The organism is Sphaerisporangium aureirubrum (assembly GCF_042658925.1).
Lineage (GTDB): Bacteria > Actinomycetota > Actinomycetes > Streptosporangiales > Streptosporangiaceae > Sphaerisporangium > Sphaerisporangium aureirubrum.
The window spans coordinates 115344-172659 of sequence record NZ_JBHSRF010000006.1 but is presented as its reverse complement, the minus strand read 5'-3'; the positions used below and the strand labels follow the sequence as shown (position 1 = coordinate 172659).

The 57316-nt window shown below is 71.4% G+C and carries 51 protein-coding genes (2 of these 51 only partly in view); 19 read left to right on the top strand and 32 right to left on the bottom strand.

The genetic code is table 11. The features are described from left to right. A protein-coding gene (locus ACFP1K_RS06625) for a CDP-alcohol phosphatidyltransferase family protein (RefSeq protein WP_380748002.1) crosses the window boundary here: on the bottom strand, positions 1–264 show its start. It extends 1239 nt beyond the left edge of the window; the window shows 264 of its 1503 coding nt (coding positions 1–264); it begins with the start codon at positions 262–264; the stop codon falls past the left edge of the window. A gap of 127 nt (positions 265–391) precedes the next feature. Here ACFP1K_RS06625 and ACFP1K_RS06620 point away from each other — a divergent pair, with 127 nt between their 5' ends. Beyond that, positions 392–1099, top strand: coding sequence for an IspD/TarI family cytidylyltransferase (locus tag ACFP1K_RS06620; protein ID WP_380748000.1), 708 nt, complete (start codon positions 392–394; stop codon positions 1097–1099). Here the strand turns inward: ACFP1K_RS06620 and ACFP1K_RS06615 are convergent. Further along, complete coding sequence (locus ACFP1K_RS06615) at positions 1096–2112, bottom strand: glycosyltransferase family 2 protein (protein WP_380748107.1); 1017 nt, start codon at positions 2110–2112, stop codon at positions 1096–1098. The genes ACFP1K_RS06620 and ACFP1K_RS06615 overlap by 4 nt on opposite strands. A gap of 98 nt (positions 2113–2210) precedes the next feature. On the opposite strand from ACFP1K_RS06615, the gene ACFP1K_RS06610 reads away from it, so the two are divergent. Continuing rightward, complete coding sequence (locus tag ACFP1K_RS06610; protein ID WP_380747999.1) at positions 2211–3671, top strand: LCP family protein; 1461 nt, start codon at positions 2211–2213, stop codon at positions 3669–3671. A gap of 3 nt (positions 3672–3674) precedes the next feature. Here the strand turns inward: ACFP1K_RS06610 and ACFP1K_RS06605 are convergent, their stop codons facing one another. Then, positions 3675–4505: a phosphoribosylaminoimidazolesuccinocarboxamide synthase gene (locus tag ACFP1K_RS06605; protein ID WP_380747997.1), complete on the bottom strand. Its 831-nt coding sequence runs from the start codon at positions 4503–4505 to the stop codon at positions 3675–3677. A gap of 304 nt (positions 4506–4809) precedes the next feature. On the opposite strand from ACFP1K_RS06605, the gene ACFP1K_RS06600 reads away from it, so the two are divergent. Continuing rightward, complete coding sequence (locus tag ACFP1K_RS06600) at positions 4810–5706, top strand: SAM-dependent methyltransferase (protein ID WP_380747995.1); 897 nt, start codon at positions 4810–4812, stop codon at positions 5704–5706. Positions 5707–5902: 196 nt separating this feature from the next. Then, a complete protein-coding gene (locus tag ACFP1K_RS06595) occupies positions 5903–6946 on the top strand; it encodes a hypothetical protein (RefSeq protein ID WP_380747993.1) in 1044 nt (347 codons plus the stop codon). Positions 6947–7162: 216 nt separating this feature from the next. On the opposite strand, the gene ACFP1K_RS06590 is transcribed toward ACFP1K_RS06595, so the two are convergent. Then, positions 7163–7903: an SDR family NAD(P)-dependent oxidoreductase gene (locus ACFP1K_RS06590; RefSeq protein ID WP_380747991.1), complete on the bottom strand. Its 741-nt coding sequence runs from the start codon at positions 7901–7903 to the stop codon at positions 7163–7165. 834 nt (positions 7904–8737) lie between these two features. Between ACFP1K_RS06590 and ACFP1K_RS06585 the strand changes: the two genes are divergently transcribed. Both ACFP1K_RS06585 and ACFP1K_RS06580 read left to right on the top strand, forming a co-directional pair. Further along, entirely contained in the window at positions 8738–9091 is a 354-nt protein-coding gene (locus tag ACFP1K_RS06585) for a VOC family protein (protein WP_380747989.1), read from the top strand. A 138-nt stretch (positions 9092–9229) separates the two neighbouring features. Continuing rightward, positions 9230–12580 (top strand): NB-ARC domain-containing protein, encoded by a 3351-nt coding sequence (locus ACFP1K_RS06580; RefSeq protein WP_380747987.1) that lies wholly within the window; start codon positions 9230–9232, stop codon positions 12578–12580. 57 nt (positions 12581–12637) lie between these two features. Here the strand turns inward: ACFP1K_RS06580 and ACFP1K_RS06575 are convergent, their stop codons facing one another. Beyond that, positions 12638–13801, bottom strand: coding sequence for an acyl-CoA dehydrogenase family protein (locus ACFP1K_RS06575; RefSeq protein WP_380747985.1), 1164 nt, complete (start codon positions 13799–13801; stop codon positions 12638–12640). A gap of 172 nt (positions 13802–13973) precedes the next feature. Between ACFP1K_RS06575 and ACFP1K_RS06570 the strand changes: the two genes are divergently transcribed. Further along, positions 13974–15293 (top strand): UDP-glucose dehydrogenase family protein, encoded by a 1320-nt coding sequence (locus ACFP1K_RS06570; RefSeq protein ID WP_380747983.1) that lies wholly within the window; start codon positions 13974–13976, stop codon positions 15291–15293. Between the two features lie 3 nt (positions 15294–15296). On the opposite strand, the gene purE is transcribed toward ACFP1K_RS06570, so the two are convergent. The 3 genes from purE to ACFP1K_RS06555 are packed head-to-tail and all read right to left on the bottom strand — an operon-like array spanning position 15297 to position 18065. Then, positions 15297–15812, bottom strand: a complete 516-nt coding sequence (gene purE / locus ACFP1K_RS06565; protein WP_380747981.1) for a 5-(carboxyamino)imidazole ribonucleotide mutase — start codon at positions 15810–15812, stop codon at positions 15297–15299. Continuing rightward, positions 15812–16975: a 5-(carboxyamino)imidazole ribonucleotide synthase gene (locus ACFP1K_RS06560; protein WP_380747979.1), complete on the bottom strand. Its 1164-nt coding sequence runs from the start codon at positions 16973–16975 to the stop codon at positions 15812–15814. Before ACFP1K_RS06560 ends, purE begins: the two co-directional genes overlap by 1 nt. Before the next feature lie 43 nt (positions 16976–17018). Then, positions 17019–18065 (bottom strand): hypothetical protein, encoded by a 1047-nt coding sequence (locus ACFP1K_RS06555; protein WP_380747977.1) that lies wholly within the window; start codon positions 18063–18065, stop codon positions 17019–17021. A 191-nt stretch (positions 18066–18256) separates the two neighbouring features. Here ACFP1K_RS06555 and ACFP1K_RS06550 point away from each other — a divergent pair, with 191 nt between their 5' ends. Next, on the top strand, positions 18257–18850 hold the full coding sequence (locus ACFP1K_RS06550; RefSeq protein WP_380747975.1) for a GtrA family protein: 594 nt from the start codon (positions 18257–18259) through the stop codon (positions 18848–18850). Here ACFP1K_RS06550 and ACFP1K_RS06545 read toward each other — a convergent pair. The 8 genes from ACFP1K_RS06545 to ACFP1K_RS06510 form a co-directional block, all read right to left on the bottom strand. Beyond that, positions 18834–20105 (bottom strand): ATP-binding protein, encoded by a 1272-nt coding sequence (locus ACFP1K_RS06545; protein ID WP_380747973.1) that lies wholly within the window; start codon positions 20103–20105, stop codon positions 18834–18836. The genes ACFP1K_RS06550 and ACFP1K_RS06545 overlap by 17 nt on opposite strands. An 11-nt stretch (positions 20106–20116) precedes the next feature. Continuing rightward, on the bottom strand, positions 20117–20785 hold the full coding sequence (locus ACFP1K_RS06540; RefSeq protein WP_030451323.1) for a response regulator transcription factor: 669 nt from the start codon (positions 20783–20785) through the stop codon (positions 20117–20119). 206 nt (positions 20786–20991) lie between these two features. Beyond that, positions 20992–21480, bottom strand: coding sequence for a bacterioferritin (gene bfr / locus ACFP1K_RS06535; protein ID WP_380747971.1), 489 nt, complete (start codon positions 21478–21480; stop codon positions 20992–20994). Between the two features lie 15 nt (positions 21481–21495). Beyond that, positions 21496–21675: a (2Fe-2S)-binding protein gene (locus tag ACFP1K_RS06530; RefSeq protein WP_380747969.1), complete on the bottom strand. Its 180-nt coding sequence runs from the start codon at positions 21673–21675 to the stop codon at positions 21496–21498. Positions 21676–21859: 184 nt separating this feature from the next. Further along, positions 21860–22489 carry an MBL fold metallo-hydrolase gene (locus ACFP1K_RS06525; protein ID WP_380747967.1) on the bottom strand — a complete coding sequence of 210 codons (630 nt, stop codon included), beginning with the start codon at positions 22487–22489 and terminating at the stop codon, positions 21860–21862. Next, positions 22486–23571 (bottom strand): S-(hydroxymethyl)mycothiol dehydrogenase, encoded by a 1086-nt coding sequence (locus ACFP1K_RS06520; RefSeq protein WP_380747965.1) that lies wholly within the window; start codon positions 23569–23571, stop codon positions 22486–22488. The genes ACFP1K_RS06525 and ACFP1K_RS06520 overlap by 4 nt, the downstream gene beginning before the upstream one ends. A gap of 119 nt (positions 23572–23690) precedes the next feature. Then, positions 23691–24203 carry a PH domain-containing protein gene (locus tag ACFP1K_RS06515; protein WP_380747963.1) on the bottom strand — a complete coding sequence of 171 codons (513 nt, stop codon included), beginning with the start codon at positions 24201–24203 and terminating at the stop codon, positions 23691–23693. Positions 24204–24225: 22 nt separating this feature from the next. After that, positions 24226–25053, bottom strand: coding sequence for a biotin--[acetyl-CoA-carboxylase] ligase (locus tag ACFP1K_RS06510; RefSeq protein ID WP_380747961.1), 828 nt, complete (start codon positions 25051–25053; stop codon positions 24226–24228). Positions 25054–25241: 188 nt separating this feature from the next. Between ACFP1K_RS06510 and ACFP1K_RS06505 the strand changes: the two genes are divergently transcribed. Both ACFP1K_RS06505 and fdhD read left to right on the top strand, forming a co-directional pair. Beyond that, positions 25242–27455, top strand: coding sequence for an FdhF/YdeP family oxidoreductase (locus ACFP1K_RS06505; protein WP_380747959.1), 2214 nt, complete (start codon positions 25242–25244; stop codon positions 27453–27455). Further along, entirely contained in the window at positions 27452–28390 is a 939-nt protein-coding gene (fdhD, locus tag ACFP1K_RS06500; RefSeq protein WP_380747957.1) for a formate dehydrogenase accessory sulfurtransferase FdhD, read from the top strand. Before ACFP1K_RS06505 ends, fdhD begins: the two co-directional genes overlap by 4 nt. Before the next feature lie 10 nt (positions 28391–28400). Here fdhD and ACFP1K_RS06495 read toward each other — a convergent pair whose 3' ends face one another. The 3 genes from ACFP1K_RS06495 to ACFP1K_RS06485 form a co-directional block, all read right to left on the bottom strand. Continuing rightward, a complete protein-coding gene (locus tag ACFP1K_RS06495; protein WP_380747955.1) occupies positions 28401–31088 on the bottom strand; it encodes a phosphoenolpyruvate carboxylase in 2688 nt (895 codons plus the stop codon). Positions 31089–31195: 107 nt separating this feature from the next. Beyond that, positions 31196–32752: a hypothetical protein gene (locus ACFP1K_RS06490; RefSeq protein ID WP_380747953.1), complete on the bottom strand. Its 1557-nt coding sequence runs from the start codon at positions 32750–32752 to the stop codon at positions 31196–31198. Continuing rightward, the gene (locus ACFP1K_RS06485; RefSeq protein WP_380747951.1) at positions 32728–33528 is read right to left on the bottom strand and encodes an ABC transporter ATP-binding protein; all 801 of its coding nucleotides are present in this window, start codon (positions 33526–33528) and stop codon (positions 32728–32730) included. The genes ACFP1K_RS06490 and ACFP1K_RS06485 overlap by 25 nt, the downstream gene beginning before the upstream one ends. A gap of 76 nt (positions 33529–33604) precedes the next feature. On the opposite strand from ACFP1K_RS06485, the gene ACFP1K_RS06480 reads away from it, so the two are divergent. From ACFP1K_RS06480 to ACFP1K_RS06460, 5 genes are all read left to right on the top strand, one after another. After that, positions 33605–35197, top strand: a complete 1593-nt coding sequence (locus tag ACFP1K_RS06480; RefSeq protein ID WP_380747949.1) for an acyl-CoA carboxylase subunit beta — start codon at positions 33605–33607, stop codon at positions 35195–35197. 9 nt (positions 35198–35206) lie between these two features. Then, positions 35207–35410 (top strand): acyl-CoA carboxylase subunit epsilon, encoded by a 204-nt coding sequence (locus ACFP1K_RS06475; RefSeq protein WP_380747947.1) that lies wholly within the window; start codon positions 35207–35209, stop codon positions 35408–35410. 106 nt (positions 35411–35516) lie between these two features. After that, on the top strand, positions 35517–36470 hold the full coding sequence (locus tag ACFP1K_RS06470) for an NYN domain-containing protein (RefSeq protein WP_380747945.1): 954 nt from the start codon (positions 35517–35519) through the stop codon (positions 36468–36470). 103 nt (positions 36471–36573) lie between these two features. Next, on the top strand, positions 36574–38265 hold the full coding sequence (locus ACFP1K_RS06465) for an AlkA N-terminal domain-containing protein (protein WP_380747943.1): 1692 nt from the start codon (positions 36574–36576) through the stop codon (positions 38263–38265). Then, on the top strand, positions 38262–38774 hold the full coding sequence (locus ACFP1K_RS06460; protein ID WP_380747941.1) for a methylated-DNA--[protein]-cysteine S-methyltransferase: 513 nt from the start codon (positions 38262–38264) through the stop codon (positions 38772–38774). The genes ACFP1K_RS06465 and ACFP1K_RS06460 overlap by 4 nt, the downstream gene beginning before the upstream one ends. Before the next feature lie 49 nt (positions 38775–38823). Here the strand turns inward: ACFP1K_RS06460 and ACFP1K_RS06455 are convergent, their stop codons facing one another. Then, positions 38824–40191 (bottom strand): helix-turn-helix domain-containing protein, encoded by a 1368-nt coding sequence (locus ACFP1K_RS06455; protein WP_380747939.1) that lies wholly within the window; start codon positions 40189–40191, stop codon positions 38824–38826. A gap of 168 nt (positions 40192–40359) precedes the next feature. On the opposite strand from ACFP1K_RS06455, the gene ACFP1K_RS06450 reads away from it, so the two are divergent. Next, complete coding sequence (locus ACFP1K_RS06450) at positions 40360–40707, top strand: hypothetical protein (RefSeq protein WP_380747937.1); 348 nt, start codon at positions 40360–40362, stop codon at positions 40705–40707. Beyond that, complete coding sequence (locus ACFP1K_RS06445; RefSeq protein WP_380747935.1) at positions 40704–41081, top strand: hypothetical protein; 378 nt, start codon at positions 40704–40706, stop codon at positions 41079–41081. The genes ACFP1K_RS06450 and ACFP1K_RS06445 overlap by 4 nt, the downstream gene beginning before the upstream one ends. Positions 41082–41491: 410 nt before the next feature. Here ACFP1K_RS06445 and ACFP1K_RS06440 read toward each other — a convergent pair whose 3' ends face one another. From ACFP1K_RS06440 to ACFP1K_RS06385, 12 genes are all read right to left on the bottom strand, one after another. Then, complete coding sequence (locus tag ACFP1K_RS06440) at positions 41492–43660, bottom strand: tetratricopeptide repeat protein (protein ID WP_380747933.1); 2169 nt, start codon at positions 43658–43660, stop codon at positions 41492–41494. Between the two features lie 419 nt (positions 43661–44079). After that, positions 44080–45015, bottom strand: coding sequence for a hypothetical protein (locus tag ACFP1K_RS06435; RefSeq protein WP_380747931.1), 936 nt, complete (start codon positions 45013–45015; stop codon positions 44080–44082). Continuing rightward, a complete protein-coding gene (locus ACFP1K_RS06430; protein ID WP_380747928.1) occupies positions 45012–45674 on the bottom strand; it encodes a hypothetical protein in 663 nt (220 codons plus the stop codon). Before ACFP1K_RS06430 ends, ACFP1K_RS06435 begins: the two co-directional genes overlap by 4 nt. A gap of 255 nt (positions 45675–45929) precedes the next feature. Then, entirely contained in the window at positions 45930–48938 is a 3009-nt protein-coding gene (locus tag ACFP1K_RS06425) for a hypothetical protein (protein WP_380747926.1), read from the bottom strand. A 43-nt stretch (positions 48939–48981) separates the two neighbouring features. Next, on the bottom strand, positions 48982–49383 hold the full coding sequence (locus ACFP1K_RS06420; RefSeq protein WP_380747924.1) for a pilus assembly protein TadG-related protein: 402 nt from the start codon (positions 49381–49383) through the stop codon (positions 48982–48984). Positions 49384–49409: 26 nt separating this feature from the next. Next, positions 49410–49775, bottom strand: a complete 366-nt coding sequence (locus tag ACFP1K_RS06415; RefSeq protein WP_380747922.1) for a TadE/TadG family type IV pilus assembly protein — start codon at positions 49773–49775, stop codon at positions 49410–49412. Positions 49776–49831: 56 nt separating this feature from the next. After that, positions 49832–50080 (bottom strand): hypothetical protein, encoded by a 249-nt coding sequence (locus tag ACFP1K_RS06410; protein WP_380747920.1) that lies wholly within the window; start codon positions 50078–50080, stop codon positions 49832–49834. Then, positions 50081–51004, bottom strand: a complete 924-nt coding sequence (locus tag ACFP1K_RS06405) for a type II secretion system F family protein (RefSeq protein WP_380747918.1) — start codon at positions 51002–51004, stop codon at positions 50081–50083. A 56-nt stretch (positions 51005–51060) separates the two neighbouring features. Further along, the gene (locus tag ACFP1K_RS06400) at positions 51061–51972 is read right to left on the bottom strand and encodes a type II secretion system F family protein (RefSeq protein WP_380747916.1); all 912 of its coding nucleotides are present in this window, start codon (positions 51970–51972) and stop codon (positions 51061–51063) included. Further along, positions 51969–53276, bottom strand: coding sequence for a CpaF family protein (locus ACFP1K_RS06395; protein WP_380747914.1), 1308 nt, complete (start codon positions 53274–53276; stop codon positions 51969–51971). The genes ACFP1K_RS06400 and ACFP1K_RS06395 overlap by 4 nt, the downstream gene beginning before the upstream one ends. Positions 53277–53278: 2 nt before the next feature. Then, positions 53279–54076 carry a hypothetical protein gene (locus ACFP1K_RS06390; RefSeq protein ID WP_380747912.1) on the bottom strand — a complete coding sequence of 266 codons (798 nt, stop codon included), beginning with the start codon at positions 54074–54076 and terminating at the stop codon, positions 53279–53281. A gap of 1 nt (position 54077) precedes the next feature. Beyond that, positions 54078–54779, bottom strand: coding sequence for a hypothetical protein (locus ACFP1K_RS06385; RefSeq protein ID WP_380747910.1), 702 nt, complete (start codon positions 54777–54779; stop codon positions 54078–54080). 790 nt (positions 54780–55569) lie between these two features. Here ACFP1K_RS06385 and ACFP1K_RS06380 point away from each other — a divergent pair. Both ACFP1K_RS06380 and ACFP1K_RS06375 read left to right on the top strand, forming a co-directional pair. After that, positions 55570–56142 carry a COG4315 family predicted lipoprotein gene (locus ACFP1K_RS06380; protein ID WP_380747908.1) on the top strand — a complete coding sequence of 191 codons (573 nt, stop codon included), beginning with the start codon at positions 55570–55572 and terminating at the stop codon, positions 56140–56142. A 102-nt stretch (positions 56143–56244) separates the two neighbouring features. Beyond that, positions 56245–57316, top strand: the beginning of a protein-coding gene (locus tag ACFP1K_RS06375; RefSeq protein WP_380747906.1) for an FtsK/SpoIIIE domain-containing protein. Its footprint extends 3692 nt past the window's final position; the window shows 1072 of its 4764 coding nt (coding positions 1–1072); its start codon is at positions 56245–56247; the stop codon falls past the right edge of the window.

Below are 57316 nucleotides of genomic sequence, written 5' to 3'. Positions count from 1 at the left end.
GCCGCCGCTGACGGTGACCCGGCTCGCGGGCGGGCGCGGCCCGGCTACCCTGGTCACGACATGCAGCTCGCGGACGGCCAGCGTGACGAGCTGCCCGGCCAGCCGGTCGGCCGCGGCGCCGCCAGGGGCGGTGTCCAGCAGCACGGCGACCAGCGTGGCGGACGGCCCGCCGCGCTCCGGGCGCGGGCGGGCAGGCGCGGGGCCGGCGCCGGGTGAGGGTCTGGGAGCGGAGCCGGATGAGGGTGCGGGCGCGGGCTCGGGCAAGCGGGGCCTCCTTCCGCGGCCTCGGAACGTCCACCTCGCAACGTAACCGAGCCGTCACGGGCCCTGCAATCCCATCGGCGCGTCACACGGCGTGACCGGGGGCGGGGCACGATTCAGGGAGGACGTCATGCGTACCGTCGGGGTGATCCTCGCCGGGGGTGTCGGGCAGCGGGCCGGGCTCGGCATGCCCAAGCAGCTGGCGCTGATCGCGGGGCGCACCATCATCGAGCACACCGTGGCCGCGTTCGAGGCCGCGCCCGAGATCGACGAGATCGTGGTGCTGATGGCGGCCGGGCACACCGCCGAGGCGTCACGCCTGGTGGCCGGGTTCTCCAAGGTGTCGCGGGTCATCGAGGGCGGCGCCAGCCGCACCGAGTCCACGTGGCGGGCGCTCCAGGCCCTCGGCCCCGGCGAGTGTCACGTGCTGCTGCACGACGCGGTGCGGCCGTTCGTGGAGCCGCGGGTCATCACCGAGTGCGTCGAGGCGCTGGAGTCGTTCTCCGCGGTGATGGTGGCGGTCCCGACGTCCGACACGATCGTGGTGGCCGACGGCGACTTCGTGCGCGACATCCCGGACCGCGCGCCGCTGCGGCGGGTGCAGACGCCGCAGTGCTTCCTGCTGTCGGTGATCCGCGATGCGTACGAGCGGGCGTTCGCCGACCCCGGCTTCGCCTCCCGGCCCGCCACCGACGACTGCGGCGTGGTGCTGCGCTACCTGCCGGACGTGCCGATCCGGATCGTGGCGGGCAGCGAGCACAACATCAAGGTCACCCACCCGGTGGACGTGCACATCGCCGAGAAGCTGTTCCAGGTGGCGCCCCGCGGCGAGACCTAGGACGGCGGCTTGCCGAGGCGCGGCGGGCTGGTGAGGAACCCCCAGCCCCAGGACAGGTGCATGGTGGCGTACACCAGCGGCAGCCTGAGCAGGGCGGACGGCGGCAGGCCGCGGCCGGTGAGCACGGAACCGGCCAGGATGGCGGCGAGGTAGGCCGCGGGGACCAGCAGGCCGGCCGGGAAGAACGGCGAGACGACCAGGCCGAGCAGGATGGCCGCGACGGCCGCCGGGGGCGCCAGGTAACGCAGGTTGATGGTGCCCTCGTGGGTGCGGGCCACCACGCGCCGCCAGCGGCCGTAGTGGAAGTACTGCTTGGCCAGGGCGCGGACGCTCGGCCGGGGGCGGTACGACACGCGCATGCGCGGCTGGAACCAGACGAGGCCGCCGGTCGTGCGGATGCGGTGGTTCATCTCCCAGTCCTGGGCGCGCTGGAAGTGCTCGTCGTAGCCGCCCACCCGCTCCAGCGCCTCGCGGCGGAACACGCCGAGGTACACGGTGTCGGCGGGACCGGGCTCGCCGCCGGTGTGGAAGCGGGCGTTGCCGACGCCGATGCGGGACGTCATGGCGCAGGCCACGGCGCGCTCGAACGGCGTGACCCCCTCGGCGGCCATGACGCCGCCCACGTTGTCGGCGCCGGTCTGCTCCAGCGTCTCCACGGCCACCTGGAGGTAGTCCGGGGGGAGCATGGCGTGGCCGTCCACCCGGGCGATGATGCCGTTGCGGGACGCGCCGATGGCGGCGTTGAGGGCGTTCGGGGTGCGGCCGGTGGGGTTGGCCACCACGGTCACGCGGGGGTCCTCGGCGGCGAGGGTGTCGGCGACCTCCTGCGTGCGGTCCCGCGAGGGACCCACGGCGAGGACGACCTCGATCGGCCCGTCGTAACGCTGCGCGAGCACTTGGTACACGGCCTCGCGCAGATGGCGCTCCTCGTTGAGCACCGGCATGACGACGGATACGGGCGGCCAGACTCGGGTGGCCTGTCCCGGGCGGGGCGAGTCGGGGAACTCCTTCATGGCGGCGCTCACGCTACTGTACGAGCGGGTGGGGACGGCAACCCACGGCGGTAGGGACGTCCGCATCGGAGAGCGTTGGCGGCCTTTGAGGGGGCTCGATGAGTGACGACGACTCCGCCGTCCGGGTGGGCGGGGACGCCTACGGGGGCGTCAGGTTGTCGGCCCGCCGCTCCCGGCGGGCGCGGTCGGGGGCTCGCGCCGTGCTGGTCGGCGCCGCCCTGTCCAGCCTGGTGCTGGCGGGCTCGGGCGTGTCGTGGTTCCTGTCGTCGTACGCCGCCGGGCAGATCAAGTCGGTGGACGCCGGCACCGCGGGGTCCGACGCGCGCGGCGCGATGAACATCCTGCTCGTCGGGGTGGACAAGCGGGACAACCTCACCCGGCGCCAGCAGAACCTCCTCCACCTCGGCCGCGAGGTGGGCCAGCGCAGCGACACCATCATGGTGATCCACCTGTCGGAGGACCACTCCAAGGTCACCGTGGTGAGCCTGCCGCGCGACAGTTGGGTCGACATCCCGGGCAAGGGCCTCCACAAGATCAACTCGGCGTACTCCCTGGGCGGCGCGCCGCTGGCCGTGCGCACGGTGCGCAACGCCACCGGGATGACCATCCACCACTACGTCGAGGTCAACGTCCTCGGGTTCATCAACGTCGTGGACGCCATCGGCGGCGTCGAGATCTGCACCCCGGTCGCGATCAACGACGACAAGACCAAGTTCAGCCTCCAGCCCGGCACCTACGAGCTGGACGGCATCAAGGCCCTGTTCTACGCCCGCACCCGGGCCACCGCCCGCTCCGACCTCGACCGCATCGACCGCCAGCAGCAGGTGATCTCGGCGCTGCTGCAGCGGGCCCTCAGCGGCGGCACGCTCGCCAACCCCGCCAAGCTCACCGGCCTGGTCGGGTCGGCGCTGAAGACCCTGACGGTGGACAAGGCCCTGGCCAAAGACCTGCTCGGCCTCGCCGACCAGCTCAAGGACGTGTCCACCGACGACGTGACCTTCGCGACGGTGCCGCTGGCGGACGTCGACTACCGCACGCCCACGGGTGAGTCCGCGGTGCTGTGGGACAAGACCGCGGCCCGGGACCTGTTCCGGCGCATCGACGCCGACGAGCCCCTGGTGAAGCCGGCGGCCACGGCCAAGGCCTCCACCACGCCCAAGCCCGCGCCGTCCCCCTCGCTCAGCGTGCCGCCGTCGCGCATCGCGGTCCGGGTGGTGAACGGCACCGCCGTCACCGGCCTCGGCGCCCGCGCCAAGGCCGACCTGATCGAGGCCGGGTTCCAGGTGCCCGAGCCGCCGGGAGACACCAGCCGCCGCACGTACGAGAAGACCGTGGTGCGCTACCCCGCCGGGCGGGAGGACTCGGCCCGCACGGTGGCCGCCGCGATCCCGGGCAGCGAGCTGCGCCAGGCCGAGGTCACCGGGGTCGAGGTCATCGTCGGCCGGTCCTACGACGGCGCCAAGAAGGTCACCGTGAAGGAGGCCTCACCCGGCGCGTCCCCGTCGCCGTCCGGCCCGCCGGTGGCCAAGACGGCGACGCAGAACATCTGCAAGAAGTAGCGGCTACCAGCTCTCGCCGGTGATGCGCTCGTACGCCTCGATGTAGCGGGCACGGGTGGCCGCCACGATCTCCTCGGGGATCTCGGGGGCGGGCTCCTTCTTGTCCCAGCCGCTGCCGGTGGCCCAGTCGCGGACGAACTGCTTGTCGAAGGCGTGCTGCGGGCGGCCGGGCTCCCACTGGTCGGCGGGCCAGAAGCGGGAGGAGTCGGAGGTCAGCACCTCGTCGGCCAGCACGAGGGCGCCGCCGGGGTCGCGGCCGAACTCGAGCTTGGTGTCGGCGATGATGACGCCGCGGGGCGCCGCCAGCTCGGCGCCGCGCCGGTAGACCTCCAAGGTGACGCGGCGCAGCTCATCGGCGATCTCGCCGCCCTGGTCCGCCGTCACGTCGGCGAAGGTGATGGACTGGTCGTGCGCCCCGAGCGGCGCCTTCGTGGTCGGCGTGAAGATCGGCTCGGGCAGCCGGGAGCCGTCCACCAGCCCCGGCGGCAGGCTCACGCCGGACACCGAGCCGCTCGCCTGGTACTCCCGCAGGCCGCCCCCGGTGAGGTAGCCGCGGGCGATGCACTCCACGGGCACCATGTCGAGCCTGCGGCACCGCACCGCGCGGCCGGCGAACTCGGCGGGGACGTCGGTGGCGGAGATCACGTGGTTGGGCACGATGTCCGCGAGCCGCTCGAACCACCACAGCGACAGGCGGGTGAGGACGCTTCCCTTGTCCGGGATGGGGGTGGGCAGCACCACGTCGTAGACCGAGATGCGGTCCGAGGCGACCAGGACGATGTCCCCACGGTCCTCGTAGACGTCGCGGACCTTCCCCGAGTGCAGCAGCTTCACCGTACCCCCAGCTCAACGACCACCCGGGCGCCCCCGGCCGGACCCAAGGCTACCGCCGCGCCACCCGGACGCCGGTACGTGGCCCGTGGGCTCACATCCGGCGGCCGTTCCACGAGGCCGGCGGAACGAGGTTCGAGGGCGGGTCGACCCGCGCTCACCCAGGGCGCGTGGCGCATCCGGCGCTGCCCGTCCACCCCGGGCCGGGGCCGGATGTGTCGTCACCCCTTAGTTATCTTCCGCAGCGCAATTTCCGGAAGTGGGCCCCCTACCCCGGCGCTATGCTTCCGCCCTGATCGACACCGAAGTGGGCACGATCAAGGACTGGGTGCTGGATATGCGCGAGCGCGAGAAACCGGCGAAGGAAATCCCGCCGGGCGTCGACACCTCCGTGCCGAACATCGCGCGGGTGTACGACTACATGCTGGGCGGCACGTTCAATTTCCCCGCCGACCGCCATATGGCCGAGCTCACGCTCCAGATCGCCCCGGACGCGCCCGTCCTGGCGCAGGAGCACCGCGCCTTCCTGCGGCGCACGGTGCGTTTCCTGGCCGCGGAGGGGGTCCGCCAGTTCCTCGACATCGGGTCCGGTCTGCCCACGCAGGGCAACACCCACGAGATCGCGGAGACCGCCGCCCCCGGCGCGCGGACGGTGTACGTGGACATCGACCCGATCGTCATCCTGCACACCCGGCAGCTCCTGGCCGCGAGCGCCACCGCGACCATCGTGCAGGCCGACATCCGCGAGCCCGACGGCATCGTCCAGCACCGGCACGTGCGCGAGCGCATCGACTTCTCCGAGCCCGTCGGCCTGCTGCTCTGCGCCATCCTGCATCACCTGCACGACCACGAGGCCCCCGGGGAGATCGCCCGGCACCTGATCGCCGCGCTGCCGCCGGGCAGCCACGTCGTCATCTCCCACTTCCACAACCCCGGGAGCTCCCGTCCCGACGTGGCCCTCCAGGCCGAGGAGGCGGAGAGGCTTTTCAACGAGAGGCTGGGCACCGGCCGGTGGCGCGGCCGCGAGGAGATATCCGGCTATTTCTCCGGCACCGACCTCGTGGACCCCGGCCTGGTGTGCGTCCCGGACTGGCGCCCCGACCCCGGCGAGTACCAGTTCCGCGGCACCCGGTACTACGGCGACTACGCGTACACGAGCCTGACCTACCAGTCGTGGCTCGGCGGCGTCGGCCGCAAGAACTGACCAGCACCCGACATATACCGACAATTCATGCTTAATACGGCTTATAATCTGGAACGATCCAATTAGTCGTCATTTCTCCCTCGTCAAGCCATTCACCCGTCAAAACCGGTCAGCGGCAAATCTATGCGGTGGCCTGACACGCGTGATCTGATGCCTCTGGCTGATCGGGTCGGGGGCGACAGGAAAGGCGACGAAAGTGCTGGACTCCCCACTGTTCGTGAACATGACCCGCTGGGGCGCGCTCTACGGCGGGCCGGGCGCCATCTGGGGGCCGGCCAGGGTCACTCCCGTGGCCGATCAGGTGGAGAACCAACTGGGCCTCGGGCCGGGAGGGCTGCCCCGCCTGCTGCCGGCCAGCAACGCCAGCGACGACCTGGACTACATCCTTCCGCTCACGCGGGTGAACCTGAACCTGCCCAATCCGCTGTTCGCCCACGCCGTCGGCAGCCAGGCCGGCGGCGCCTTCCACAACGGCCAGGTCCAGCTGGACCACCTGCGCGGGGCGATGAACAGCGTGTGGCCCGCGCTGGCCAACCCGTGCTACGCGATCATCGACTCGGACGCCGCCCATCACGTCTCACTGCTCCTGGCCGAGCTCGCCTTCGCCAACGTCGCGGCCGGCCGGGCGAAGATCGTGATCAACTTCGACGCGCACACCGATTACTCCCCCGCGGCGATGAACGCGGCCTCGCTGCGCTGCGACAACTGGGGCTCCTTCACGATCCGCCCCGTCGGCGCGTGGCTGCCCATCGCCGACGCCTACGTGATGATCGGCAACAGGGCCGGCGGAGGCCTGGCCCCCGTTCCGGCCTGGAGCAACACGACGTGCCGCCTGAGGGCCCCGAACGTCCAGTCCCAGAACCTGGCCGGGGCCACCGTCAGGCTCCAGATGCAGAGCCTCATCAACCTGCTCAACGCGAACATCGTCGCGCTGAACGCCGGCGCCGCCTGGAACGGTTACGACGTCTACGTGACCGTGGACCGCGACTTCCAGCAGACCAGCTTCACCGACTACGGCGACGGCGCCTACGCTCCCGTCGCGGCATGGCAGGCCGTGCACGACGTCCTGGACGAACTCAACAACAACGTCGCCAACGTGTCCTTCGCCGGCTTCGACCTCTGCGGCCTCCCCACCTACGCCGGCGGCAGCGTCACCGCGGGCCCCCTGGCCCCCCAGCAGCGCTTCGACCTGGCCCTCCAGGACGTCCAGAACTTCGAGAACGAGATCGCCGCCCTCTGAGCCCCGGCCGCGGAGACCGCCCCACCCGGGCCCGGCAGGAACACCCCGCCGGACCGGGTGCGGCGGTCTCAGCCGATCGGGTTCCAGCCGTCGGAACCGGCGAGATACCTCTGCGGCGTGTGGTTCGCCGCCTGCGCGTCGCTCATCTGAGGCCGGTTGGCGTTCGTACCGGCGCCCGCGCGCGAAGGTGGCGTCCACCAGCACCTCCGCGGAGTGTCACCAGGCGGTCGCGCCGCCGTCGATCGCGTAGTTGGCGCCCGTGATGTACGCCGCCCGATCGGACGCGAGAAAGGCCGCCATCTCGACGATCTCCTCGGAACGGGCGAAGCGCTTGAGGAGCGTCTTTGTGGTGATCATGTCCCGGGCCGCCTGGTCGTCACCCAGATCACGGTCACTGGCCGGCGTCAGGACGGGCCCGGGACTGATCGCCACCGCACGGATCCCGTGCCGCGCACCCTCCAGCGCGAGCTGCCGCGTCATGCCGATCACACCGGCGTTCGCCGCGCTGTGCCCGATCATCGGGGGAACCTCCCCAGCGATCATGCCCGCCATGGACGCGACGTTGATGATGACGCCCCCACCCCGCCGCACCAGATGCGGCCACGCGAACTTCGACACGAAGAAGGGAATGTCGAGCTCCCCCGCGATGGTCACCCGCCAGTCCTCGACCGAGAAGTCCGGCATGGCCCCGAACCGCAGATTGGCCGCGTTGTTGTAAACCACGTCGAGCCCCCCGTAGGCGGCCACCGCCTCCTCCACGACCCGCCGCGCCTGCTCCGGATCAGTGAGATCGATCGGCCCGACCCCCGTCATCTCCCCGCCGGCACGCCGCACCAGTTCCACGGTCTCGTCGTTGGCCTCGGTCTGGATGTCACACCCGACGACCTTCGCCCCCTCGCGCGCGAACACCAGCGCCGCGACCCGCCCCATACCCCCCGCGGTGCCGGTGATCAGCACCACCTTCTCGTCAAGCGTTCCCATGAGGCACCCCCGATACGTGATTTACTTGCTTCGTCAAGCAATTACTACACCACCATCGCGTCCCGAAACAAGTACGGGGGTGCCTCACGGCCCTACGACGGCGTGCGCCGGTCACCAGCGGAAGTGACCGGCCGGCGGACGCGATCGTCGTGAGCGTTCTCCACGTCGGCCCGCCGGGCCGCGAAGGAGCTCGGGCCCCGGTCGGCACCCCCGTCCAGCACCACCGCGCCTGACCGCCCGCGGGTCGCGAAAGGCCTGGTGAAAGACCTGTGCCCACCGCATCAAGGTGGACCGGGGCGCGGTTATCCGATGGCGAAGCTACTTTTTCGTGATGACCGGGGCGGCGTACTGGACGCTCAAGGACGGCACCAGGCACGCGACGGGTTACTGGGCCGAGGAGTTCACGGCTCCGTACAAAGGCGTTCACCGAGGCCGGCCACCAGATCGTGGTCGCCACTCCCCTCGGAGTGATCCCGACCGTGGACATGATGAGCCTGCGCCCCAACACGGCCGGCAGCGCGCAGATCGCCCTGGACCTGGAGAACACCATCCGCGCCGCCGAGGAGATGCGCCGTCCGATCCGCCTCGCGAACGCCCGCCTGGAGGACTACGACGCGGTCGGGCTCGGCCCGAAGGCACGCTCGCTGCTGGAGGACGAACTCATCGACCTCGGCGTCGACCTCACCAGCGGTGAGGCCTGGAAGCCCTTCACGATGGTCGACCACAACCCCAGAACGCCGCGGCGTCGCGAGGACCCGGCAGGCTTGATCCGCCGGAATTCTGTCGTACCGGCTGGGCACAATGCGCCTTATGCATCGACACCACGCCATCGACTACATCGAACTCGTCGTCACCGACCTGGCGCAGGCCAAACGCTTCTACTCCGGCGCCTTCGGCTGGCGGTTCAACGACTACGGCCCCGGCTACGCCGGCATCCTGAACCCCGAAAGCGAATCCGAGGTGGGCGGCCTCCGCCTGGACGACGCAGTCCGTCCCGGAGGTCCTCTGGTGCTCCTCTACTCGGACGACCTCGACGCGTCCGTGGAAGCGGTGAAGACCGCCGGCGGGCAGGTGGTGAACGGCCCGTACGAATTCCCCGGCGGCCGCCGCTTCCATTTCACCGACCCGAGCGGCAACGAGCTCGGCGTCTGGGCCGGAGCGTAGCCCCCCGATCCGCGCTCGGTGACGGCCGCGCGCACGTCCGGGGTTGCGGTGCTGTCACATGCGGTGCCAACGCCTGAGAGATCGGTGACGATTGGTCTTGCGAGTCCGTGATGTTCCCCTCTGGCCGGAGGTGACGGGGTGGGACGGCGGCAGGACGGCGGGCGGTCGGCGGTGGACGCGACGCTGCTGGTCATCGGCGTGGGGTTGGTGCTGGCCGGCGTGCTCGGCCCTGAGGTGACGATCGCGGACACGCGGATCGAGTCGCTCGCCTGGTGGGTGCGCGGGCCGGTGATCGCCGTGGGGACCGTCCTCGCCGGCTGGGCGATGTGGTCGGCACGGACACCCGCGCCGGACCTGCGCGGCGACCACGGGGTGTGGGGTGCGGCTCCCCGGGTGCCGTCCCGGCTGGTGGCACGCCCGGATCTGGCGGAGCGGACCGTCCGCGCGCTGCGTCCCGGGGGGCGGCCGGTGGCGCTGACGGGCATGGGCGGGGCGGGCAAGTCCAGCTTGGCGGCGGGCCTGTGGCGGACGCGGTGGCGCGCACCCGGCGAGGCACAGGGGATGTGGCGCCGCGCGCCGAAGGAGGCGTGGCGGGTCTGGCGCCGCGCACCCAGGGAGGCGTGGCGGCTCAGGCGGCGGTTCCGGCACGGGATGACGTGGCTGGACGCCACCCCCGGCCAGGACCCGGTGGAGTTGCTGGCCGAGATCGGGCGGCGGCTCGGGGTGGGAGAGGCGGCGCACTTCACCACCGTGCGCGCGGGGCGCGACGTGCTCGCGGCGGCGCTGCGGCGACGCCGGGTGCTGATCGTGGTGGACAACGTGTGGGAGCCGGCACCCGTCCAGGCGTTGCTGGAGCTGGCGCCGCGGTGCGGGCTGCTGTTCACCACCCGCGAGAAGGACGTGGCCACCACGGTGCACGCGATCCCCGTGGACGTGGACGCGCTGAGCGACGACCAGGCGCTGGAACTGCTCGGCCGATGGACCGGACGTCGGGCGGCGGCCCTGCCCGCGGCGGCGCGCCGGGTGTGCGCGCGGCTGGGGAACCTGGCGCTCGGCGTGGCCATGGCGGGGGCGATGGTCGCCAAGGGCCGGTCGTTCGACGACGTACTGGCCCTGATCGAGCGGGGCCTGGACCGGGTGGGCGCCGATCTGGATCCGCGATACCAGTACGGAACGCTGCTGGCAGCGATCGAGGCGAGCCTGTCCGGTCTGGCGACGGCGGACTCCGATCGCTACGAGCGGTTGGCGGTGTTCGCCGGGCGAGGGCCGTTCTCCCGGGCGGCGGCCGAGAAGTTATGGGGGCCACGGACGCCCCCGGCGGAGGCAGGCGATCTGCTCGCGGATCTCGTGGGCCGTTCCCTGCTTACCGCCGCGGGACCGGGCTGGTACGTGGCGCACGACCTGCAGTACGAGGCGATGGTCACCCGGCTGGGCGGCGATGCGCTCACCGCGGCACACGAGTACCTGGTGGAGCGGTACCGGCAGGAGTACCCCGGCGGCTGGGCGCGGTCGGCCGCCGATCCGTACCTGGGGCCCCGGCTAGTGGGTCATCTGCTGGAGGCCGGGTGCCGGGACGAGGTGCGAAAGGTGCTGGCCGACGTGGGGTGGGTTCAGGCACGGCTCGCGCACGGGGGTCCGGCGGCCCTGCTGGCGGACTACGTGCACGCGGACGACACGCTGAGCAGGCAGATCGCCAGGGCTCTGCGGTTGTCGGCCGACGCGGTCGGCGCCGATCCGTCACTGGTCCCCGGCCAGATGGCCGGTCGCCTGCGCGGGCACCCCGACGAGCAGGTCGCCGCCTGGGCCCGCGCGCTCGATCGTTCAGGCCGGGGGTTGTGGCCGGTCGGGCCGGACGCCGCGTTGACTCCGACCACCGAGCCGCTACTTCAGACCCTGACCGGGCACACCGGCTATGTGGAGGCGCTGGCGATCACTCCGGACGGCGGAACCGTGGTCAGCGCCGACTACGGGGCGGTGCGGGTCTGGGACCTGGCCGGCCGGTCCGCCCCTCGTGTCCTGCTCAAGGGCCACGACATCCAGCGGTCGGTGGCGATCAGCGCCGACGGCGGCACCGTGGTCGCCGGCGGCGACGACGGGGTGGTCCGGGTCTGGGACCTCGCAGGCGGCGGCCCGCCCCGTGTCCTCTCCCGGCGCACCGGCCCGGTGTACTCGGTGGCGATCAGCGCGGACGGCGCCACCGTGGTCAGCGGGGGCGACGACGGAGTGGTGCGGGTGTGGGATCTGCACGGCGACGCCGGCCCTCGCGCCCTGCCTGGGCAGACCGGCGCGGTGGGGGCTGTGGCGATCAGCGCGGACGGCACCGTGGTCGCCGGCGGCGACCAAGTCGTGCGAGTGTGGGACCTGGCCCGCGGCACCGGCCATCGTGTGTTGCCCGGCCGTACCGGCACGGTGTCCTCGATGGCCATGACCGCGGACGCCACCATCGTCGTCGCCGGGGGGCGAGACGGCCTGATACAGGTGTGGGATCTGGCCGGTGACACCGGCCCTCGTGTCCTGTCGACGAGTGACGAATTCGCGCTATCGGTGGCGATCGGCGCGGACGGCGGCACCCTCGTCAGCCACGACGGGAACTCGGTGGTGGTGTGGGACCTGCCAGGCGGCGCCGCCCCCCGCGTCCTTTCCGGCCACCCCGGCGCGGTGCACGCCGTGGCGATCACCCCGGACGGCGGCACCCTCGTCAGTGGTGGCGGCGACGACGCGGTACGGGTATGGGATCTGACCGACGGGATCGCCCCCGGCAACCTGTCCAGGCATACCGGCGTGACGTTCTCGGCTGCGATCAGCGGTGACGGCGGTACCGCCGTCACCGCTGATCGCGATGCCGTGCGGGTATGGAAACCGATCGGCGGCGCGTCCCGAGTCCTTGCCGAACATGGCGGCCTGGTGCATTCGGTGGCGATCAGCGCGGACGGCGCCACCGTGGTCGTCGCCGACGGGATGGTGCGGGTATGGGACCTGCACGATGGTGACCCCCCTCGTGTGCTGTCCCGGCGTGGCGGCCTGGCGCGTTCTGTCGCGATCAGCGCGGACGGCACCACGGTCGCCAGCAGCGGTTATGACGGAGTGGTACGAGTGTGGAACCTGGCCGCCGGAGACCGCCTTCGCGTCCTGTCCCGGCGCCTCGGCCCGGTGCATTCCGTCGCGATCAGCGCGGACGGCACCAAGGTCGCCGCCAGCGGCGACAAACTGGTACGTGTCTGGGACCTGACCGGCGCCACCGCCCCCCACACCCTGTCCGGCCACACCACCGCCGTGAACGCCCTGACGATCACCGCCGACGGCACCACCATGGTCAGCGGCGACGCCGTCGGCCGTATCTGTCTATGGTCCCTGCCCCAGGCCCGAATCATCGCGTCCTGGGCCGGCGAGGACCCGATCGTGCACTGCCACGTCATACCCGGCCAACCTCTGAAAATCGGCGTAAGCCGCCGACACGGCCCCCCATACCTACTGGAACTCCGTGAATGACACCCCACCACCGCGAACCGACGCACCCGCCGTAACCCGCCTTACTGTTCGGAGGGGTTACTTGAGAAGCTGCCGGGCCATGACCATGCGCTGGATCTGGTTGGTGCCCTCGTAGATTTGGGTGATCTTGGCGTCGCGCATCATGCGTTCCAGCGGGTAGTCGCGGGTGTAGCCGTAGCCGCCTAGGAGTTGGACGGCGTCGGTGGTGATGTCCATGGCGGCGTCGGAGGCGGCGCATTTGGCGGCGCTGGAGAAGAAGGTTAGGTCGGGGGCACTGGGGCCGTGCATGGCTTGGTCGGATTTGGCGGCGGCGGCGTAGGTGAGTTGGCGGGCTGCTTCCAGTTTCATGGCCATGTCGGCGATCATGAACTGGAGGCCCTGGAACTCGGCGATGGGCTTGCCGAACTGTTTGCGTTGCTTGACGTAGTGGATGGCGTGGTCGAGGGCGCCTTGGGCGATGCCCAGGGCCTGGGCGGCGATGGTGATTCTTGTGTGGTCGAGGGTGGCCAGGGCGGTTTTGAAGCCGGTGCCCTCGGGGCCGATCAGGCGGGTGGCGGGGATGCGGACGTCGTCCAGGATCACCTGGCGGGTGGGGGAGCCCTTGATGCCGAGCTTCTTCTCCTTGGGGCCGAAGGTGACGCCTGGGTCGGACTTCTCCACCACGAACGCCGAGATGCCGCGGGGGCCGGCGGAGGGGTCGGTGACGGCCATGAGGGTGTAGAACTCCGAGACGCCGGCGTTGGTGATCCACATCTTGGTGCCGTTCAGCACGTAGTGGTCGCCGTCGCGGACCGCGCGGGTGCGCATGGCGGCGGCGTCGGAGCCGGCTTCGGGTTCGGACAGTGCGTATGAGAACATCGCTTCACCGCGCGCGACCGGGGGCAGGTAACGGCGTTTGAGCTCCTCCGACGCGGACAGCAGCAGAGGCACCGTGCCGAGCTTGTTCACGGCCGGGATCAAGGACGAGGAGGCGCAGACCCGCGCGACCTCCTCGATCACGATCACGGCCGCCAGCGCGTCGGCCCCCGCGCCGCCGTACTCCTCCGGGATGTGCACGGCGTGCAGGTCCGCGGCCACCAGGGCCTTGAGGGCGTCCCAGGGGAACTCGCCGGCCTCGTCGACCTCGGCGGCGTGCGGGGCGATCTTCTCCTCGGAGAGGGCCCGGATGGTCTCGCGCAGCATCTCATGCTCTTCGGCGGGGGCGTAGAGAGGGAAGCTCATAACCAAATAGTAGGACGTCCAACAATAAACTCGCCGCCGCGGGGGTACATGGAGGGCAGCTCCTGGCGAAATGTCCCATTTGTCTGTTGGGGGACGCCAGGGGCCGGTAACATGCCTCGGCAACGTAGCGGTAAAGATTGGGTCGATAGCCGAACATGGAAGGAACGCGCTCGTGTCCTATCGCCTGACGGTCATCGGGACCGGCTACCTGGGGACCACGCACGCCGCGTGCATGGCCGCGCTCGGCTTCGAGGTGCTGGGCCTGGACGTGGACCCGGTCAAGATCGAGCAGCTACGAGCCGGTGAGCTGCCCATCTACGAGCCCGGTCTACAGGACATGCTCCGGCGCGGCCTCGCGTCGGGGCGGCTGCGCTTCACCACCTCCTACGAGGAGATCGCCGAGTTCGGCGACGTGCACTTCGTCTGCGTGGGCACGCCGCAGAAGAAGGGCGAGTACGCCGCGGACGTCTCCTACCTGGACGCCGTCGTCGAGTCGCTCGCGCCCCTGCTCACCCGTGAATGCATCGTGGTGGGCAAGTCGACGGTGCCGGTGGGCACCGCGCAGCGGCTGGCCGACAAGCTGACCCGCCTCTCGCCCGTCGGGTCCCTGGTGGAGCTGACCTGGAACCCCGAGTTCCTGCGCGAGGGCTTCGCCGTCAAGGACACCCTGCACCCGGACCGCATCGTGCTGGGGGTGGTGTCGGAGAAGGCGGAGAAGGTGATGCGCGAGGTGTACGAGCCCATGCTGCGCGAGGGCACGCCCATGGTCATCACCGACTACCCCACCGCGGAGCTGGTCAAGGTCGCGGCCAACGCGTTCCTCGCCACCAAGATCTCGTTCATCAACGCCATGGCCGAGGTCTGCGAGGCGGCGCACGCCGACGTCAAGGACCTGTCGCTGGCCCTCTCCTTCGACGAGCGCATCGGCGGGCGTTTCCTCAACCCCGGGCTAGGGTTCGGGGGCGGCTGCCTGCCCAAGGACATCCGCGCGTTCATGGCCCGGGCGGGCGAGCTCGGGGCCGACCAGGCGCTCACCTTCCTGCGGGAGGTGGACGCCATCAACATCCGCCGCCGCAACCGCATGGTCGACCTGGCCCGCGAGCTGACCGGCGGCTCCTTCCACGGCTGCGCCGTCACCGTCCTCGGCGCCGCCTTCAAGCCCAACTCCGACGACATCCGCGACTCCCCCGCCCTGGACGTCGCCGTCAAGATCAGCGAGCAGGGCGGCAAGGTCATCGTCTACGACCCCGTGGCCCTGGACAACGCCCGCAAGGCCCACCCCGCCCTCAACTTCGGCGAGTCCGCCCTCGCGGCGTCCGAGGGCGCCAACGTGGTCCTCCTCCTCACCGAATGGCAGGAGTTCATCGACCTGGACCCCGAGACGCTGGGCTCCGTCGTGGCCAGCCGTCGCATCGTCGACGGCCGCAACGCCCTCGACGCCGAAACCTGGCGCGCCGCCGGCTGGCACTACCGCGCCCTCGGCCGCCCGTAAGGCCTACTCGGGGTCGCCCATCCGGGCGGCCTCGGCGCGGAGGCGTTCGCCCTTGGCGTGGGCCTGGTCGCGGAGGGTGGACTGGAAGGCGACGACGCGGGCCCGCAGGTCCTCGTCGGCGGCGGCGAGGATGCGCACGGCGAGGAGGCCGGCGTTGCGGGCGCCACCGATGGCCATGGTGGCCACCGGGACGCCGGAGGGCATCTGCACGATGGACAGCAGTGAGTCCATGCCGTCGAGGTACTTGAGCGGGACCGGCACGCCGATCACCGGGAGCGGGGTCACCGAGGCGAGCATGCCGGGCAGGTGAGCGGCTCCTCCGGCCCCGGCGATGATCACCCGCAGCCCGCGCCCGGCGGCCCGCTCCCCGTAGGCGATCATCTCCTGGGGCATGCGGTGCGCCGAGACCACGTCGGCCTCGAACGCGACCCCGAACTCCGCCACGGCCTCGGCCGCGAGCCTCATCACCGGCCAGTCGGAGTCGCTGCCCATCACGATGCCGACAAGAGGGGACGACATCAGACGTACTCCCCCGTCGCCAGGTGAACGGCGGCGTGCCGGGCACGGGCCCGCACCTCGTCCACGTCGGTGCCGAACGCGGTCACGTGCCCGATCTTCCGCCCCGGCCGCACGTCCTTGCCGTAGAAATGGATCTTGACGCCTGGATCGTGGGCCATCACGTGCTCATACCGCCGGTAGACGTCCGGATCGGGCCCCCCGAGCACGTTGGCCATCACGGTCACCGGCGCCACCGGCGCCGGCGACCCGAGCGGGAGGTCCAGCACCGCCCGCAGGTGCTGCTCGAACTGCGACGTCCGGGCCCCCTCGATGGTCCAGTGCCCGCTGTTGTGCGGCCGCATGGCCAGCTCGTTGACCACCACCCGCCCGCCGGGCAGCTGGAACATCTCCACGGCCAGCACCCCGGTCACCCCGAGCTCATTGGCGATCTTCAACGCGATGTGCTGGGCCTGCGCGGCGTCCTCGGGATCCAGCCCCGGCGCGGGCGCGATCACCTCGACGCAGATCCCGTCCCGCTGCACCGTCTCCACCACCGGATACGAGACCCCCTGCCCGTGCGGCGACCGCGCCACCACCACGGCCAGCTCCCGCTCGAACGCCACCAGCTCCTCGGCGATGAGCGGCGTCCCGCTCCCCAGAACCCCGGCGGCCTCGGCGGCCGACGAGCACACCCAGACACCCCGCCCGTCGTACCCGCCCCGCGCCGCCTTGAGCACGAACGGCCGCCCGTGCTCCTCCGCGAACGCCTCCACGTCCTCCGCCGTCGCCACCCGCGCCCACGCCGGGCACGGCGCCCCGATCGCCGACAGCCGCTCCCGCATCACCGCCTTGTCCTGCGCGTGCACCAGCGCCGCCGCCCCCGGCCGCACGGCCACCTCGCCCGCCAGCGCCTCCACGTACTCCGACGGCACGTGCTCGTGATCGAACGTCACCACATCACACCCCGCCGCGAACCCCCGCAGATCCTCAAGATCGCGATAGTCCCCCAGCCACACCCCGCCCACCACGCGCGCCGCACTCTCGTCCGCGGCCCCCGCGAGCACCCGCAACTCCACCCCGAGCCCGATGGCCGCCTGCTGAGTCATCCGAGCAAGCTGCCCGGCCCCCACCATCCCGACCACAGGCCACCCGGCCACCTTCTGCACACCCTGGACACTGCTCACCCGCCAAACCCTACCTACCACGAAACCCCGGAGGTCAGGCGGCTCAAGGGGTGAGGTCGGCGAGGGCGCGGGAGGAGGCGATGGTGGTCAGTTTGCCGTCGGGGGTGACCTTGGTGGCCAACTGGACGATTTCAGTGGCGTGGAGGGATTTGGGGGTGGAGGAGTCGGTGAAGGCCTTGGCCTGGGTGGTGCCGAAGAGGGGGTGGGAGAGTTTTCCGGCGGTGGTCTTCTGGGTGTAGAAGATCTTGAAGGAGTGGAAGACGAGGGCGCCGCCGCCGGCCAGGGCCAGGGCGCGGGTGTCGTCGGGGATGAGCTGGATCTCGCTGCTGAGGCGGTCGGGGCGGACGGTGGTGGGCTTCTTCACCAGTTCGGTGAGCAGGGAGCGCATGGGGTCGCCGGAGGCGAAGCGGATGCCGGTCAGGCCGGCGCGGTCGGAGAGGAAGGCCAGGTGTTTCTGGGGGACCAGGCGGGCGCGGACGCCGTCGTCGGGGTCCTCGGTGGGGACGACGCGGGTGGTGACGTCGGCGTCCAGCTTGGGAGGCGCGGTGAGGAGTTTCAGAGGGCCGTAGGCGACGCGCCAGCGGGAGTCCTCCTGGACGAGGACGACGTAGACGGGGTCGGGGTCGCGGGCCAGGGCGACGAACCAGGGGTGTTCCTGGGGGCGGTCGGGCAGGAAGAAGTCGGTGTCGCCGTAGGCGGGGCGGGAGGGAACCGGGCGGCCGTTCCGAGTGGCCTCGCAGCCACGGCCGCCCAGTTCGTTCTCCGCGGCGGTGGTCAGGAAGAGCACCTTCGCGCAGTCCTTGGCCTTCCAGGCGTCGTCCAGCTCCTTGAGCACGCCGAACGCCGTGCCCGCGTCGGCCGTGCCCACGGTGCTCCCGGACCCGGCCGCGGTGGGCGCCACGGTGGGCGCCGGGGGGATGTCCGACTGGGAGCCGCATCCGGCGAGCAGCACGAGCCCCACCCCCAGCGCGGCCAGCCGGAACGGCACGCCCTGGCGGCGTGCGGCGGGGGCCGCCGGGCGGCGTGGTGGGCAGGGGGGCGGCACTACGGCGCGGGGGTCGGCGGCGGAGGCATCAGGTCGACGTTGCACGCCGGAAGCCACCTCTCAGGGCACACCTAAGCGAACTGCGGCGCAGCCTAGCGCACAGGGTTGGAGGGACGGAGTGAAAGTCCCGATATTTCGGTAGATGGGACTGAGAGGGCGGGGAGAGGGCCAACGACGCGCGCAAGTGGCGATCGGCCGGTAACCTGAGGGGGCTCCGAAACCCCGAAAGGACCGTTGTGCAGCTCATTCACCGCCTGTATGACAGGTTCTCCGCCCTGTTTCGCGAGCTCGCCAAGTTCGGCGCCGTCGGGGCCATAGCCTTCGTCATCGACTTCGCGGGCACCAACGTCATGCGGTACGGCGTGCATCTCGGACCCCTGACATCCAAGGTCATAGCCACCGTCATCGCCGCGACGTTCGCCTATCTCGCCAACCGCTTCTGGACGTGGCGCCACCGCGAGCAGTCGGGCCTCGCCCGTGAATATTTCCTTTTTTTTGTGCTCAACGGCATCGGCTTGTTGATCTCTCTATTGATCATCGGCTTCGTCGAATACACCCTCGGATGGCGTGACCCGCTGAGCTACAACGCCTCGATGATCGTGGGCACCGCACTCGGCACCCTGTTCCGCTTCTGGTCGTACAAGAAGTGGGTCTTCCTGCCCCCGGAGCTCCCCCCGGTGGCCGCCGCCACCGGCCTCCCCGAGGCCACCCCCGAGGGCCAGCGCCCCCAGTCGACGCAGGTCCCCTTCGACCAGGTCCAGCCGCCGAAGCGCCTCCCCTCGGTGAACGGCCACGACGGCACGCCGACCCACCTCAAGCCGGGCCGCTGACCACCCGGTGCCGCGCCGTCTCCTCGGCGGGGCGCAGGAACAGCGCGAACACCGCGGGCCGGGCCCGCACCAGCTCCAGGCGGCCCCCGTCGGACGCGGTGAGCGCACGGGCCAGCGTCAGCCCGAGCCCGGTGCCGCCCGCGCCGCTGACGTTGCGGTCGAACACCCGGGTGCGCAGGTGCTCGGGGATGCCGGGCCCGCTGTCGGACACCTCGATCACGATGGACCGCTCGGAGCTGCCCGTGGTGATCGTCACCGGCCCGTCGCCGTGCTCCAGTGAGTTCTCCAGCAACGTCGACACGACCTGACTCAGCCCGCCCTTGCTCACCATCGCGGACAGCCCCCGGTCCCCGGCCAGCACCAGCGCCCGGCGGCACCTGCGGAACGCGGGCTCCCACTCGGTGATCTGCTGACCCAGCACCTGGTCCAGGTCGATCGCCTCGGTCTGCGCGTGCCGCTGCCGCCGGGCCGCGGCGAGCAGCTCGTCGATCACCGCCGTCAGCCGCTCCGCCTGGACGATCGCGGCCTCCCCCTCCTCGCGCACGACGGCGGGCTGGGTGGCGGCGGCCACGATCTCCTCCAGCCGCATCGTCAGGCCCGTGAGCGGCGTGCGCAGCTGGTGGGAGGCGTCGGTGGCGAACTCCCGCTCACGGCTCAGCAGATCGGAGATACGGGTGGCGCTGCGGTCCAGCACCTCGGCCACGCGGTCCAGCTCGGGGATGCCGTAGCGGTGCCGGCTCGGCCGCGCGTCGCCCGAGCCCAGCCGCTCCGCGATCCGCCCGAGATCGAGCAACGGCAGGGTGAGGCGCCGGGACTGCACGACGGCGAGCGACACGGCGACCGCCAGCGCCAGCCCCGCCAGCGCCACGATGAGCATGAGCCAGCCCCGGATGTTCCGCTCCACGTGCGCGCGGTCGCGGGTGATCCGGACGTAGACCCCGCTCTCGGAGTAGGTCTCCTCGGTCATCTGCCGATCAGGGGGCGGTTCGGCGCCGACGATGACCGTCGGGCTGTTGCGGATGAAGATCTGGACGTACCGAGCGGGGTACTGCCGCTGCAGTTCGTCCGGATCGATGGGCCGATCCTCGATCTGGGCGTACTCGACCTGGCTGAGGAGCAACGTCGCCTGAGCCCGTAACTGCTGGACCGCCTCGTCGTGGATGAGGCGGGTGACCACCAGACCGAGCGGCACCCCGAGAAGCAGGACGGCGATCGCCGCGACCACCAGGGTCGAGGAGAGCAACCTCCGGCGCATTCAGCCGTCGGCTATTCGCGCTCGAAGCGGAAACCGACTCCCCGGACCGTGGTGATGTATCGAGGTTTGGCCGCGTCGTCCCCCAGCTTGCGGCGCAACCACGAGATGTGCATGTCGAGGGTCTTGGTGGACCCCCACCAGTTGGTGTCCCACACCTCGCGCATGATCTGCTCGCGGGTGACGACCTTGCCGGCGTCCCGCACGAGCACACGCAGCAGGTCGAACTCTTTTGTGGTGAGATGCAGCTCCTTGTCCCCCATCCAGGCCCGCCGCGAGTCCGCGTCGATGCGCACCCCCTGGACCACGGGGGTCTCGGAGGTGCCGCGCCGCAGCAGCGCGCGCACACGGGCGAGCAGCTCGGCGAGCCGGAACGGCTTGGTCACATAGTCGTCCGCGCCGGCGTCGAGCCCGACCACGGTGTCGACCTCGTCGACACGGGCCGTCAGGATGAGCACGGGCGTGCCGTGCCCTTCGGCGCGAATGCGGCGGGCCACCTCCAGCCCGTCCATTTCAGGTAGGCCCAAATCAAGCACGATGAGGTCGACGCCCCCGGACAGAGCCCTTTCCAGGGCCTGCGGGCCATCGGGGCTCACCTCCACCTGATAGCCCTCTCGGCGCAGCGCGCGCGCCAGGGGCTCGGAGATCGAGGTGTCATCCTCGGCGAGAAGTACGCAGGTCATAAAGCGATCGTAGGACCTTAGGCGATCGTTTCCCGGGTACAGCGCGCGGTTTGACTTGTCGTTGACCCACCAATTGACCTGGGCAAAGACGGAGAAACCAGGATGAGCCCTCCCGGACCACCCCCGGCCCCGGGGCCGCGTCCCGGCACTCTTCCTACCCCGTCCCGCGGCAGATGCGACATGCCGCGGGACGGACCGAAAACGACTTAGGCGTCCGAACTAGACGGAAGCTCCACGAACCGCTGGAGGTAGAGAGGCTCGCCCAGCGTCTCTATGAGCTCCAGCTCGGTCTCGAGGTAGTCGATGTGGTGCTCCTCGTCCTCGAGGATCGTCTCGAAGATGCGGGCGGAGGTGACGTCACCCCGCTCGCGCATGAGCTTGATGCCGGGGCGCAGCCGCGCCACGACGCCGAGCTCCAGGTCGAGGTCGGCCTGGTGCTGCTCCTTGACGGTCTGCCCGATGTGGAGCGTGCCGAGCTTCTGGTAGTTGGGAAGCCCTTCCAGAAAGAGGATGCGGTCGGTGAGCACCTCGGCGTGCCGCATCTCGTCGATGGACTCGGCGCGGGTGAACGCGGCGAGCTTGGTATATCCCCAGTGCTCCTGCATCTTGGCGTGCAGGAAATATTGATTGATAGCCGTGAGTTCGGAGGTCAACTGCTCGTTGAGCAGAGCGATGATCTCTCTGTCCCCCTGCATTGCGGGCCCCTCGATCTATGCGGTAGCGACGAGTTCCTCAGATCGCTTAAGGATCGCACAGATCTTCCGCACGCATGTCGCGCAGTCCTTGCCGGCCCCTGTGGTATCCCGGATCTGCCGTGCGCTCTTGGCACCCGCCTCGATGCAGGCATGGACCTCACTCTCGGTCACTGCCTGACAGATGCACACGTACATAGAAGGATACGCCTCTCGCTGAGCGTAGGTTAGGCATGCCTAAGATAGCGCAACTTCTTAGGTATGCCTATCCTTTTTCTACCGCGAATGAGGCCAACACATGCCGGGAAAGTAGACGATATGTGTTCAAAATCACACGCCCCGTGATCTCCCATTTGTGCGGAAGATCACGGGGCGTGGGGGTTCAGTGCCCGCGGGCAATCCATTTGCCCAGGTCAGGGGCCTCTGCGCCGATGCTGGTGGAATCGCCGTGCCCGGTGTGCACGACGGTCGCCGACGGCAGCACCAGCAGCCGGTCCCTGATCGAGTCGATGATCGTGTCGAACGACGAATACGACCGGCCGGTGGCTCCGGGCCCGCCGGAGAACAGCGTGTCACCGCTGAACAGCACTCCGAGGTCGGGCGCGTGCAGGCAGACCGCGCCGGGCGAGTGCCCGGGGGTGTGCAGCACCCGCAGCGCGGTGCCCGCCACCTCGATCACGTCGCCGTCCGTGAGCGGACGGTAGGCCCGCCCGGTGCCGTAGACCGCCTCCCACAACATCGTGTCGTCCGGGTGCAGCAGCACCGGCGCCCCGGTGGCGTCGGCCAGCGCCCCGGCGGCGTTGATGTGGTCGTTGTGCCCGTGGGTGCAGACGATGGCCGTCAGCCGCCGGCCGCCGACCGCCTCCTCGATGGCCTCGGCGTCGTGCGCGGCGTCGATCACCACGACCTCGTGGTCGTTCCCCACCAGCCAGACGTTGTTGTCGACCTGCCAGGTGCCGCCGTCCAGCGCGAACTCGCCGGAGGTGACGATCTTGGCCAGGCGGGCGGTCACAGGACCACCACCGAACGCAGCACCTCGCCGCGGTGCATCTTGGCGAACGCGTCCTCGACCTGGTCCAGCTCGATCGTCTCGGTGACGAACCCGTCGAGGTTCAGCCGCCCCTGCAGGTAGAGGTCGATGAGCATCGGGAAGTCGCGGCTCGGCAGGCAGTCGCCGTACCACGAGGACTTCAGCGACCCGCCCCGGCCGAACACGTCGAGCAGCGGCAGCTCCAGCATCATGTCGGGCGTCGGCACTCCCACCAGCACGACGGTGCCGGCGAGGTCGCGGGCGTAGAAGGCCTGCTTGTAGGTCTCGGGGCGGCCGACCGCCTCGATCACCACGTCGGCGCCGTGGCCGCCGGTCAGCTCGCGGATCGCCTCCACCGGGTCGTTCTCGCGGGAGTTCACCGTGTGGGTGGCGCCGAACTTGCCGGCCCACTCGAGCTTGCGGTCGTCCACGTCCACCGCGATGATCCGGGACGCCCCGGCGATCGACGAGCCGAGCACCGCCGCGTTCCCCACGCCGCCGCAGCCGATGACGGCCACCGTGTCGCCGCGGGTCACCCCGCCGGTGTTGATCGCCGCGCCGAGGCCGGCCATCACGCCGCAGCCGAGCAGCCCGGCGACCGCGGGCCGGGCGTCCGGGTCGACCTTGGTGCACTGCCCCGCCGCGACCAGGGTCTTGGCGGCGAACGCCCCGATGCCGAGCGCCGGGCTCAGCGGCGTGCCGTCCGCCAGCGTCATCTTCTGGCTCGCGTTGTGGGTGGCGAAGCAGTACCAGGGCTGCCCGCGCAGGCAGGCCCGGCAGTTCCCGCACACGGCACGCCAGTTGAGGATCACGTAGTCCCCGGGCTCCACGGAGGTCACCCCGGCGCCCACGGCCTCCACGACCCCGGCCGCCTCATGGCCGAGCAGGAACGGGAAGTCGTCGTTGATGCCACCCTCGCGGTAGTGCAGGTCCGTGTGGCACACCCCGCACGCCTGAACGCTGACCACCGCCTCGCCCGGCCCGGGGTCGGGGACGATGACGGGCTGCAGCGTCACGGCCTCGCCCTTGCCCCCGGCGATCACACCCTGGACTTCGTACGGCATGGTGGTCCTCCCTGTATCGACCTGTATCGCGGCGCATGAACGGCCTTGATGGCGTTCAGAATGTTGACGACACGTTACGGACGTCAAGTCCGCCCCGGCGCGTCACGCGCCGGGGAGGCTCACCGCCCGTCGATGTTCCCGTCCGCCGCGTCCTCCACCAGCCGGAACAGCTCCGCGCGCACGGTCTGGATGCGCGGCACGTCCCGCAGGTTGATCTCGCCGTTGTCCGACGCCGACTCCACCACCAGCGTGCCGCAGCCGAACAGCCGCTCCACGAAGGTCTGGTCGGAGCTGACGCTGTTGATCTTGGCCAGCGGGATGTCGTCCGCCGACTTGCTGAGGATGCCGGTGCTGATGTTGAACCGGTGCGTCGTGAGCGTGTACGACGTGGTCTTCCACCGCAGGTACGGCAGGAACGACCACAGCACCAGCGCGACCACCGAGACGACCGCCACCGCGATGTAGGCGTAGCGGACGTACTCGTAGTCGGTGGGGATGAAGTAGAACGCGGCGCTGGAGGCAGCGATCACCAGGATGAGCGCGAAGGCGGGCAGCACCAGGCGTTTCCAGTGCGGATGGAACGAGTGGACGACCCGCTCCCCCACCGTCAAATGATGTTCAGGCAGGACCATGCGGCAAATCGTCGCACGCCGATCAGGCGGGGCGCACGTGCACCACGTCGCCGACGCTGAGCGTCTGCTCGCCGTCCCCGGTACGCACCACGAGATGCCCGGCCGCGTCGACTCCGGTGGCGACGCCCCGCAGCACCCGCTCGCCGGGAAGCTCCACCCGGACGTCCCGCCCGACGGTCGCGCTCATCCCCAGATAGGCCGAACGCAGCCCGCACGCGTCGGCGTCCCCGTCGGCCGCCACCCAGTCCCTGTAGTGCGACTCGACCTCGCGCAGCACCGCGCGCAGCAGCGGGTCGCGGTCGGCGCACTCGGCCTCGGAAAGGACGAGCGAGGTGGCCGTCGGCACCGGCAGCTCCTCGGCGCGCACCGAGACGTTCAGCCCCATGCCGACCACGACGGCGCCCTCGGCCCGCTCCGCCAGCACCCCGGCCAGCTTGAGCTCGCCCACCAGCAGGTCGTTCGGCCACTTCAGCCGGACCTCCACCCCCGCGAGGCGCCGCACGGCCGACGCGGCGGCCAGCGCCACCAGCAGCGTCACCCAGCCCTGCCGCGCGGGCGGCACCGCGGGCCGCAGCAGCATCGAGAAGGTGAGCCCGGCGCGGGGCGGCGCCGTCCAGGCCCGGCCGAGCCTGCCGCGCCCGGCGAGCTGCAACTCGGCGATCAGCACGGCCCCCTCGCGGGCGCCGTCCCTGGCCAGCTGCGCGAGGTCGGCGTTGGTGGAGCCGGTGCGTTCGGTGACGGTGAGCGAGGACCACAGGCCACCCGGGCGGACCAGGGCGCGGTTGAGCGCGGCCTGCGACAGCGGCGGACGCTCCAGATCGGTGTACGGCGAGTCGAGCACGTTCTCCATCCTCCTCCCCGGCGCGGGACGCCGGAGCGTCCTTGCGCCGATCGGCGGCCCGCACGGCACAACGTTGCCCCGTTCTTGACCTGGCGCCCTCAGCCGGGCCGCCGTGCGTGGATGCCGCGTGAAGGGTGATGCTATGGGTATGCCCGCGGAGCACCCGCGGGCGGGAGTCAGGAGCAGGTGAACATCCGGTGAGCAAGCGTCTGGACCCACGCAACTGGGCGAGTTGGAAACCTTTCGGCATCGGCGAGCGCAAACCCAACAACTACCTGGAGCTGTGGAAGGCGTTCCGCTCCGTCAAAGGCAACCGGCGCTACGCGTGGCGCATCCTCAACCAGGGCACCTGCGACGGCTGCGCGCTCGGCACCCGCGGCATGCGGGACTGGACGATGGACGAGATCCACCTGTGCAACATCCGCCTGCGCCTGCTCAAGCTGAACACCATGCCCGCCATGGACCCCGCCGCGCTGGCCGACGTCTCGGGCGCGGCCCGGATGAGCAGCGCTCAGCTGCGTGACCTCGGCCGTCTGCCGTACCCCATGCTGCGCCGCCGCGGCGAGCCCGGGTTCACCCGGATCGGCTGGGACCAGGCGCTGGACCTCGCGGCCGAGCGACTGCGCTCCGCGCGGCTCGGGGCGTACCTGACCAGCAGGGGCGTGCCCAACGAGAACTACTTCGCGGCGCAGAAGGCGGTGCGGGCGCTCGGCACCAACTCGGTGGACAACGCGGCGCGCATCTGCCACTCGCCCTCGACGGTGGCGCTGAAGCAGACCATCGGGGCGGCGGCCACGACCTGCTCGTACACCGACTGGATCGGCTCGGACCTGATCGTGTTCATCGGGTCCAACCCCTCCAACAACCAGCCGGTCGCGATGAAGTACCTGTACCACGCCAAGAAGGCCGGCACCCGCATCGTGATGCTGAACGCCTACCGCGAGCCCGGCATGGACCGCTACTGGGTGCCGTCCAACGCCGAGTCCGCGCTGTTCGGCACCAAGATCACCGACGAGTTCTTCGCGGTGAACATCGGCGGCGACATCGGCTTCCTCAACGGCGTGCTCAAGCACCTGATCGAGCGCGACCTGGTGGACAAGGCGTTCATCGAGGACCACACCGCCGGGTTCGAGGACGTGCGGCGGGCGATCGCCGAGCAGACCTGGGAGGAGCTGGAGGCGCTCAGCGGCAGCACCAGGGGGCGCATGGGCGAGCTGGCCGAGATGCTCGGCGCGGCCCGCTCGGCCGTGCTGGTCTGGTCGATGGGCATCACCCAGCACACCTACGGCGAGCGCAACGTGCGGGCCATCGTCAACCTCGCCCTGGCCCGGGGCTTCGTCGGGCGGGACAAGTGCGGGCTGATGCCGATCCGCGGGCACAGCGGCGTGCAGGGCGGCGCCGAGATGGGGGCGTACGCCACCGGGCTGCCCGGCGGCCTGCCCGTCACCGCGGCCAACGCCGAGCGGTTCTCCAAGTCGTGGGGCTTCGAGGTGCCGGAGAAGCCGGGGCTGACCGCCACCGACATGATCGACGCGGCGCACGCGGGCGAGCTGGACGTGCTGATCTCGTCGGGCGGCAACTTCCTGGAGGTGCTGCCCGATCCCAAGTACTGCCGGGAGGCGCTGGCCCGCCTGAAGTTGCGGGTGCACATCGACATCGTGCCGTCCAGCCAGATGCTCGCCGACTGCGACGGCGACGTGCTGCTGCTGCCCGCGCAGACGCGGTACGAGATGGAGGGCGGCGTGACCGAGACCTCCACCGAGCGGCGCATCATCTTCTCCCCCGAGGTCAAGGGGCCGCGCGTCGGCGAGGCGTGGCCCGAGTGGAAGATCTTCACCGAGCTGGCGGCGCGCACCCGGCCCGAGCTGGCCGACATGATCCGCTACCCCGGCGGCACCCCGCAGATCCGCCGCGAGATCGAGGAGGCCGTGCCGTTCTACGCGGGCATCGCCGCGCTGAAGGAGTTCGGCGACAACGTGCAGTACGGCGGGCGGCACCTGTGCCAGGACGGCCGGTTCCCCACCCCGGACGGCCTCGGCCGCTTCACCGTGGTCGATCCTCCCGCGCTGGAGCGGCCCGACGGGTCGTTCACGGTGGCCACCCGGCGGGGCAAGCAGTTCAACAGCATGATCCACGAGCGCAGGGACGGCTTCAACGGCGCCACCCGGGACGCGGTGCTGATGAGCCCGTACGACGCCGACCGGCTCGACCTGCCCGACGGCACCGAGGTCGAGCTGACCGGGCCGGCCGGGCAGTTCACCGGCCGGGTGATGCGGGCACCGCTCACCCCGGGGAACCTGCAGATCCACTGGCCCGAGGGCAACGTGCTGCTGGACGTCAGCCGCCGCTCCCCGGCGGCCAGGATCCCGGACTACAACGCCGTGGTCACCCTGAAGAGGACGTCGTCATGACGGCCCGCAGCCACCCCGCGTCCCCGGTGGACGCGGGGGTGGCCGCCCCCGGGGACGGCGACGCGGCGCCGTCCGCCGTGGCCCGGCGGCCCGGCCCGACGACGCGGGTGCGGGTGCGGGTGGTGACCGGGGAGACGGCGCGCGACCGGCGGGACGACCTGGCGACCGAGGAGCCGCTGGAGGTGCGCATCACCGCGGGCGGCGAGACCCGCACGCTGGCGGTGACCATGCGCACCCCGGGGGCCGACTTCGAGCTGGCCGCCGGGTTCCTGTCCGGCGAGGGCCTCGCCGGGCCGGACGACATCGCCTCCATCGCCTACTGCACCGATGAGGACCTCCCGCCCGAGGCCCGCTACAACACCGTCACGGTGGGGCTGCGCCGCGAGGTGCCGCCCGACCAGCCCGCCCTGCACCGGCACTTCCTCACCTCCAGCGCGTGCGGCGTCTGCGGCACCGCCAGCCTGGACGCGCTGCGCTCCCGCCTCGGCACGCTGTCCCCCGTCCCCGGCGTCGCCGCGGCGGTGGCGCCGGAGCTGCTCTACCAGCTGCCGGACCGGCTGCGGGCCGCCCAGGGCATCTTCGGCAAGACCGGCGGCCTGCACGCCGCCGGCCTGTTCACCATGGACGGCACGCTGGTCGCGCTGCGCGAGGACGTCGGACGGCACAACGCCGTGGACAAGCTGGTCGGCTGGGCCCTGCTCGACGGCCGCCTGCCGCTCGCCGAGCACATCCTGCTGGTCAGCGGGCGCACCAGCTACGAGATCATGCAGAAGGCCCTCGCGGCGGGCGTCCCCATGGTGTGCGGCGTCTCCGCGCCGTCGTCCCTGGCGGTCGACCTTGCGCGCGACTTCGGCATGACCCTGGTCGGCTTCCTGCGCGACCACAGGTTCAACGTCTACGCCACCCCGTCCCGGGTCGCCACCGGGCCGGGGTGAGCCCCGACGGTCAGCCGGTGTTCTGCAGGCCGGCCGCGACGCCGTTGACGCTGAGCAGCAGCAGGGTCTCCAGCCGCTCGTGCTCGTCGTCGGCCAGGTCCCCCTCGGCGCGCAGCGCGGACAGCGCCCGCAGCTGGAGGTGGGACAGGGCGTCGACGTAGGGGTCGCGCAGCTGCACGGCCCGCGACAGCACGCGCCGGTTCTCCAGCAGCCGGGAGTGGCCGGTCACCGCGAGCACCAGCTGGCGGGTCAGGTCGTACTCGCCGAGCACCTGGTCCGCGAAGTCCTGCCTGCCGCCGAGCGCGAGGTACCGGGCCGCGATGGCGCGGTCGGTCTTGGCCAGCGACATCTCGGCGTTGTCCAGCATCGACGCGAACAGCGGCCACTCCTTGTACACCTGCCGCAGCTCGTCGAGCCCGGGGCCGGGCGCCCCGCCGTCCACGGGCTCGGTGGCGGCGAGCAGGCCGCTGCCGAGGCCGTACCAGCCGGGGAGGTTCACCCGGGTCTGCGCCCAGGCGAACACCCACGGGATGGCGCGCAGGTCGTCCAGCGAGCGGGGCGCGCCGAGGCCGCGGCGGGCCGGGCGGGAGCCGAGCCGCAGCGAACCGATCTCTTCCAGCGGGCTGACCAGGCCGAACCACTCGGGGAAACCGGGGGCCTCGGTGAGCGACCGGTACGCCTGCTCGGACGCGGCGGCGACCCGATCGGCGACCCGCCGGTAGCGGGCGGCGGCGTCGGCGGTGCGCGCCTCGACCGAGGGGGTGGAGGCGAGGAGCACGGCGTTGGTGACCTGCTCGATGTGGCGCAGCGCGATGGCCGGGTGGCCGTACCTGGCGAAGATGACCTCGCCCTGCTCGGTGACCTTGAACCGCCCGGCCACCGACCCGGGGGCCTGGGCGAGCACGGCGCGGTTGGCGGGCCCGCCGCCGCGGCCGAGCGCGCCGCCGCGGCCGTGGAACAGGGTGAGCCGCACGTCGTTGGCCACGGCCCAGGCGGCCAGCTCGGCCTGCGCGTCGTAGAGCTTGAGCGTGGCGGCGGCCGGGCCGAGCTCCTTGGCGGAGTCGGAGTAGCCGAGCATGACCTCCATGCGGCGGCCGTTGGCCTCCAGCCTGCGCTGGACGGCGGGCAGCTCCAGCATGCCGGTGAGCACCCGGGCGGAGTTGGCGAGGTCCTCGCCGGACTCGAACAGCGGCACCACGTCCAGCACGGGGGCGCGCGACCCGAGGGCGTGCTCGGCGAGCTTGTACACCGCGGCGATGTCGTCGGACGTGCGGGTGAACGACACGACGTACCGCGAGCAGGCCCGGACGCCGAACCGCTCCTGGATCCAGGCGATCATGCGCAGCGTCGCCAGGACCTCCTCGGTGCGCTCGGAACGCTCGCCCGCCGCGATCTCCTCCAGCGACTGCGCGTGCACCTGGGAGTGCTGGCGCACCTCCAGCTCGGCCAGGTGGAACCCGAAGGTCTCGACCTGCCAGATCAGGTGCTGCACCTCGCCGTACGCCTGCCGCGTCGCGCCGCTGGACAGCAGGGACGCCTGGCAGACGCGCAGGTCGCGCAGCAGCTCGTCCGGGGAGCGGTAGGCGAGGTCCAGGTCGCGGCGCCGGGTCGCGGCGATGCGGGCGGCGACGAACAGCAGCCACTGCCGGTGCGGCTCGCGGGGCGAGCGCTTGCCGAGCTCGAACGCGAGCTCGGGGTGGTCGTCGGTGGCGCCGGCCAGCGCGTCCATCAGCTCGGCGCCCGGCGTGCCGTAGGAGGCGGACGCGGTGAGGGTGCGGCCGATGCGGGTGGCGGCGTTCTCCAGCGCGGTGAGGACATGCTCGGCGTGGATCAGCACGGCCTCGCGGGTGACCCGGGAGGTGACGTTGGGGTTGCCGTCGCGGTCGCCGCCGATCCAGCTGCCGTAGCGGATGAACGCCCTGGCCAGCGGCTCGCGGGTGCCGCTGCCCTCGGCGAGCGCGGCGTCCAGCGAGCGGTAGATGCGCGGGACGGTGCGGAACAGGGTCTCGTCGAACGCCGCCATGGCGGTGCGTACCTCGTCCAGCGGGTCCAGCTTGGTGTGCCGGAGCTGGGCGGTGCGCCACAGCAGGTCGATCTCCTCCAGCAGCCGCCGGTGCGCCTCCCTGCGCTCGTGCGCGCCGCGCTCGGGGGAGTTGTACTCGCCGAGCTGGGCGCTGACCCGCTGGATGGCGGTGACGACCGCGCGGCGGCGCGCCTCGGTGGGGTGAGCGGTGAGCACCGGGCGGAACTCCAGCTCGGCGATCAGCCGGGTCAGCTCCTCGGCGCCGAGGTCGTTCTTCAGCTCGGCCACCGCCGCGTCCAGCGACTCCGGCAGCGGCTCCTCGCCGGTGTCCCTGGCCCGCAGGGTGCGGATGCGGAAGTGCTCCTCGGCCAGGTTGACCAGGTGGAAGTAGCAGGTGAACGCGCGGGCGATCTGCACGGCGCGCTCGATGGGCCACCCGGCGACCATCTCGGCCACCTCGTCCACCGGCTTCTCCCGGCGGCGGGCGGCGATCACGGCCTTGCGCAGGCGCTCGACGTCCGCCAGCAGGTCGGGCCCGCCGTCCTCGGCGATCACCCGGCCGAGCAGCTCGCCGAGCAGGCGCACATCGGCGCGCAGCTCATCGGGCATCTCGGAGACGGCGCTGTGACGTTCTGCGGCGGAACTCGTCGCCTGCTGCGGAGCGGTGGCGGCCATACCCCGAAGGCTATCCACTGGTCCCCTTTCACCGGACACCGGTCTCATCCATTGGACTAGACCACTATGAACACGATGTGTCCTAGTGGCGAACGGGTCAAATGGGATCAAGCCGGACGGGACACCGCGGCCATCAGTTCCGGCAGCCGCGGGTACCCCAGCATGGCGGCGAGCCGCCGCCCGCCCGCGGCCACCAGCAGGCCGTACGGCACGGCGAGCACCGTGACCCAGGCGGCGCCGAGGAACGCGGGCAGCGAGACCGGCAGCGTCAGCACGGTGGTGGCGAGCAGGGCCCCGATCGACCCGGCGAACGCCACCCCGCCCTGGCCGGGGGCCGCGCTGGAGAACGCGTTGATCCGCTCGGGATAGGTGTACGGCAGCACGACGCTGATCACGGCGCCCACGCCGAGGGCCGTCGCCAGCAACCCGGTCGAGGCGAGCAGCGCGGGCAGCGCCCAGGCGATGTTCCCGGCGACCAGCGCGCCCGCCACCGACATGACGGCCAGCAGCGGCACCGCGACCACCGAGACCGCGAGGTGGCGTCCCGCCAGATCGGTGCGCAGGTCGCGCTCGCCGGAGTGCACGATGGCGTTCATCCACAGGGCCCGGCCGTCGATGCCGAACATGTTGGCGCCCTGCAGGCCGATCATCAGCGCCGAGGTGCCCGCCGGGATCAGCGCCACCGCGATCCCGGTGGCCGGTTTGGAGCCGCCGGTGATCGAGAACGTGAGGATGATCGGCACCGCCACGGCCGCCATCCAGCCGAGGCGGCCCCGCGGCTCGCGGCGCAGGTACTTCAGCTCCTTGGCGGCCACCGCGCCGAGCGTGCCGCTCGGCAGCAGGGCGTCGAAGCGGCTGCGGCGCACCGAACCGACCTGCGTGGAGGCGTCCGCCGTGACCATGACCCGCCGCAGCGTGGCGATCCACACCGCGCCGAGGCCCGCCACCACCAGGGCGACCACCACCAGCTCGGCCACACCGGTCAGGCCACCGTCGGCCACCGCGTGCGCCGCCAGGCCCGGCGGGGCCCAGCGCAGCGTGTCCGCCAGCCGTCCGAGCATCTCCCGGGGCGCGTCCCCGACGCCCCGCTCCAGCAGCAGATTGGGGATCTGCGGCAGCAGGATGAGCACCAGCACGCCCGCCGCCAGCAGGTCACGGCCCCTGCGGGTGCGCAGCAGGCGCGACAGCGCCGTGGTGACGGCCCGGGACGCCACGATGCAGAACGCGAACTGCAGCACGGCCGCCGCCACGCCGACCAGCAGGCCGCCCGGCCCGCGGGAGATCCCGATCACGGCGCCCGCCAGCATGAGCAGCGTCGCGAGCGGCCACGGGCCGGTGGCCGAGGCCGCGAACATGCCGGTGGCCAGCTGCCGCGGCGACAGCGGGAACAGCGCCAGCCGGGAGGGGTCCAGGGTCTCGTCCACGCCGAACACCATCAGCGGACCGACCAGCCAGAACAAGGCGATCAAGGTGAACAGCACGACGCCGGTGTCGGCCGCCACGTCGGCCGGGGCCAGCCGGAGCAGGCTCAGCACCGTGAGGCCGCCGAGACCGGCCACGGCCGAGGCGAGCAGGGTGAAGACGTAACCGAGCACCCGCACCGTGTCGCCGCGCAGGTTCCCGGCGATCAAGCGCAGTTTCAGGCGGACGAAGAGCCCAGCCACGACAGTCCCTCCCCGCCCGCGCCGTCCTCGGCACGGGCGCCGACCAGCCGCAGGAACGCCTCGTTGAGCGTGTTGCCGTCGCGCACCCGCCCGGTCGGCCCCTGCGCGACGATCTGGCCCCGGTTCATCACCGAGACCCAGTCGCACAGCCGCTCGACCAGCTCCATCACGTGGCTGGAGAAGATCACCGTGGAGCCGGAGGCGGTGTAGCGGCGCAGCACCTCGATCAGGGTGTTGGCGCTGACCGGGTCGACGCCCTCGAACGGCTCGTCCAGGAACAGCACCTCGGGGTTGTGCAGCAGCGCGGCGGCCAGGGCGATCTTCTTGCGCATGCCGGTGGAGTAGTCGACGACCAGCTTGTCCGCGGCCCCGGCGAGGTCCATGACCTTCAGCAGCTCCTCGGCGCGGCGGCCGACCTCGTCCTTGGATATGCCCCTGAGACGGCCGTTGTAGGTGAGCAGCTCGCGGCCGGACAGCCGTTCGAACAGCCGCAGGCCCTCGGGCAGCACGCCGACCCGGGCCTTGACCAGGACGGGGTCGCGCCACACGTCGGCCCCGCCGATCGTGGCCACGCCCGCGTCCGGGCGCAGCAGGCCGGTGATCATGCTGAGCGTGGTGGTCTTGCCCGCGCCGTTCGGGCCCACCAGTCCCGCGAAGCTCCCCTTGGGCACCACCAGGTCGACGCCCGCGACCGCGACCTGCTCGCCGAAGCGCTTGACGAGGCCGTACGTCCGCACCGCCTCCGGTGCGGCAGGCGCGTCCCCCATGTCGGTCATGCGCGACACTCTAATCGTCTGCCCGGCCTGACGAGTCAGGTCCCTTTCGCGCTCGCGTGCGGGCTAACCTACGCACATGAGCGCTGAGCCGGTATCCGAGGGCTTCGACCCGCACACCACCGCGGGCAAGATCGCTGACCTGGAGCGGCGGCTGTACGAGGCCGCACACGCCGGGTCGTCTCGCGCGGTCGAGAAGCAGCACGCCAAGGGCAAGATGACCGCCAGGGAGCGGTTGGTCGCCTTCCTCGACGAGGGGTCTTTCGTCGAGTTCGACGAGCTGGCCAGGCATCGGGCCATCGGGTTCGGCCTTGAGCGCGACCGGCCGTACGGCGACGGCGTGGTCACCGGGCACGGCACCGTGGACGGGCGGCCGGTGGCGGTGTTCGCCCAGGACTTCACCGTCTTCGGCGGTTCGCTGGGCGAGGTCTTCGGCGAGAAGATCGTCAAAGTGATGGACCACGCGCTGAAGACCGGCTGCCCGGTGGTCGGCATCAACGACTCCGGGGGCGCGCGCATCCAGGAGGGCGTGGTCGCGCTCGGCCTGTACGCCGAGATCTTCAAGCGCAACGTCCACTCCTCGGGCGTGATCCCGCAGATCTCCCTGGTGATGGGCCCGTGCGCGGGCGGCGCGGTGTACTCCCCCGCGCTGACCGACTTCGTGCTGATGGTGCGGGAGAAGTCCCACATGTTCATCACCGGCCCGGACGTGATCAGGACGGTCACCGGCGAAGAGGTGACCTTCGAGGAGCTCGGCGGCGCGCACACCCACAACTCCCGCTCCGGCGTCGCGCACTACGAGGCCGCCGACGAGGCCGACTGCCTGGAGTTCGCCAAGGCCCTGCTGTCGTACCTCCCGTCCAACAACATGGACGACGCGCCGGTCTTCGAGACCGAGGCCGACCTCGCCGTCAACGACGCCGACCGCGAGCTGGACACCCTGATCCCCGACTCGGCCAACCAGCCGTACGACATGCACCAGGTGCTCGAGCACGTCCTGGACGACGGGGAGTTCCTGGAGATCCACGCCGGGTTCGCGCCGAACATCGTGGTCGGCTTCGGCCGGGTCGAGGGCCACTCGGTGGGTGTGGTGGCCAACCAGCCGATGAGCTTCGCCGGCACGCTGGACATCGCGGCGTCCGAGAAGGCCGCCCGGTTCGTCCGCACCTGCGATGCGTTCAACATCCCCGTGCTGACCTTCGTGGACGTGCCGGGCTTCCTGCCGGGCACCGACCAGGAGTGGAACGGCATCATCCGCCGCGGCGCCAAGCTGCTGTACGCCTACGCCGAGGCCACCGTGCCGCTGGTCACCGTGATCACCCGCAAGGCGTACGGCGGGGCGTACGACGTCATGGGCTCCAAGCACCTCGGGGCCGACATCAACCTCGCCTGGCCGACGGCGCAGATCGCGGTGATGGGCGCCCAGGGGGCGGTCAACATCCTTTACCGGCGCGAGCTGGCCGCGGCCGGCGACCCCGAGGCCGAGCGCAAGCAGCTGGTCGCCCAGTACGAGGACACGCTCGCCAACCCCTACCTCGCCGCCGAGCGCGGCTACGTGGACGCGGTGATCCGCCCCGCGGACACCCGGGTGCAGATCGTCCGAGCCCTGCGCTCCCTGCGCAACAAGCGCGCCACCCTGCCGCCCAAGAAGCACGGCAACATCCCTCTGTAGGAGCGCGCCATGGAACAGCCGTACCTCAGAATCGTCCGCGGCGACGCCACCCCCGAGGAAGTCGCCGCGCTCGTGATCGCCCTAACGACAAGAGCCACATCTCCCGACCAAACCCCGCGAAATCCGGGTACGTGGCGAAGCCGCGCGCATCAGTTGAGAAGGGGACTTCCTCGTGGGCCAGGAGCGTGGCGAGCGAGCTCACGGCCCTATTAGATCTTTGGAAGTTGGGTGTCAACCGCCCTGAGAGTTGGGACTATCTAGAAATGGGGGAATATAGTCAGCCGATCATCGTCTAGACGCCGAGGCCCTGGAGGAAAGCATGGCAATCCCGGACCTCACACCGCATCCCGTAGCCGCCAAATACGCCATCTTGGTGGACGTGGGCTACCTGTACGCGGCGGCGGGCGAGGTCCTCCTCGGCGCCAAGGAGCGCAAGGAATATCGCGTCGCGGCCGACGAGTTGATCCAGGCGCTGAAGAAGCACGCGATGGAGCGCATTCCCGGTGAACTCCTGCGGATCTACTGGTACGACGCCGCCCGCGACCGCGTGCCCACCGTCGACCAGCGTGTCATCGCCCAGCTCCCCTGGGTCAAGGTCCGCCTCGGCAACCTCAACGCCCGCGGCCAGCAGAAGGGCGTCGACGCCCAGATCCGCAGCGATCTGGAAGCCCTGGCCCGCCACCACGCGGTGAGCGACACCATTTTGATCGCCGGCGACGAGGACATGGTCCCCGCCGTGGAGGCCGCCCAGACCTTCGGCGTCCGCATTCACCTCTGGGGTGTGGAACCCCCCTACGGAACGAACCAAGCCGAGCGGCTCGTCTGGGAATCGGACACCGTGGAAGAACTGGGCGCCGACTTCCTCCGCCCCTACTTCAGCCGCGCCGCCCAGGTGGTCCCCTCCGTCCCCGCCACCCCCTCCCCCGCCCAGGTCTTCGCCGGCCGCACCGCCATCGCCCCACCCACCGCCAAGCCCGCCGTCAAACACGCCGGCCAGGTGACCAAACTCGGCCCAAGCCGCCCCCGCGTAGAAGAAGTCGGCGAACACGTCGCCCAGAAATGGATCCTCACCCGAGGCCGCGACAACATCCGCGACCTCCTCCCCGGCCCCCTCCTCCCCACCGTCATCGACACCGAGCTGCTGATCGAGGCAGAAAAAGAACTGGGCCACTCCCTCCGCCCCTACCCAGAAGCAAGAGTCTGGCTCCGCGACGGCTTCTGGGCCCGCGTCTACCGAGAATTCGATCTCGGCGTCGGCATCTCCACCAAATAACCCGGGCGGCCTGATTCACCGGCGTACCCTGCCGAAAGCGGCCGGACGCCGAGGTCCGATTCCCGCCAGTGGTGGCGGTGGAGCAGCGCATATCGTCGGGCTTGTGACTCCACATCAGACGCTCGACTTCGATTCGTGTTACCTGGCGGTCAGTGCGCGGGACACGCGGTTCGACGGGCGGTTCTACACGGCCGTCACGTCCACGGGGATCTACTGCCGGCCCATCTGCCCGGCGCGGACGCCTGCCCGCAAGAACGTGCGGTTCTATCGGCACGCGGCGGCGGCGGAGGCGGCGGGGTTTCGGCCGTGTCGTCGGTGCCGGCCCGAGCTGAGTCCCGGTGACCCCGGGTGGGACGTGCCCGCCGACCTCGTGGGGCGGGCGTTGCGGCTGATCGACGACGGGGTGGCGGACGATCACGGGGTGGCGGGGTTGGCGGATCGGCTGCATGTGACGCAGCGGCATCTGTTGCGGGTGTTCACGACGCACCTTGGGGCCGGGCCGTTGGCGGTGGCGCGGACGCGGCGGTTGTTGCTGGCCAAGCAGTTGCTCACCGAGACCGCGCTGCCGATCACGGATGTGGCGTTCGCGGCGGGGTTCGGGAGTGTGCGGCAGTTCAACGCGAGCATGCGGGAGGCTTACCGGTTCTCGCCCACCGAGTTGCGTACCGCCACCGGGCGGCTCGGCGTGCGGGGCCGGGGGGCCACGGACCATCCGGCCGCCGGTCCCGGCGCGGACGGGACGCCGCATGTGGCGTTCACGATGCGGCTCGGGTATCGGGGGCCCTATGACGCGGAGGCGATGTTCAGGTTCCTGGCGGCGCGTGCGGTGCCGGGGGTCGAGGACGTCGGGGCGGACGGGTACCGGCGGGCCGTGCCTGGCGGGCTCGTCACGCTGACGGCCGCCGAGGGGCACCTCAGACTGGCCGTCGCGCTGAAGGACACGCGTCATCTGGCCAGGATCGTGGCGCGGTGCCGGCGGCTGTTCGACCTGGACGCCGATCCGGAGGCCATCGACGGCACGCTGGGGAACACCGTGCTAGGCCCGCTGGTGGCACAGCGTCCGGGACTGCGGGTGCCGGGGGCGTTCGACGGCTTCGAGCTGGCCGTGCGCGCCGTCGTCGGCCAGCAGGTGTCGGTACCGGGTGCACGGACCCTGCTAGGACGAATCGCCGCACGAGCAGGCACCCCCGTAGGCCCCGCACCGCTCACACATGACGGACCACCCACCACACCCACCGACCCCACTTGCCCCACGGGCCCCACCGAACCCACCGAACCCACCGGACCCACCGGACCCACCGGACCCACCGAACCCACCGGCCCCAGCAGCTCCGCCAGCCCCACCGGCCCCACCGGCCCCACCGGCCCCGCCGCGTCCGCCGCGTCCGCCGCGTCCGCCGCGTCCGCCGCGTCCGCCGCGTCCGCTGGGCAGCCGTACCTGCTGTTCCCCACGCCTGCTCAGCTGGCCGAGGCTGATCTCGGCGGGCTAGGGATGACCGGGCGGCGAGTCGAGACCCTGAAGACCCTCGCCAGGCTGGTCGCCGCAGGCGAGATCCATCTGGACGGCGGCGCGGACCCGGCCGAGACGTCGGCCCGGCTCATGGAGATCCCCGGGATCGGGCCGTGGACCACCGGCTACATCGCGATGCGCGCGTTGCGTGACCCGGACGCTTGGCCTGACCGGGACCTTGGTCTGCTGCGGGCCATGAAGACACTCGGCATCTCCGAAGAAGAAACCGAACGGTGGCGCCCCTGGCGGGCGTACGCCGCACTTCACCTCTGGAGCTCATCATGACCTCGACGATCGACGCGCAGGTGCTGCCCACCCCGGCGGGCCCGCTGTCGCTGCTGTGCCACGGCGGCGTGCTGGTCGCCGCCGGCTTCACCGCCGATCCCACCCAGATGTTCGCCCGCCTCCCCGAGCGGCTCCGGGCACTCCCCCTCCAGGGCGTCGACGACCTCGGCAAGCCCGCCCAAGCCGTACGCGACTACCTCGACGGCGACCTGTTCGCCCTGGACACCGTGGAACTCGACCAGCCCGGCACCCCCACCCGCCAGCGCCTCCTCACGGCCCTGCGCGCCGTCCCCGCCGGCACCACCATCAGCTACGCCGAACTGGCCGAACGCGCCGGCATGCCGAGAACAGCCGCCCGCGCCGCCGGCTCAGCCTGCGCCCAAAACCTGATCGCCCCCTTCGTCCCCTGCCACCGAATCCTCCCCGCCACCGGCAACCGCCCCTTCGGCGGCTACTACTACGGCACCCCCGTCAAGGAATGGCTCCTCAGGCACGAGAACGCCATCTGACCGGCCGAGCCTGGTCACGCGAGCAGTCACCCTTCCCGCTCACTTCTCCCTAGCCCGGAGCCGCCGCACTGATCGCGGCACGGTAGTCGGGAAGAGCGGGGAGGGCGCGGCGCTTCTCCACCGGAACGGTGGCGAGCACGGAGCGCGCGGTGTGGAGGATCGGGTAGGTGCGGTGGGCCGGGTCGAGATCGGAGATGACCTGCGTAGCGATGGCCAACGCCTTGTCGTGGCGACCACTCTTGCTCACACTGAGGGCCTCATGCAGTTGTATGTTCGCGCTGTTCTGGTATGTCGCGACGAGCGCGAGCGCGTTGTCTCGGGCTTCGCGCGCCTCGTCGATCGCTCCGCCGTATGAGTGCACCCAGGAGGCCGTGAACCACACCGCGTCGTCCGTCCAGCTGAATCGTTCGGCGGCAGGGCGGCGATCGACCAGTTCGTAGAGATGGAGCAGCCGTTCCTGTGCTTCCTGCCCCCTGCCGAGGACGGCCAGAGCTTGCGCCTCCATGGCGACGGCTCGCATGCGTACCGGTGTGACACCGGTACCGGCGATGGCCTGCGCGTTCCGGGCCATTTCCAGAACCGCCTGACCGGGAAGCGGCGAGTAGAGGGCGAACATCGCCTCGGTCTCGCGCGCCCACACCCGCATGTCGAGGTCGCTGGAGACATCCGCCGCGTGCCGGGCGGTTACCAGCCACCGCTGACCGGCCCCGTGCTCCCCGATCCGCCAGAGGACGTTGGCGTACATGACGGACAGCCACGCCGCGACCCGCGCCAGACCGCTTGCCCGCTCGGAAGCAGTACGGAGAAGCTCCTGCCGGACGGCCGCCAGGTCCACTGCAAGTTGGTCTCTCACCCGCGCCGGAGGCTGGTGGAGGACGGCCTGCATGTGACCGGCGCAGACAGCCTCCCAGTCCTCGACGGTGAGGTCGTGCGCCGTTCCCAGAGCGCGCTCCAGCATCAGCCGGATCGGCTCCCCCGTGCCGGAGAGCGACCCCTGTGTCAGCAATCCCAGACCGGCCAACTGAAAGAGGTGACGGCGTTCCATATCATCTCCATCGAGAAGAACCCCTGATTGATTGTCACGGTAACCCCCGATAGCCCGATTTGTCGCTGCGGCGAGTTCGTCAATGGTGCGATGCCCGAGGCGTTGCACCAATGGCCACACCTTTCGCAACTCGCCGCCTGCCCGCAACGCGTCGTCGAGCGCCTGAACACGCTGACCCGACTCCGGAAGGCTCTCTCCGCGCTCCAGCTGGCCGATCATCGAAACCGAGTATCCCGCCCGGTCGGCCAGCCGGGCGACGGTCATCGGCTCGCCGATTCGCGTCTCATACGAATCCCGGAGATCACGAATTAACGCCCCGAAATAGTGAGCCATAGACCTATATCGGTCACTGTTCTTCCGAGGTGCGGGCATGCCCTTTCTCCTCTCCGAGCGCCGCCGATTCGGCAGCAGATCGCCGTAGTGGATCAGCTCTTGTCCGGGTGAATCCCGAGCACGAACGTAATGCTAACCCTAAATGACGGGCCGCTTACGCAACGTCAGTTCGGGAACTTCCCCGCGAGTCGATCAGGAGTACGACCCATGCCCACCCGCACGGAACGTCCATCCGCCGGACGACACCGCCACGGCCGCCCGGCCTCCCGGACGCCCCACCACGAATGGGACATGCCGCAGAAGGCCAGGGCGGCACACCTCGGCTTCCTCGAACCCGCCTGGCTGGTCCTGTACGGCCCATATCACCGCCGCTTCTACGCCATCGCCCGCACGCCCGCCGTCACCGAACCCCTCATCGAGGCGAGGACCCCGGAGGAACTCCGCACCCTGATCCGCCAGGCCGAGGCCCCTCCCCGCGCCGCCCACCCGCCGAGACACCACACCGCCACCGAAACCGTCCCCGCGGAGCACGGCGGGAGGTGGCCCCGGCCATGACCGGCCTGCTGCTCTGCGGAATGCCCGAGGACCGCGCCGAGACCCACCGCCGCGCCCTCCTGGCCCTGCGCGAGGAACTGACGTCCCACGACCTGCGCGGCCGGATGGTCGAACGCCTCCATCTCCACATGTACGGCTTCCACCCCCGGCCCCTCCTCCTCCCCCCGGAACTGGACGTCTACGGCGCCGGCCACCTGATCGCCACCGTCACCGTCGTCGACGTCCCCGGCAACGGCAGCGCCTGGTACCTGATCCAGCAGCCCGACGGCTTACCCCTCGAAACCCGCCCCGTCACCGCCCCGGCCTTGTCGGCCCGCACCATCGCCACCCGCTGCCCCCGACCGGCACCCGAGACCACCGGTGAAGCGACATAGTTCGTCGACGCTCAGACCGGCCGATCCACGCACCTCCCGGGCCCCGTTCACGCAGTGAGTTCGAGGAAGTCCCTCACGAGCGGCACATGCCGGTGCTTCGATACGGGCGTCTTCGAGCAGGCCGACGAGGAAGGTGAACTCGGCGCTCGCCAGACTGCGAGGCTGTGAGCTGCCCACGGCGTCGTCCAGGTGGCGAGGCCGGCGTGTTTCGAAAGCCATTCCGGCTCTCGAACTCATCGACATGGCCACCAAGCCCGTGCTCGGCGCTTTTCCGGCATCCGTGTCCTGTGACATCGAACCTTGAGCTTGTGCCATCAAAGGTTGAGCGGCTCGCGGGGACGATGGTTACTGATCGTGGTGTATCAGACAAGGGTGCTGTGCTCGGCCATGGGCTGAGCAGGGGCGTGGTCTCAACGTTGCCGGAGAGTCCGGCGGGCGCGCTCCAGGTCATCTCTTGCGGTCTTGGTCAACTTCTGCTCGGGGCCCATGACGGCCTCGAGTCGGTTCGCGACCTGTTCGTATTCAATGAGCGCGTCCTCGGTCCGTCCCGCCGCCTCGTACGCCGCTGCTAGGCCATGCCGTGTGATCAGGGTGTCGGGATGGTCGGCGCCCAGCACTGTCGCCTGCCTTTCCGCGACGTGTTCGTACATGTGGACAGCCTCGTCCGTCCTGGCTGCCGCCTTGTAGGCACTGGCCAGCTGTCCTTTGATGACCAAGGTCTCGGGATGGTCCGCGCCGAATAGTCGCTCATGATCGGCTATCAGCCGCCGAAATGACATGATCCCTTCTTCCGGATGACCCGCCTCGACCTTGGTGCAGGCCTGGAAGAACCGCGCTCCGAGCAGGGTCGCGTGGCCGGGGGCGAGCACCCGCTCCTGGTTGGCCAGAACCTGATCCAGCAGCGTCAGCGCCTCGGATGCCCTGCCAGCCTTCGTGTACGAGAACGCCGCACAAGCCCGTGACCACAACGTATCCGGGTGGTCATCGCCGAGGGTCCGGGCGCGCTCGGCCTCGGCGCGCTGATACAGCGCAGTGGCCTGCAACGACCCATCTTCGGAAGCGTGGGCGAGGTTGTGCAGAGCGGTGAGCGTGTCCGGATGGTCGGCGCCCAGGAGCTTCTCACGTCCGAGAGCGACGGCTTCGGCGATCGGGACGGCCCGGACCTGGTCGTTGAGATAGATGAGATGGTTGGCCACGGCCTGGCGGACGTGCAGCACGACCTCGGCCGCCGCCCGGACCTGCGCCGATTCGTCGTCGTGAAGCTGCTCGACGGCCTCCCACAGGGCTGCCGCATGGTCGGCCACCGCCATGATCATCGGGAACTTCCGCCAGGTGTCCTGGTCGGCGACATCCTCAACGACCACACGCAGCCGCCGGGCGGCAGACTCGATCATCGCGGCCAGGGTGCCGTCACGTTCAGCCTGGTCGCGTACTGCACGCCGGACCAGGCGGTGGACGAACGCGGTCGTGTCGTCGCGGCTGAACGTGACCAGCGATCGAGCCCCCAACTCGGCCAAGGCGGTTTCCGTCCGCGGGCCGAGCAGGTCGAGCCCGACACCAGACGTCGACAGCACCGACAGTTTGCCGAGCAGCTGCGCGGCTGCGGGGCCGATCTCCCCCACCGACAGCATGATTGCCTGTGAGACCCCTCTCGGGTACGGCTCTCCGCGAGGCCGGGCAAGGACTACCTCGATGGGGGTGGCGCGCAGCAGTACAAGATAGGCGTCGCAGGACAGGCGGGGCGGGCCGGCCAGCGTCGCGGCGGCGATCGCCAGGGCGAGTGGCAAGCGGTCCAGCTCCTCGGCGAGCGGCCGGAAGCCGCCGCCGCCGCTTGTGCCCAATCGCGTGCTGAGATACCTCACCGTCTCGTCCTGGCTGAACTGTTCCACCGTGACCAGTGTCGCCAGCCGTTCAAATGAATGATCATTCGTGCTGATCAGTACGCGTGCCCGGCCGTGCGAGGGGAGCAGCGGCGCGAGCACGTCGGGGTCGGTCGCGTTGTCGGCCACGACCAGGTACGGCTCACGCCGCTCCTGGAGCCAGCTTCTGACTTTGCGCGCCACGGTCGCCGCGTCGTCGGCATCGCCGCGTAACCCGAGTTCGGCAGCCATCTGGTCCGCGGAACCGTGAAGCTGCTCGATGGTCTCGGCGTGCAGCCACGCCACAGGGATGCCCTGGTCGATGCAGTGGCGGGCATAGGCCGCCGCCAGCTGGGTCTTGCCGACCCCGCGTCCCTCGACCAGTGCGCATACCGCCGCCACGTGGCGCGCGGCGAACACCTGGTGGACGCGCTCACTCAGCTCCGACCGCGATTGGAAGGCCTTCGGCTCGCGGGGCACTTCACCGATCACCGCAGGCACCGGGCGCGGGTCACCCTTCGGGGCAGGCAGCGGGCCGGCCTTCGGGTCTGTCTGCCCGGCCCAGATGGCGAGCGGGGTTCCCGGGAAAAGAACGACCAGGCCCACAACGATGCTGGTGATATCCAGTCCGACCCCGCCCGCCGCGCAGATCCACCAGGCCATGACCCCGGCCAGCGACGGCACCACCGCCGCGATCACGACTTTGAGCCAGCGCGGCATCTCCGCCCTTCCTGCTCATGGACGTTTCGCTGACGAATCGGAACGCCGTACTCGATGAGTGTCACATGCCACCAGCTGCTTGTCGCTGTACGGACATGCGACCGGACGGGCTGGTCAGCAGTACACACTCCGCGCCGCTCAACCTTCGATGGCACCAGCCCAAGGTTCGATGTTCACAGGACAATCCGGACCCGTCCCGCGTCCTCGCCGTCCGCTTCGCCCTCCTCGCCGGTGCCGTCGGTGAGGACGCCCGCCGCCTTCTCGCCTGGTGAGCCCACCTGCAGCCGGCCGCGTCTTCACCCACCACCCACGAAGCCATCGCCGCCGCTCGCGACTCCTACACCACACCGGCGCACTCCCGGCCACCACGCGGTGACGGCCGGGAGGTCCCGCGTTTCGGCTGCCGCGGGTTCACGCGGTCAGCCGGTGGGGTTCGCCTCGCGGACGGTGGTCTGGACCTCGCCGACGGGGACCTGGCGGACGGCGTCGACCACCACCGGGTCGAAGGCGAAGGCGCCGCCGGTCACCGGCCAGGTGGTGGTGACCGTCAGTTGGTAGGCGTTCTGGGGGCGGTCGGCGGAGGCGCGGAGGTAGCGGACGCCGCAGGTCCAGGTGCCGCCCTTCGTGTAGGGGTGGCCGGTGGGGCCGCAGTTCTCCTTGACCTCGGCTCGGCCGCCGGTGGTGCCGGGGTCGATGTCGATGCGGGAGAGGGTGGCGGTGACCGTGGCGGACATCACGCCGGGGAGTTCGGCGGTGACCGAGCGGGTGGTGGCGCCCACGTTGGTGAGCCAGACCCAGGTGGGGAGGTTGACGTAGCTCTTGGCGTCGGGGCTGAGGTTGATGGTGGGTTCCGGGACGGTGAGGGCGGCTCTTGCGAGTTGGTAGAGCTCCGCGAGGGTGATGCCGCCGGGCGGGGTCTGGCCGGTGGGGACCCAGACGGCGCCTTCCAGGCCGGACCAGCAGGCCAGGCCGCCGGGGTCGGCGGCGTTGTAGGCGGGGGTCCACCAGCGGCCGTCCTCGCCGACCTTGTCCTTGTACTGCTTGAGGAACTTGTCGAAGTCCTCGGCGGTGCCGTCGGGGTTGGTGTGGAACCAGAAGTCTCTGACGTCTTCCTGGCGTTGCAGCATGTCGCCGGCGTTGTCGCCTGGTTCGTACCAGCAGGGGCGCTGGACGCGGTAGCCGTCGGCCTTGGCGCCGAGGCCGTTGCCGCTTAGGACGATCTTGGAGTTGCGGAGGATGACGCCGCTGGTGCGGCCGTCCTGGAAGCTTTCGCCGCGGGGACCGCCGGGGTCGTCGCCTGGGGCCGCTACCAGGGTCGTGGCGGCCAGGGCCAACGACAGGAGTAGTGCTCTCATCGGGCGCACTCCTTCGCGCGCTGGTGGGGGTAGGTGGCGTGCATGTACGCCTTGACCCGCCATCGGCCGTCCGCGCCTCGTCGTATGGCGGCTACCTGGAGGTAGGTGGCGGTAGGGGGTTTCGTCCAGTCTGGTTGCTCTGGTACCGGGTCGCCGGTCGTCGCGTCGGTGACCTTCACCGCGGACTCGTCCACGCAGGCGTCCACTTCGGCGCCTCTGCCGGTGACCGAGGCGACCTGGACGGCGTAGAGCTTGGCCGTGCCGGTGACGGATCTGTTCTTGCCCACGAAGCTCTGGACCCAGGTGTAGGAGTCCCTGGCGGCCTGGTCCTCGGCGGCGCCGAGGTAGCCCTTGTCCTCACCCTGGGATGTGACGGCCTTCCAGGAGCTCGCGTAGCTGCTGGTGAAGGCTTCGACTATCGCCTGGTGGCCGGAGGTTAGGCCTGCGGGCCATTCGACCTGGACGGACATGTTCCGGCCTGCCTGGATTGTTCTTACTTCCTGGGTGGAGAGGGGGGCTGCTGTCTGTTCTGTTCGCACCGGTGCCGCTTCTCCGCCTGGAGCGAACGGGCGGTCCGCGCCCGCGGCCGAGCATCCGGTGCCCAGCAGCGCGACCGCGGCCAGGACCACCCGCATCCGCATGCTGTCGACGCTAATCACACGTCACTCCCGTTAACCACTGGTTTGCGGGTATCGGCATGGCTTGGGAGTGGCTGACGGGCCGGCCGCCGTATGACGGCGCCGAGTTCGCCGTACTGCGTCCCGCCGTACCGGCGCCGGGAAGACGAGCCAGGGTGCGGTGGAGGGAGCGGCTCGCCGTCCACGGATGGGGCGGGGCGCTCGGCGAACTCGGGGCGCACGTGAGGCTCGGGACACTCGGTGGGGGCGGAGGGCTCGGGGGGCATGGGGGTCCTGTTAGGCGGAGGGGAGGGAGTGGAGGCGCCAGGTGGGGAGGAGTTCGTCTATTAGGGCTTCGGTTTCGGGGGCCATGCCGCCGCCGTAGGGGTGGGAGCTGGCTCGGCGGTGGAGGCCGTCCACCACGGCGCGGAGTTTCAGGGGGTCGCCGGTGGCGTGGGCCGCTCTCAGGAGGTCTCGCCAGAGGCCCTCGTCGTCGGCGGCCAGTAACAGGCCGGCGCGGACGGCGGCCACGGCGCCTTCGGCGTCGTTGTGGGCGAGGCGGACCTCGCAGAGGCGGTGAGCGGCGTCCGCGACGCTGGCCGTCACCTCGTACTCCAGCTCGTCGGCGGCGAGCCAGGCGTAGCGGGTGTGGGGACGGCCGCTGAGCAGGGGGCCGCGGACGAAGCCGAGGGCCTTTTCCAGCAGGACGGCGCGGGCGCCGGGGTCGTTGTGGGAGCGGCGGACGAGCTCGCGGAACAGCTGCCAGTCGGAACGGACCTCGGGGCCGAGGCGGAGGCGGCCGGTGTCGTCGGTGCGGAGGTTGGGGCGGCCCTGGCTGTCGGTGCCGAGCCACTCGGTGACGCGGGCGATGGTGGCGTCGCGGACCACGGACTGGACGCCCCGGGGCCACAGGATGCCGCCGAGCACGACCGGGTGGACGCCGCCGGGGTGGCTGGCCAGGTAGACGACCATCTCACAGGCCAGCTCGGCGCGGCCCTCCTCCAGCGGCGGCACGGGTCCGATCTCGATCGGGCCGAGGAAGCGCACGTTGACCGACGGCGAGGTGGTGAACTCGCGCGGCGGCTCCTCGTCCTCGCGCACCGGCTCGCCCTCGTGGCGTCCGGCCGTGCGGAACAGGTCGATCACCGCGTCGTAGTGCCGCCGGGGCAGCAGCTGGGCGTTCACGGTGACGCCGAGCGCGTCGACCTTGGCACGGCCCTCCTCGGTGATCTCCCAGGTCCACGTGGCGTGCGGCACGTCGCCGGCGATGACGTACCCGGCGGCCATGCGCCCGCCCACGCGGCCGAGCCGGGCCAGCCGTTCGGCCTCCCCGGCGTCGGGGCCGATGGCGGACAGCAGGAAGTGCGGCGGCCACACCGGGTCGGCGGCGCCGCCGTGCACCCGCCCGGTCAGCACCTGAGCGTTGACGGACGCCATCTCTTCGGCCCTGGCCTCCAGCTCGGGCAGCGCCTCGGCGAGGCTGCCGACGGCCCGCACCCGGTGCGGCGCGATGGTGACCAGGTCGTCGCCGAACCCGACCAGCGTCACCCGCATCTGGTCGGACCACCGGTTGGTGGCCAGCTCGACCGCCAGGGCCGCGAGCGCGTCGCGCACCCGGTGCCCGGTCATGGCGATCACGCCCTGCGCGGCCTCCAGGTCGATGAGCACCCGGCCGCTGTCGGTGACGCCGAGCGAGACCATCCCGGGGTACGGCGCGGCGGCGTCCAGCAGGGCGTGCTCGTCGATGGCCCGGCCCTCGTGGGCGAGCAGCCGCCACGTACGGCCGCCGTCGTGGGCCTCGAACGGCTCGGGGGCGTCCGCCTCGGGCGGGTGGACCCACAGGTCGAGCCCGCGCGCGGACAGGTGGACGGCGTAGATGGTCGGCGGTACCCGGCCCTGCTCGGCCAGCAGCTTGCCGAGCAGGCGCAGGCCGTAGTCGAGCATGCGGCTGCCCGGGGCGTCCGAGCCGAGCCGCAGCGCGACCTCGGCCCCGGCGGCGTCCCCGCGCGGGCGCGGGATGCGGTGCCCGAACGCCCGGTGCCAGAGCTGCTCGCGGCGGCGGCGGCCGAGCGCGACGAGCAGGCCCGCGGCGGCGAGGGAGCCGCCCGCGAGGTAGTCCACCAGGTCCAGGCCGCCGGTCTGCAGGGATTTGTCGGGACGGTGCCGCGGCTCGGGCACCTCGATCCGGCCGCCCTCGGCATTCGCGGCGGGGGCCTCGGTGACGGCGGGAGGCTGCGACACCTTCGGGATGGCGGAGACGGCGGGAGTCTTGGGGACGGGCGGCAGGTGGTAGGTGCGCTGCGGCATGGCGGGCGGCGGCAGCACGACGCCGCCCCGCTCGCCGGCCTTCTCCTGGCCGGTGCCCTTCTTGTCGTTCTGCTGCTGGGTGCTCTTGCCGGCGTCGTGCCCGGGGCGGTCCACCGACAGGCCGGGGCGGCCTGGCGCGGTGTGGGTGAGGCCGCGGTCGGCGCCGGGGACGTACTGGGTGCGGCCGTCCAGCTCGGCAGGCTTGCCCGCGTGGTTGCGCAGGGTCGTCTCCCGCGCCTCGTCCGCCGGGACGAGGTGGACGCCCCGCGCGTCGTCCGGCATGTCGAGCACCCAGCCGGGGCGGATCAGGCTGGCCATCTGGAGGCGTGTGCCGTCGGGCTGGCTCTTGTGCTGGTTGAGGCGGTAGATCTCCGGGTAGCGGCGGCCGTCGCCGAGGCATTTGTCGGCGATCTCCCACAGGCTCTCGTGGTGGCGCCCGTGCGGCGGCTGCACGACGTACACCTTTTTGACCTGCCGCACCTCCTCCAGCCCCAGCCGCCCCTCGGGGGTGGGCACGGCGTGGGCCGCCGCGGTCGCCGGCGGCTTGACCGGCGGCGGGATGGCCATGCCGGTGATGGGGAGCGCCACGGCGGAGGCGGTGAACAGGGCGAGGGCGGCGGACACCAGGCGGTTGGCCAGCGCCTGCGCCCCGCCGGACAGCGGGACCCTGGCGGGCATGCCGATGCGGCGGATGCCGTTGTAGACCTCGACGATCACGCAGACGGCGAGCTGGATCCAGGCGAGCCAGACCAGCAGCACGAGGATGGCGATCGCGGTGGAGGGGCTGATCTGCCGGGTGAGCAGGTCGCCGTTCAGCAGCGTCTCGGGCACCGGGGGCCCGGCCAGGCGCAGCAGGGCGTAGGGGACGCCGCCCATGAGGGCGGCCAGTGCGATCAGCGCGGCGATGCCCGCGACGACGTCACCAGCGGTGCGGCGCGGCCGGATCCGCCCGGCCGGCACCGGGGCGGGCCGGGACGGGGGTCTGCGCGATGCGGTCATCCCTCTCCCTCCTCCATCCAGTGGGTGGTCACCCGGTGGGCGTTCATGGCTGGGCGTCGCCGGTGTCGGGGCCGGCGGTGGCGGTGCCGGACATGGCGGCGCCGGGGAAGCCGAAGGCGGCGAGGAACGCGGCCTTCCAGCCGGCGGTGACGGTGACCGTCACCTCGGCGGCGCCGGTCTGGCAGGAGGCCATCTTCAGGTCGGCGTCGCCGTGCGCGGAGACGATCTCCTGGGCCCGGCCGCAGACCGCGGCGCTGTCGCCGAGCAGCCGCACCTCGCCGGTGGCCCGCAGGTGCTCCACGTCGACCTGGTCGGCGGCGGCACGCGCGGCCTGCTCGGCGACGTCGGCGGCGCGCAGCCGCGCGTTGATCGCCGAACCTCCGTCGACCAGCAGGCCCGCGAGCATGAACACCACCACCGAGAAGATCACCACGAATACCGACATGGAGCCCCGGTCGTCCCGGCACCGTCTCACTCGACCCTCCGGAACTGTTCCAACGGCACCACAGAACTGCCGGTCATCTTTTTGACCGCCCCGAAGCCGAGGAAGTCGAGATCCAGTTCGCACGTCACAGTCGCCCGTACGGTGCCCCCCTCCCTCCAGTCGCTGCCCGCGAGGCTGACATCGGCCTCGCACTGTCCGTCGAGCGCGGCCCGCGCGGCGTTACGCCCGGCGTCCTGCGCGGCGCCGAAGGTGCGCTGCACCGAGGCGGCACGCGCGGCGTCCCTGGCGGCGCCGTTCACCTCGCCCTGCGCCTCGACGATGCGGCCCGCGCCGACGAGGAACATCAGGAAGAGCAGGAACAACGGCGCCAGCATCACCGTCTCGACCGCCATCGACCCGGCGTCGCGGGCCCGGCGGGAGGGACGGCGGGCGCTACGGCGCCGGCCGGTCACGGATTCCCGCCGCCACCACCGCCGCCCCCACCCCCGCCGCCGCCGAAGTTGCTCTGCAACTCGCCCTGCTTCTGGGTGACCAGGGTCTTGATCAGCGTGGCGAGGCCGAGCGCCACCCCGGCGATGATCGCGGTGATGATGACCCATTCGACGGCGGACGCGCCGCGGGAGGGAGCGGTCCTGGCGCGGTCGATCCGCACGTGTAGGACGGCGATCAGATAGGTGAGCCATGGCGGTGTGAACATCTAGGACCCCAACATCTTCATCGCGGCGGGAAAACTGAGAAAGATCACGAACCCCGCGCAGAGGAGTAGCTGCGCGACCAGCATGGACTGCGACCGCTCACCGGCCTGCCCTTCCACCTCGGCCAGCTCGCGCCGCCGCATGGTCGCGGCGCGGGCGGTGAGCGACGCCCGTACCTTGGCGCCGTCGTCGGCCACCAGGCCGAGCGCCGCCGACAGGTCCCGCAGCTCGTCGACGTTGATCTCGTCGCCGAGCCGGCCGAGGGCCTGCCATGGGGTGATGCCGATGATCCTGGCGTTGGCCAGCGCCTCGCGGATGCGGGCCATGGCCCAGTTGCCCGAGCCGCCGTCGCCCACCGACACCGCCATGAGCAGCGCCTCGGGCACGCCGCGCCCGCCCGCGAGGTTCATGGCGACGAGGTCGAGGAACGCGCCGACGGCGTGGCGGAAGTCGCGGCGCCGCACGGCGGCGTCCCGGCGGATCTGCACGTCGGGCAGGAAGAAGAAGATGAGCGAGACCAGCAGCGCCGCCCACAGCGGCACCTGGAGCGAGACGCCCCAGCCCATGAGCGCCAGCCAGCCCACCAGCAGGGGGAAGGCCAGCAGCCCGGACACCGCGAGCAGGACCTTGGTGGCGAGGTACCCCTCGAAGGACTTCCCGAGCAGCGCCAGGTCGGCCCGGGTGGAGCGGGCCTCCCAGCCCCGCGCGGTGTAGAAGCGGGCGAGCCGTACGCCGAGGCCGCGCCGGAACGCGCTGACCTCTTCGTCGGCGGCGATGAGCTGGAACCGCGACGGGTCGCCGCCCTCGCGCGCGGAGTCGAGCGCGACGAGCCGGGCCACCAGCCCGGGACGGGGCGGGAACAGCGCCCGGAACAGCAGGAACAGCCCGAGGCCGAGCACCCCCCCGGCCAGCACGGTCTCAACCATGAGCACCTCCCGTCGGCCCGCCGGCGCCCCCGGCCGGGCGAAGGACTCGCGTGGTCTCACCCATGGACGCCTCCGGTCACCGGCTCGCGGACGACGGGGGCGTCGGCGGCGGGGCCGAGCATGCGGGCGGGCTTGTCGAAGCGGGCCAGGCGGCGCATCCAGGCGAAGCCCGCGCCGAACAGGGCGGCGACGACCACCAGGACCGCCTGGCCGAGCAGGGAGTCGTACTCTTCGACGTAGGAGCGGTTGAAGACGACCAGCAGGGCGGCGAACGTGACGGCCGTGCCGACCACGATCTGCACGCTGCGGCGGGTGGAGCGGCGCTCGGCCTCGACGCGGCGGCGCATGTCCAGCTCCTCGCGGGCCGAGACGGCGAGCGCGCCGAGCACCTCGCGCAGGCCGGGGCCGCGCAGCCGGGCGTTGAGGATCAGCGCGGCGACCACGAGGTCGGCGGAGGGGTCGTCCAGCTCGTCGGCGAACATGCGCAGCGCGTCGGGCAGCGGCATGCGGGTGTGCAGCCGGTCGACCAGGGCGCGCAGGTGGGGCCGCAGCGACGGCGCCGCCGCCCGGATGGAGGACGGGATCGCCTGCTCCAGGCCCGCCGCGCCCGCGATGGTGTCGCGCAGGGATTCGGTCCAGGCGGCGAGGCCCTCCAGCCTGCTCATCGCGGCACGTTCCTCGGCCGCGCCGCCGGTCAGCCCGCGCCAGGCCAGCACCAGCAGCACCGCGCCCGCCGCCATGACCGGCCACCCGGTGACGACGAGCACCACCCCGCCGGTGATGGTGGCGACGGCCGAGCGGGTGGACAGCCTGCGCAGCAGCTCACGGCGGTGCGCGGCCTTGTCGGGCCCGGCCGGGCGGGGGCGCACGCCGTACAGGGCGAGGCCCAGCAGGAACAGGCCGCCGCCGACCGCCGCCCCGGCCAGGATGGCCAGGGGGTCGAACAGGCCGGGGGGCAGCGGGATCACGACCAGGCTCCGAGGGTCGGGTCGTAGCCGTGCGGCGCGAGGTCGTCCAGGCAGGCGATGGGGGCGTGCGGCACGGCGTGCCCGTCCGGGCCGGGGGTGAAGACCTCCGAGGACAGCACCCGCCCGTCGACGCCGGCGACCTCGCGGACGCTGGCGACGTACCGGCGCAGCCGTCCGCCCAGGTGGTAGTCGTTGCGTTTCTCGATGAAGATCACGAAGTCGATGGCCCCGGCGATCAGCATGTGGGTGGCCTCGATGGGCAGCCGCTCCTCGGCCTGCAGGGCGTAGGTGGAGATGCGGTTGAAGACCTCCATGGAGGAGTTGGCGTGGATCGTGGACAACGACCCGTCGTTGCCCTGCGTCATGGCGTTGAGCATGGTGACGATCTCGTCGCCCAGCACCTCGCCGACGATCACCCGCGAGGGGTTCATGCGCAGCGACCTGCGCACCAGCTCGGCCATGGTGATCTCGCCCTGGCCCTCGGAGTTGGGCAGGCGGTGCTCGAACGCCACGACGTTCGGGTGCAGCTCGGGGAACTGGTCCAGCCCGAGCTCCAGGGCGCGTTCCACGGTGATGAGCCGCTCGTGCGGGGGGATCTCGTTGGCGAGGGCCCGCAGCAGGGTGGTCTTCCCGGCGTTGGTGGACCCGGCGATCATGATGTTCTTGCGGGCCGAGACGGCGGCCGACATGAAACGGCCGAGCTCGGGGGTCAGCGTGCCGTTGCCCACCAGGTCGCTGAGGAAGACCTTGCCGAGGCGGGCGCGGCGGATGGACACGGCGGGCCGCACGGTGACGTCCATGACGGCCGACAGGCGGGAGCCGTCCGGGAGGCGCAGGTCGAGCTGGGGGTTGGCGGTGTCGAAGGCGCGGCTGGACAGGCCGCTGTAGGCGGCGAGGATCTGGATGAGCTCGACGAGTTCCTCGTCGGACTCGGCCACCGGGTCGTGCACCAGCTCGCGGCCGTCGGCGTACCCGACGAACACGTGGTCGCAGCCGTTGACGTCGATGTTCTCGACCTCGGGGTCGTCCAGCAGCGGCTGGAGGCGACCGACGCCGAACAGCGCGGCGTGGATGCCGGCCGCGAGCGCCTCTTCCTCTTCCGCGGTGGGCGGGGTGCGGCCGGAGCCGATCTCGCTGCGGGCGTGCTCCTCCAGCACCTGGGAGATCAGCGCGCGGGCGAACTGGCGCTCGTCCTCGCCGGACATCGGCGTGAGGCCGCTGGCCTGGTCGAGCCGCCGCTGGTGGGCGAGGCGGTCGCCGACCTCCTGCCGGAAGCGCTTGACCAGAGTGTGATCGATGCTCATGCTCACCCGCTCTCGCTCGTGAGGCCGCCGCGGGCGCGCGTCATCGGCCTGGACGCGGTGGCGCGGCCGGGGGCGACGCGGGCGGCGAGGCGCCCGGCCAGCTCGCGGGCCGTGCGGATCAGCAGGGAGCGGTCCAGCCGGCCGCCCCACTGGCCGCGCAGCAGCTCGGCGCCCTTGGGGTCGTAGGCGAGGCCGGCCACGAAGGCGACCTCGGTTCCGCTCGCGCCGACGATGCGGCGCACCTCGTCGATGGAGGCGCGGTAGGAGCGTGGGTCGGAGATCACCACCACGCCGAGCTGGCCGCGGACCAGCGCGAGACGTTCGCGCAGGTGGGCCACGTGGTCGAGGCTCGGACGGGTGAACAGCAGCGTCAGCTCGGCCTCGGCGATCAGGTCGCCCATCTGCGGGGTGCCGCCGAGCCTGCCGCAGTCGGCGAGGACGTCGGCGTTGGGCAGGGCCGCGAGGGCGCGGCCGAGCGGCCCCCATAACCAGGTGAGGCCGGCGGCCTGCTCGCCGTGGGTGAGGCCGGTCAGCACGTCCAGGCCGCCGACGAGCTTCTGGGTGTGCTCGTACACCTGCTCGGGGTGGAGGCCGCGCCGGGCGGTCGCGCCGAGGCTGAGCAGCCCGCGGCCGGGGTTGAGCACGGCGCCGTCCACGGCGGGCAGGCGGTAGACCAGGTCGCCGCCGGAGGGGTCGCACTCGGCGAGCAGCACCGGCCGGGGCCACACCGCGCCGAGGGCCGTCGCGGCGGTGGTCACGCCGGGCGCCCCCTTGTCGGCGGCGAGCGCGATGAGCGCCACGTCAGCCCACTCCGGGGAGCTTGCCGAGGGCGATCTCCCCGGTGTTGCTGTACATGGCGACGGTCGGGGACACGGTGGCGTCGACCACGATGGAGACCAGCCCGCTGTTGCCGCCGTCGGCGTCGCCCACGCTCTCGACCAGGGCGACCGGGGCGAGCACCTTGCCGACGGCCGAGCCGCGGCCCGAGCCGGGGACGTACAGCACCTGGACCTGGTCGCCGCGCGTGAGCCCTCTCGGCACCTGGCCGGCCTTCAGGGCGAGCCCGACGATGACCTTGCCGGGGACGAGCTGCTCGCTGGCGCGGCTGACCATCTGCTCGGTGAGCAGCGTGCCGGGCAGCAGGGTGACCCGGGCGAAGGTGGTGGCGACCTCCTGGCGGTGGGCCCAGGAGACGTAGCCGATGCCGGTGTCGGCGACCTGGACCTCGGTCATGGCCTCGGGGACGATCGGCTGGCCGGGGCCGATCTGCTGGGTGATCTGGATGGCGGACACGCGGTCGCCGCTGCGCAGCACCAGCAGGGTGGTGCCGAGGGCCCCGCCGAGCACGAGGAGCAGCGCCAGGGCGGCCAGGGCGGGCTTGCGCTCGCGGGGCGGCACCGGGAGCTTGCGCGAGGCGGGCCCGGACAGCGCGCCGGGCATGGCGGGGCGCTCACCGGTGACGGGGCCACGGCCGTCGCGGTCGGATTTCTCGCTGATCCTCATGGGCGGGGGGACTCCGGAATCAGGGACCAGGCCGCCTCACCATGCGCTGATATCCGATCACCACGCCGGGTGGATCGAGATGAACCGCATGACCACGGTGCCGGACGACATGGTCACGGATATGTTGGGCGGGATCGGTGCTTATCTCCAGAATTGGCATGCCATTGTGTGCAGCTTGCCGCATGTGCGGGGGCGGAAGCCCGACCCATGCTCATCCACTATGGATTGGCTGTCAATGGCGTCGTCAGGAATCGCAACCGTTCCGTGGCAACACTCGTAGTGACATTTCCAAGGATATTCCCCTTTGTAACTTGGGTAACACTTACCACTCTGGTTTCCCCGCTCTTACCCTGTCCCAACCATCGGTACGCGGGTCATCGCGCTCCGGGGTCGGGCCGCCACACCCCCTGCCCGGCGGAAGCCGCACCCTGGGGCGACCGGCTGTCCACAGCTTTATCCACAGGCATCGGCGAGGTGGCGACAGTCGTCCGATCCGCCCGAATTATGGAGATTAATACGGTTTGGCGGGCGAAATCCGATCACAAGGATCACAGATCGTCCACAGAAGCCGTGGTTTTCCTCAGCTCCGTCCACAGCCACCTGTGGATAACTCGGAGGGCTATGAAACCTCGCCGCAACGTCCCGGCCCGGCGGCGTTTCCCCCGCGGCCATTCGAGCCTCCCCCGCCACGGGGGTTAAACCTGGTTTCGCGGGAACGATGACCACATCCCCCTTCGGCAGATCATCATCCGCCCCCCACGGGCGCGGAGTTCCCGGAAATGGAGGGGGCATGCGCAGAATCCTGGCCGGTCTCGGACTGGCCACCACCGCACTGCTGGCAGCCGCGTGCGGTGGCGGAGGCACGGTCACGAGCGGCTCCGGCAAGGCCGCGGGCAACGCCGCCGGCACCCCGACGGCGTCCTCCACGATGACCGAGGCACCCACCGCCACCGGCTCCCCCGGCGGGACGCCGACCGGCAGCCCGACCGCCACTCCCCTGCCCACCCCGGAGAAGGCCACGATCAAGACCGCCGAGTCCCGGTACGGCAGGATCCTCATCGGCGAGCAGGGTCGCACGCTGTACGTCTTCGAGAAGGACGACCCCAACGCCTGCACCGACGCCTGCGCCGCCTGGTGGCCCCCGGCCGCCACCCGGGACAAGCCGAAGACCGGGGACGGCGTCAAGGAGGACCTGCTCGGCACCGTCACCCGTGCCGACGGCACCAAACAGGTCACCTACGACAAGCACCCGCTGTACTACTACAGCGGCGACACCGGCGAGGGTGACAGCAAGGGACAGGGCCGTCACGAATTCGGCGGCAAGTGGTACGTCATCGGCCCGGACGGCAAGAAAGTGGAGTAGCGGGACGGGCACCCACAGGTCTGGTTGGCGTAAACCTCCGGACCGGGCGAACTCCCGGAGCTACGTTGAAGCCCGGGAGCCGGACCCGGAGGAGAACGCCGCATGCGGATCATGCTTACCGTGCTCTCAGAGCACGGCGGGCGCGACGTCATCGTCGACGGCGACGAGGACACCACGGTCGCAGCCCTCGCCGCCGAGCTGAAGGGCGCCCCTGGCGGGCAGCGGGGCAACGTCGTGCGGCTGCGCGCCCGCGCGCCGTACGGCCTCGGCGGGCGCGGCGGGCCGCGCGCCCGGGGCGAGGAGCCGTCGCTGTGGGTCGAGGGCAGGCGCCTGGACCCCGACGCGCCCATGACGACCGCGCTGCGGGACGGCGACCTCGTGACGCTCGACCCGCGCACCGCCGGGTCGACCGTGCTCGCCGAGCCCGGCGGGGTCGTCGAACTGCGGGTGGTGGGCGGCCCGGCCGCCGGGTCGGTGCACCGGCTCGGCTTCGGCGTGCACGTCATCGGGTCCGACCCCGCCTGCGCGGTGTCCCTGGACGACCGCGAGATGGCGCCGGAGGCGGCCGAGATCCGGGTCACGCCCGGCGACATCCTGGTGCGGTCGTTCACCGCGCCCGTCCGCCCGCCCGTCAAGTCCAAGCGGCGCGGCAAGACCGGGGACGGCGCCAAGGGCTCCAAGCGGCGCCGCCGCAAGGGCGGGGCCGGCGACGCGCGGGACACGGCCGCCGAGGTCGTCGGGGCCGTGCGGAGCGGGGCGACCCGGAGCGAGCCGCGCCTCGCGGGCGAGCCGCTGAGCGGGCCGAGGCCCTGGCCGGAGGGGGCGCCGCTGACCTGCGGCACCTCGATCCTGGTGCTGCGCGCCACCGAGCCGCCGGACGCCCACGTGGACGCGCTGGCCGAGGGCGGGCTGGCGTACAACCGGCCGCCGCGCCTGCACCCCGCCGAGCGCCGCCGCCGGTTCGAGGTGCCCGCCGAGCCGAGCCGCGGCGACGGCATCCGGCTGCAGCTGCTGGCCGCCTGCCTGCCCGCCCTGCTCGGGATCACCATGGCCGTGGTGATCGGCGTCTGGTACTACCTGCTCATCGGGCTGATGACCCCGCTGATCATGATCGGGCAGTGGATCAGCGACCGCCGGCACGGGCGGCGCAAGTACCGCCAGGACCTGAAGGCGT

Excerpts from the sequence above, each read along its gene's own strand:
- ACFP1K_RS06620 (WP_380748000.1), top strand. The coding sequence starts at position 392 with ATGCGTACCGTCGGGGTGATCCTCGCCGGGGGTGTCGGGCAGCGGGCC.
- ACFP1K_RS06615 (WP_380748107.1), bottom strand. The coding sequence starts at position 2,112 with ATGAAGGAGTTCCCCGACTCGCCCCGCCCGGGACAGGCCACCCGAGTC.
- ACFP1K_RS06610 (WP_380747999.1), top strand. The coding sequence starts at position 2,211 with ATGAGTGACGACGACTCCGCCGTCCGGGTGGGCGGGGACGCCTACGGG.
- ACFP1K_RS06585 (WP_380747989.1), top strand. The coding sequence starts at position 8,738 with ATGCATCGACACCACGCCATCGACTACATCGAACTCGTCGTCACCGAC.
- ACFP1K_RS06575 (WP_380747985.1), bottom strand. The coding sequence starts at position 13,801 with ATGAGCTTCCCTCTCTACGCCCCCGCCGAAGAGCATGAGATGCTGCGC.
- purE (WP_380747981.1), bottom strand. The coding sequence starts at position 15,812 with ATGTCGTCCCCTCTTGTCGGCATCGTGATGGGCAGCGACTCCGACTGG.
- ACFP1K_RS06545 (WP_380747973.1), bottom strand. The coding sequence starts at position 20,105 with ATGCGCCGGAGGTTGCTCTCCTCGACCCTGGTGGTCGCGGCGATCGCC.
- ACFP1K_RS06540 (WP_030451323.1), bottom strand. The coding sequence starts at position 20,785 with ATGACCTGCGTACTTCTCGCCGAGGATGACACCTCGATCTCCGAGCCC.
- bfr (WP_380747971.1), bottom strand. The coding sequence starts at position 21,480 with ATGCAGGGGGACAGAGAGATCATCGCTCTGCTCAACGAGCAGTTGACC.
- ACFP1K_RS06530 (WP_380747969.1), bottom strand. The coding sequence starts at position 21,675 with ATGTACGTGTGCATCTGTCAGGCAGTGACCGAGAGTGAGGTCCATGCC.
- ACFP1K_RS06520 (WP_380747965.1), bottom strand. The coding sequence starts at position 23,571 with ATGCCGTACGAAGTCCAGGGTGTGATCGCCGGGGGCAAGGGCGAGGCC.
- ACFP1K_RS06515 (WP_380747963.1), bottom strand. The coding sequence starts at position 24,203 with ATGGTCCTGCCTGAACATCATTTGACGGTGGGGGAGCGGGTCGTCCAC.
- ACFP1K_RS06510 (WP_380747961.1), bottom strand. The coding sequence starts at position 25,053 with ATGGAGAACGTGCTCGACTCGCCGTACACCGATCTGGAGCGTCCGCCG.
- fdhD (WP_380747957.1), top strand. The coding sequence starts at position 27,452 with ATGACGGCCCGCAGCCACCCCGCGTCCCCGGTGGACGCGGGGGTGGCC.
- ACFP1K_RS06495 (WP_380747955.1), bottom strand. The coding sequence starts at position 31,088 with ATGGCCGCCACCGCTCCGCAGCAGGCGACGAGTTCCGCCGCAGAACGT.
- ACFP1K_RS06485 (WP_380747951.1), bottom strand. The coding sequence starts at position 33,528 with ATGACCGACATGGGGGACGCGCCTGCCGCACCGGAGGCGGTGCGGACG.
- ACFP1K_RS06480 (WP_380747949.1), top strand. The coding sequence starts at position 33,605 with ATGAGCGCTGAGCCGGTATCCGAGGGCTTCGACCCGCACACCACCGCG.
- ACFP1K_RS06475 (WP_380747947.1), top strand. The coding sequence starts at position 35,207 with ATGGAACAGCCGTACCTCAGAATCGTCCGCGGCGACGCCACCCCCGAG.
- ACFP1K_RS06470 (WP_380747945.1), top strand. The coding sequence starts at position 35,517 with ATGGCAATCCCGGACCTCACACCGCATCCCGTAGCCGCCAAATACGCC.
- ACFP1K_RS06460 (WP_380747941.1), top strand. The coding sequence starts at position 38,262 with ATGACCTCGACGATCGACGCGCAGGTGCTGCCCACCCCGGCGGGCCCG.
- ACFP1K_RS06455 (WP_380747939.1), bottom strand. The coding sequence starts at position 40,191 with ATGCCCGCACCTCGGAAGAACAGTGACCGATATAGGTCTATGGCTCAC.
- ACFP1K_RS06450 (WP_380747937.1), top strand. The coding sequence starts at position 40,360 with ATGCCCACCCGCACGGAACGTCCATCCGCCGGACGACACCGCCACGGC.
- ACFP1K_RS06445 (WP_380747935.1), top strand. The coding sequence starts at position 40,704 with ATGACCGGCCTGCTGCTCTGCGGAATGCCCGAGGACCGCGCCGAGACC.
- ACFP1K_RS06440 (WP_380747933.1), bottom strand. The coding sequence starts at position 43,660 with ATGCCGCGCTGGCTCAAAGTCGTGATCGCGGCGGTGGTGCCGTCGCTG.
- ACFP1K_RS06435 (WP_380747931.1), bottom strand. The coding sequence starts at position 45,015 with ATGAGAGCACTACTCCTGTCGTTGGCCCTGGCCGCCACGACCCTGGTA.
- ACFP1K_RS06425 (WP_380747926.1), bottom strand. The coding sequence starts at position 48,938 with ATGACCGCATCGCGCAGACCCCCGTCCCGGCCCGCCCCGGTGCCGGCC.
- ACFP1K_RS06420 (WP_380747924.1), bottom strand. The coding sequence starts at position 49,383 with ATGTCGGTATTCGTGGTGATCTTCTCGGTGGTGGTGTTCATGCTCGCG.
- ACFP1K_RS06415 (WP_380747922.1), bottom strand. The coding sequence starts at position 49,775 with ATGGCGGTCGAGACGGTGATGCTGGCGCCGTTGTTCCTGCTCTTCCTG.
- ACFP1K_RS06410 (WP_380747920.1), bottom strand. The coding sequence starts at position 50,080 with ATGTTCACACCGCCATGGCTCACCTATCTGATCGCCGTCCTACACGTG.
- ACFP1K_RS06405 (WP_380747918.1), bottom strand. The coding sequence starts at position 51,004 with ATGGTTGAGACCGTGCTGGCCGGGGGGGTGCTCGGCCTCGGGCTGTTC.
- ACFP1K_RS06395 (WP_380747914.1), bottom strand. The coding sequence starts at position 53,276 with ATGAGCATCGATCACACTCTGGTCAAGCGCTTCCGGCAGGAGGTCGGC.
- ACFP1K_RS06385 (WP_380747910.1), bottom strand. The coding sequence starts at position 54,779 with ATGAGGATCAGCGAGAAATCCGACCGCGACGGCCGTGGCCCCGTCACC.
- ACFP1K_RS06380 (WP_380747908.1), top strand. The coding sequence starts at position 55,570 with ATGCGCAGAATCCTGGCCGGTCTCGGACTGGCCACCACCGCACTGCTG.